Origin of the sequence: Burkholderia contaminans (genome assembly GCF_029633825.1) — a bacterium.
GTDB classification, from domain to species: Bacteria; Pseudomonadota; Gammaproteobacteria; order Burkholderiales; family Burkholderiaceae; genus Burkholderia; species Burkholderia contaminans.
In genome coordinates this window covers 922746-977949 of record NZ_CP090642.1, presented here as the reverse complement: position 1 = coordinate 977949, position 55204 = coordinate 922746, and the positions used below count along the sequence as shown (strand labels likewise).

Annotated in this window: 54 protein-coding genes (2 of these 54 only partly in view); 26 read left to right on the top strand and 28 right to left on the bottom strand. The window is 66.0% G+C overall.

Going from position 1 to position 55204, the window contains the following annotated elements; all coding sequences use genetic code 11:
- Positions 1 to 750, top strand: partial view of a mechanosensitive ion channel family protein gene (locus LXE91_RS36530; protein ID WP_039362689.1) — the 3' portion only. Its footprint begins 744 nt before the window's first position; the window shows 750 of its 1494 coding nt (coding positions 745-1494); the start codon falls outside the window, past its left edge; it ends in the stop codon at positions 748 to 750.
- A 35-nt stretch (positions 751 to 785) separates the two neighbouring features.
- Here the strand turns inward: LXE91_RS36530 and LXE91_RS36525 are convergent, their stop codons facing one another.
- Entirely contained in the window at positions 786 to 1694 is a 909-nt protein-coding gene (locus LXE91_RS36525) for a LysR family transcriptional regulator (protein WP_039362691.1), read from the bottom strand.
- Positions 1695 to 1813: 119 nt separating this feature from the next.
- Here LXE91_RS36525 and LXE91_RS36520 point away from each other — a divergent pair, with 119 nt between their 5' ends.
- Positions 1814 to 2719, top strand: coding sequence for a helix-turn-helix domain-containing protein (locus LXE91_RS36520; RefSeq protein WP_039362692.1), 906 nt, complete (start codon positions 1814 to 1816; stop codon positions 2717 to 2719).
- Between the two features lie 124 nt (positions 2720 to 2843).
- On the opposite strand, the gene LXE91_RS36515 is transcribed toward LXE91_RS36520, so the two are convergent.
- Positions 2844 to 3521: a hypothetical protein gene (locus LXE91_RS36515; protein ID WP_039362693.1), complete on the bottom strand. Its 678-nt coding sequence runs from the start codon at positions 3519 to 3521 to the stop codon at positions 2844 to 2846.
- Positions 3522 to 3627: 106 nt separating this feature from the next.
- On the opposite strand from LXE91_RS36515, the gene LXE91_RS36510 reads away from it, so the two are divergent.
- Complete coding sequence (locus LXE91_RS36510) at positions 3628 to 4791, top strand: aldose epimerase family protein (RefSeq protein WP_039362769.1); 1164 nt, start codon at positions 3628 to 3630, stop codon at positions 4789 to 4791.
- Positions 4792 to 4818: 27 nt separating this feature from the next.
- Here LXE91_RS36510 and LXE91_RS36505 read toward each other — a convergent pair whose 3' ends face one another.
- On the bottom strand, positions 4819 to 5676 hold the full coding sequence (locus tag LXE91_RS36505) for a PhzF family phenazine biosynthesis protein (protein WP_039362695.1): 858 nt from the start codon (positions 5674 to 5676) through the stop codon (positions 4819 to 4821).
- An 87-nt stretch (positions 5677 to 5763) separates the two neighbouring features.
- Positions 5764 to 6582: a TrmB family transcriptional regulator gene (locus tag LXE91_RS36500; protein WP_039362696.1), complete on the bottom strand. Its 819-nt coding sequence runs from the start codon at positions 6580 to 6582 to the stop codon at positions 5764 to 5766.
- Positions 6583 to 6715: 133 nt separating this feature from the next.
- On the opposite strand from LXE91_RS36500, the gene LXE91_RS36495 reads away from it, so the two are divergent.
- From LXE91_RS36495 to LXE91_RS36485, 3 genes are all read left to right on the top strand, one after another.
- Entirely contained in the window at positions 6716 to 7081 is a 366-nt protein-coding gene (locus tag LXE91_RS36495) for a RidA family protein (protein ID WP_039362772.1), read from the top strand.
- Positions 7078 to 8283: an MFS transporter gene (locus LXE91_RS36490; protein WP_039362697.1), complete on the top strand. Its 1206-nt coding sequence runs from the start codon at positions 7078 to 7080 to the stop codon at positions 8281 to 8283. Before LXE91_RS36495 ends, LXE91_RS36490 begins: the two co-directional genes overlap by 4 nt.
- Before the next feature lie 288 nt (positions 8284 to 8571).
- On the top strand, positions 8572 to 9240 hold the full coding sequence (locus LXE91_RS36485; protein WP_039362698.1) for an NUDIX hydrolase: 669 nt from the start codon (positions 8572 to 8574) through the stop codon (positions 9238 to 9240).
- 32 nt (positions 9241 to 9272) lie between these two features.
- Here the strand turns inward: LXE91_RS36485 and LXE91_RS36480 are convergent, their stop codons facing one another.
- Positions 9273 to 10244: an AraC family transcriptional regulator gene (locus tag LXE91_RS36480; protein WP_039362700.1), complete on the bottom strand. Its 972-nt coding sequence runs from the start codon at positions 10242 to 10244 to the stop codon at positions 9273 to 9275.
- Positions 10245 to 10338: 94 nt separating this feature from the next.
- Here LXE91_RS36480 and LXE91_RS36475 point away from each other — a divergent pair, with 94 nt between their 5' ends.
- Both LXE91_RS36475 and LXE91_RS36470 read left to right on the top strand, forming a co-directional pair.
- Positions 10339 to 11169 carry an oxidoreductase gene (locus LXE91_RS36475; RefSeq protein ID WP_039362701.1) on the top strand — a complete coding sequence of 277 codons (831 nt, stop codon included), beginning with the start codon at positions 10339 to 10341 and terminating at the stop codon, positions 11167 to 11169.
- Positions 11170 to 11339: 170 nt separating this feature from the next.
- Positions 11340 to 12176 (top strand): alpha/beta fold hydrolase, encoded by an 837-nt coding sequence (locus LXE91_RS36470; RefSeq protein ID WP_039362703.1) that lies wholly within the window; start codon positions 11340 to 11342, stop codon positions 12174 to 12176.
- A gap of 102 nt (positions 12177 to 12278) precedes the next feature.
- Here the strand turns inward: LXE91_RS36470 and LXE91_RS36465 are convergent, their stop codons facing one another.
- A complete protein-coding gene (locus LXE91_RS36465) occupies positions 12279 to 13208 on the bottom strand; it encodes a LysR substrate-binding domain-containing protein (RefSeq protein ID WP_039362704.1) in 930 nt (309 codons plus the stop codon).
- A 165-nt stretch (positions 13209 to 13373) separates the two neighbouring features.
- Between LXE91_RS36465 and LXE91_RS36460 the strand changes: the two genes are divergently transcribed.
- Positions 13374 to 14024: a LysE family translocator gene (locus LXE91_RS36460; protein WP_039362706.1), complete on the top strand. Its 651-nt coding sequence runs from the start codon at positions 13374 to 13376 to the stop codon at positions 14022 to 14024.
- Positions 14025 to 14052: 28 nt separating this feature from the next.
- On the opposite strand, the gene LXE91_RS36455 is transcribed toward LXE91_RS36460, so the two are convergent.
- The 5 genes from LXE91_RS36455 to LXE91_RS36435 all read right to left on the bottom strand — a co-directional run bounded on the left by LXE91_RS36455 (position 14053) and on the right by LXE91_RS36435 (position 20297).
- Complete coding sequence (locus tag LXE91_RS36455) at positions 14053 to 14760, bottom strand: DUF3142 domain-containing protein (protein ID WP_039362774.1); 708 nt, start codon at positions 14758 to 14760, stop codon at positions 14053 to 14055.
- Positions 14761 to 14776: 16 nt separating this feature from the next.
- On the bottom strand, positions 14777 to 16948 hold the full coding sequence (locus LXE91_RS36450) for a PA5441 family protein (protein WP_039362708.1): 2172 nt from the start codon (positions 16946 to 16948) through the stop codon (positions 14777 to 14779).
- Positions 16949 to 17135: 187 nt separating this feature from the next.
- Positions 17136 to 18548: a hypothetical protein gene (locus LXE91_RS36445; RefSeq protein ID WP_039362710.1), complete on the bottom strand. Its 1413-nt coding sequence runs from the start codon at positions 18546 to 18548 to the stop codon at positions 17136 to 17138.
- 140 nt (positions 18549 to 18688) lie between these two features.
- Entirely contained in the window at positions 18689 to 19243 is a 555-nt protein-coding gene (locus LXE91_RS36440) for a GNAT family N-acetyltransferase (RefSeq protein WP_046197079.1), read from the bottom strand.
- A 292-nt stretch (positions 19244 to 19535) separates the two neighbouring features.
- The gene (locus LXE91_RS36435) at positions 19536 to 20297 is read right to left on the bottom strand and encodes a 2-keto-4-pentenoate hydratase (protein WP_039362712.1); all 762 of its coding nucleotides are present in this window, start codon (positions 20295 to 20297) and stop codon (positions 19536 to 19538) included.
- Positions 20298 to 20592: 295 nt separating this feature from the next.
- Between LXE91_RS36435 and LXE91_RS36430 the strand changes: the two genes are divergently transcribed.
- Positions 20593 to 21072 carry a universal stress protein gene (locus LXE91_RS36430; protein ID WP_039362713.1) on the top strand — a complete coding sequence of 160 codons (480 nt, stop codon included), beginning with the start codon at positions 20593 to 20595 and terminating at the stop codon, positions 21070 to 21072.
- A 13-nt stretch (positions 21073 to 21085) separates the two neighbouring features.
- Positions 21086 to 21277 carry a DUF2964 family protein gene (locus LXE91_RS36425; RefSeq protein ID WP_039362779.1) on the top strand — a complete coding sequence of 64 codons (192 nt, stop codon included), beginning with the start codon at positions 21086 to 21088 and terminating at the stop codon, positions 21275 to 21277.
- 126 nt (positions 21278 to 21403) lie between these two features.
- On the opposite strand, the gene LXE91_RS36420 is transcribed toward LXE91_RS36425, so the two are convergent.
- Positions 21404 to 22996, bottom strand: a complete 1593-nt coding sequence (locus tag LXE91_RS36420) for a tetratricopeptide repeat protein (protein ID WP_223274256.1) — start codon at positions 22994 to 22996, stop codon at positions 21404 to 21406.
- Between LXE91_RS36420 and LXE91_RS36415 the strand changes: the two genes are divergently transcribed.
- A complete protein-coding gene (locus tag LXE91_RS36415) occupies positions 22890 to 24623 on the top strand; it encodes a site-specific integrase (RefSeq protein ID WP_039362716.1) in 1734 nt (577 codons plus the stop codon). The two genes, LXE91_RS36420 and LXE91_RS36415, sit on opposite strands and share 107 nt — an antisense overlap.
- Positions 24624 to 25404: 781 nt before the next feature.
- On the opposite strand, the gene LXE91_RS36410 is transcribed toward LXE91_RS36415, so the two are convergent.
- From LXE91_RS36410 to LXE91_RS36390, 5 genes are all read right to left on the bottom strand, one after another.
- Positions 25405 to 26856, bottom strand: a complete 1452-nt coding sequence (locus tag LXE91_RS36410) for a TolC family protein (protein WP_039362718.1) — start codon at positions 26854 to 26856, stop codon at positions 25405 to 25407.
- Positions 26856 to 29030 carry a peptidase domain-containing ABC transporter gene (locus tag LXE91_RS36405; RefSeq protein ID WP_046197080.1) on the bottom strand — a complete coding sequence of 725 codons (2175 nt, stop codon included), beginning with the start codon at positions 29028 to 29030 and terminating at the stop codon, positions 26856 to 26858. The genes LXE91_RS36410 and LXE91_RS36405 overlap by 1 nt, the downstream gene beginning before the upstream one ends.
- A gap of 14 nt (positions 29031 to 29044) precedes the next feature.
- Positions 29045 to 30304 (bottom strand): HlyD family secretion protein, encoded by a 1260-nt coding sequence (locus LXE91_RS36400; protein ID WP_039362719.1) that lies wholly within the window; start codon positions 30302 to 30304, stop codon positions 29045 to 29047.
- Positions 30305 to 30896: 592 nt separating this feature from the next.
- Positions 30897 to 31082, bottom strand: coding sequence for a hypothetical protein (locus tag LXE91_RS36395; protein WP_135370819.1), 186 nt, complete (start codon positions 31080 to 31082; stop codon positions 30897 to 30899).
- Between the two features lie 189 nt (positions 31083 to 31271).
- On the bottom strand, positions 31272 to 31424 hold the full coding sequence (locus LXE91_RS36390; protein ID WP_157644917.1) for a hypothetical protein: 153 nt from the start codon (positions 31422 to 31424) through the stop codon (positions 31272 to 31274).
- Between the two features lie 116 nt (positions 31425 to 31540).
- On the opposite strand from LXE91_RS36390, the gene LXE91_RS36385 reads away from it, so the two are divergent.
- The 4 genes from LXE91_RS36385 (at position 31541) to LXE91_RS36370 (ending at position 34150) form a co-directional block, all read left to right on the top strand.
- Positions 31541 to 31771 (top strand): hypothetical protein, encoded by a 231-nt coding sequence (locus tag LXE91_RS36385; RefSeq protein ID WP_039362720.1) that lies wholly within the window; start codon positions 31541 to 31543, stop codon positions 31769 to 31771.
- A 438-nt stretch (positions 31772 to 32209) separates the two neighbouring features.
- Positions 32210 to 32803, top strand: a complete 594-nt coding sequence (locus LXE91_RS36380) for a phage integrase family protein (protein WP_076841489.1) — start codon at positions 32210 to 32212, stop codon at positions 32801 to 32803.
- 22 nt (positions 32804 to 32825) lie between these two features.
- Positions 32826 to 33149 carry a TfoX/Sxy family protein gene (locus tag LXE91_RS36375; RefSeq protein ID WP_039362722.1) on the top strand — a complete coding sequence of 108 codons (324 nt, stop codon included), beginning with the start codon at positions 32826 to 32828 and terminating at the stop codon, positions 33147 to 33149.
- Positions 33150 to 33238: 89 nt separating this feature from the next.
- Entirely contained in the window at positions 33239 to 34150 is a 912-nt protein-coding gene (locus LXE91_RS36370) for a hypothetical protein (protein WP_039362724.1), read from the top strand.
- A 25-nt stretch (positions 34151 to 34175) separates the two neighbouring features.
- On the opposite strand, the gene LXE91_RS36365 is transcribed toward LXE91_RS36370, so the two are convergent.
- Positions 34176 to 36353 (bottom strand): DUF4132 domain-containing protein, encoded by a 2178-nt coding sequence (locus LXE91_RS36365; protein WP_039362726.1) that lies wholly within the window; start codon positions 36351 to 36353, stop codon positions 34176 to 34178.
- A 687-nt stretch (positions 36354 to 37040) separates the two neighbouring features.
- Between LXE91_RS36365 and LXE91_RS36360 the strand changes: the two genes are divergently transcribed.
- A complete protein-coding gene (locus LXE91_RS36360; RefSeq protein WP_046197081.1) occupies positions 37041 to 38465 on the top strand; it encodes an aminotransferase-like domain-containing protein in 1425 nt (474 codons plus the stop codon).
- Positions 38466 to 38645: 180 nt separating this feature from the next.
- Here LXE91_RS36360 and moaD read toward each other — a convergent pair whose 3' ends face one another.
- The 5 genes from moaD to fdhD all read right to left on the bottom strand — a co-directional run bounded on the left by moaD (position 38646) and on the right by fdhD (position 43000).
- Positions 38646 to 38903 carry a molybdopterin converting factor subunit 1 gene (gene moaD, locus LXE91_RS36355; protein WP_039342384.1) on the bottom strand — a complete coding sequence of 86 codons (258 nt, stop codon included), beginning with the start codon at positions 38901 to 38903 and terminating at the stop codon, positions 38646 to 38648.
- Between the two features lie 52 nt (positions 38904 to 38955).
- On the bottom strand, positions 38956 to 39525 hold the full coding sequence (locus LXE91_RS36350) for a molybdenum cofactor biosynthesis protein MoaE (RefSeq protein ID WP_039342387.1): 570 nt from the start codon (positions 39523 to 39525) through the stop codon (positions 38956 to 38958).
- Positions 39526 to 39571: 46 nt separating this feature from the next.
- Positions 39572 to 40696 (bottom strand): GTP 3',8-cyclase MoaA, encoded by a 1125-nt coding sequence (moaA, locus tag LXE91_RS36345; RefSeq protein WP_039342388.1) that lies wholly within the window; start codon positions 40694 to 40696, stop codon positions 39572 to 39574.
- 211 nt (positions 40697 to 40907) lie between these two features.
- A complete protein-coding gene (locus tag LXE91_RS36340; protein WP_278068175.1) occupies positions 40908 to 42122 on the bottom strand; it encodes a molybdopterin molybdotransferase MoeA in 1215 nt (404 codons plus the stop codon).
- On the bottom strand, positions 42119 to 43000 hold the full coding sequence (gene fdhD / locus LXE91_RS36335) for a formate dehydrogenase accessory sulfurtransferase FdhD (protein ID WP_039342393.1): 882 nt from the start codon (positions 42998 to 43000) through the stop codon (positions 42119 to 42121). Before fdhD ends, LXE91_RS36340 begins: the two co-directional genes overlap by 4 nt.
- A 428-nt stretch (positions 43001 to 43428) precedes the next feature.
- Between fdhD and LXE91_RS36330 the strand changes: the two genes are divergently transcribed.
- From LXE91_RS36330 to LXE91_RS36315, 4 genes are all read left to right on the top strand, one after another.
- Complete coding sequence (locus tag LXE91_RS36330) at positions 43429 to 44829, top strand: cytochrome ubiquinol oxidase subunit I (RefSeq protein WP_039342394.1); 1401 nt, start codon at positions 43429 to 43431, stop codon at positions 44827 to 44829.
- A gap of 3 nt (positions 44830 to 44832) precedes the next feature.
- Positions 44833 to 45840: a cytochrome d ubiquinol oxidase subunit II gene (gene cydB, locus LXE91_RS36325; RefSeq protein ID WP_039342396.1), complete on the top strand. Its 1008-nt coding sequence runs from the start codon at positions 44833 to 44835 to the stop codon at positions 45838 to 45840.
- A gap of 176 nt (positions 45841 to 46016) precedes the next feature.
- A complete protein-coding gene (locus tag LXE91_RS36320; RefSeq protein ID WP_039342399.1) occupies positions 46017 to 46937 on the top strand; it encodes a bestrophin family protein in 921 nt (306 codons plus the stop codon).
- Positions 46938 to 47030: 93 nt separating this feature from the next.
- A complete protein-coding gene (locus LXE91_RS36315; RefSeq protein WP_039342401.1) occupies positions 47031 to 47444 on the top strand; it encodes a VOC family protein in 414 nt (137 codons plus the stop codon).
- 22 nt (positions 47445 to 47466) lie between these two features.
- Here LXE91_RS36315 and LXE91_RS36310 read toward each other — a convergent pair whose 3' ends face one another.
- From LXE91_RS36310 to LXE91_RS36295, 4 genes are all read right to left on the bottom strand, one after another.
- Positions 47467 to 47817 (bottom strand): DUF1493 family protein, encoded by a 351-nt coding sequence (locus tag LXE91_RS36310; protein WP_039342404.1) that lies wholly within the window; start codon positions 47815 to 47817, stop codon positions 47467 to 47469.
- Complete coding sequence (locus LXE91_RS36305; protein WP_039342407.1) at positions 47817 to 48245, bottom strand: STM2901 family protein; 429 nt, start codon at positions 48243 to 48245, stop codon at positions 47817 to 47819. Before LXE91_RS36305 ends, LXE91_RS36310 begins: the two co-directional genes overlap by 1 nt.
- Before the next feature lie 347 nt (positions 48246 to 48592).
- Positions 48593 to 49606: a tryptophan--tRNA ligase gene (trpS, locus tag LXE91_RS36300; RefSeq protein ID WP_039342409.1), complete on the bottom strand. Its 1014-nt coding sequence runs from the start codon at positions 49604 to 49606 to the stop codon at positions 48593 to 48595.
- 214 nt (positions 49607 to 49820) lie between these two features.
- Positions 49821 to 49976: a hypothetical protein gene (locus LXE91_RS36295; RefSeq protein ID WP_171026916.1), complete on the bottom strand. Its 156-nt coding sequence runs from the start codon at positions 49974 to 49976 to the stop codon at positions 49821 to 49823.
- Between the two features lie 306 nt (positions 49977 to 50282).
- On the opposite strand from LXE91_RS36295, the gene LXE91_RS36290 reads away from it, so the two are divergent.
- From LXE91_RS36290 to LXE91_RS36275, 4 genes are all read left to right on the top strand, one after another.
- A complete protein-coding gene (locus LXE91_RS36290; RefSeq protein WP_046197082.1) occupies positions 50283 to 50495 on the top strand; it encodes a hypothetical protein in 213 nt (70 codons plus the stop codon).
- 399 nt (positions 50496 to 50894) lie between these two features.
- On the top strand, positions 50895 to 52523 hold the full coding sequence (locus tag LXE91_RS36285) for a tyrosinase family protein (RefSeq protein WP_039342412.1): 1629 nt from the start codon (positions 50895 to 50897) through the stop codon (positions 52521 to 52523).
- 86 nt (positions 52524 to 52609) lie between these two features.
- A complete protein-coding gene (locus LXE91_RS36280) occupies positions 52610 to 53041 on the top strand; it encodes a hypothetical protein (RefSeq protein WP_039342415.1) in 432 nt (143 codons plus the stop codon).
- Positions 53042 to 53098: 57 nt separating this feature from the next.
- Entirely contained in the window at positions 53099 to 53773 is a 675-nt protein-coding gene (locus LXE91_RS36275) for a hypothetical protein (RefSeq protein ID WP_143282300.1), read from the top strand.
- Positions 53774 to 53968: 195 nt separating this feature from the next.
- Here LXE91_RS36275 and LXE91_RS36270 read toward each other — a convergent pair whose 3' ends face one another.
- Positions 53969 to 54256: a hypothetical protein gene (locus LXE91_RS36270; protein WP_039342463.1), complete on the bottom strand. Its 288-nt coding sequence runs from the start codon at positions 54254 to 54256 to the stop codon at positions 53969 to 53971.
- Between the two features lie 311 nt (positions 54257 to 54567).
- On the opposite strand from LXE91_RS36270, the gene LXE91_RS36265 reads away from it, so the two are divergent.
- A protein-coding gene (locus LXE91_RS36265) for a flavin-containing monooxygenase (protein ID WP_039342420.1) crosses the window boundary here: on the top strand, positions 54568 to 55204 show its 5' end (the start). It continues 716 nt past the right edge of the window; the window shows 637 of its 1353 coding nt (coding positions 1-637); its start codon is at positions 54568 to 54570; its stop codon lies off the right edge, out of view.

Sequence of the window (55204 nt, the reverse complement as noted above, 5' to 3'; positions counted from 1 at the left end):
TCGCTCGACGTGCTCGCGCGCCCCGCGCCGATTGCCGTCGTGAAGGCATTCGGCACCAACGCGATCCGCTACGAACTCCTCGGTTACGTCGACGCGCTGCAGAAGACGACGGCCGTGCGCAACGCGCTGTACGATCTCGCGCATCGGCATCTGGCCGCGGCGGGCACCGCGTGGCGGCCGCTCGCGAGCACTGCGCCGGCAGCGGCGGCGGACGGGCGCGACGGGCACGGCCGGCACGACGTATCGCGCCGGTTGCTGCTGTTGCGTGCGGTGGATCTGTTCGCGCGCGTCGACGACGACGATCTCGCCGCGCTGGCCGACGCGCTGGTCTCGCGTTCGTTCGGCCGGGGCGACGTGATCTATGCGTCGAATTCGGATACGCGCGTGCTGACGATCGTCGAATCCGGCGTCGCGGCCGTATTCGTGCCGGGCCCGGCGGGCGACGTCGAGGTGCGGCGCATGGCGCCCGGCGATGCGATCGGGCAATCGGTCGTGCTGGCCGGCACGCGCCTGCATGCGACCGTGCACGCGGTGACCGCGATGACCGTCCTGCAGCTGCGCAGCGAGGATTTGTCGGCGCTGATCCGCAGGAAGCCGGAGCTCGGCAGGCTGATGTGCGAATCGGTGACCGAGCACATCGCGACCGAGGAAAGGATGATGATCCCGCCGGTAGAGAAGGCGCACGCGTCATTCAGCCTGATCGCGTGGCTCGAGAAGGAAATGAAGCGCGTGCACGATTCGATCGTCTGACGCGCTTTGACGACCTTCGCCGGCGTCGAACGCGATCAGGCGATCCGCAATAGGCGATCGACGAGGTCGGGGCGATCGAGTTGCTCGACCCACCACAGGAGTGCACGGCCGGCCTCGTCGCTGCGCCACGCGAGATAGCAATGCGTGGTGTCGCGCATGCCGGTCACGCGGCGGGCGACGAGCTTGCCGTCGGCGATCGCGCGGGCGGCGATGCATTCCGGCAGCGTGCCCACCGCCAGCCCTTCGCATTGCGCATCGAGCTTGGCCGCGAGCGTCGGCACCGCGAGATAGGGCTGGCCCGCGTCGATCGCAACCGATTGCGGCGGCAACTCGCGCGACGTATCGCTGATCACCGCGCCGCGATACTGGACGACCGTCGCCATCGACAGCGGCTCGGGAAGCGCGGCGAGCGGGTGGGTCGGCGCAACGGCGAACACGTGTTTCAGCGCGCCGATCGGGCGCGCGATGATGTTCGGCAGTTCGGGCGGCGCGCCGGCGGCGCCGACGACGAGATCCGCGCGGCGCGAGATCAGCGCATCCCATGCTCCGCCGAGCACTTCGGTCGACAGCCGCAGCCGCGTGTCCATCTCGAGGGCATAGAACCGGTGCACGAACGGCCACATCGCTTCGAACGGCAGGATCTCGTCGACACAGATACGGACCTCGGTTTCCCAGCCTTCCTGCGCGCGTTGCGCCTTCATCTCCAGCTGTTCGGCCGCATGCAGGAGCCGGCGGCCTTCCTCGACGACGATGCGGCCCGCATGCGTGAGCTTCGCGCGTCGTCCGCTGCGGTCGAACAGCATGACGCCGAGATCGCTCTCGAGTTTCTGCACCAGGTAGGTCAGGGCGGACGGCACGCGATGCAGCAGTTCCGCGGCTTCGGCGAACGTTCCGGTACGGTCGATCGCATCGAGGGCTTCGAGCGCTTCGAATGACAGCTTCATCGCAAGTTCCGGTAAGGGCGGCTGGCGCATCATACCAGCGCGTGCCGCGCGGGAGGCAGCGCGCGTCATCGTGCTTTGCTAGACTGATGCGCGTCGTCGTTCAATGCATGCCTCCATTCATGACTGCCCCCCAGCCGGACAACGCTTCTTCCGATTTCATCCCGGCCGACGTCCGGCAGACCGTCGTCGCGCAAGCGCTGCCGAAGGGGCAGGTCAGCATCGTGCGGCTGAAGTCGCTGCGCCGCGACAGCGGGCTCACCGCGCCCTATCAACTGGAGAATTCGGATCTCGTCGTGTTGCAGTTGCGCCCGTTCGGCGAACAGGATCTGTGGCTCGACGGCCGCCGCGCGCCGTTCGTCCCGTACGGCGCGGGCACGGTCACGGTTTACGATCTCGACCGCAACTGGGTGGCCGATCTGAAGGGCGCGTTCGACTGCCTGCATTTCCACATGCCGCGCCCGCTGCTCGAGGAAACGGTGGACGAGCTCGGCGGCCGGCAGCGGCCGCGGCTTTACCTGCCGCCTCACCTGAGCGCGCACGATCCGATCATCCATTCGCTCGGCCAGTCGCTGCTGCCCGCGCTCGCGCGGCCGGGCGAGGCATCGCAGATCTTCATCGATCACGTCGGGCTCGCGTTCCAGGCGCACGTGGCCCACCGTTATGGCGGCGTCAGCGAGCGACGGGAAAAGACGTACGGGAAACTCACGCCGTCGCAGGCGCGCCGGGCGAAGGAGCTCCTGCTCGAGCATCTCGACGGCAACCTCGGGCTGGCCGACGTGGCGAGCGCCTGCGGTCTGTCTCGCAGCTATTTCGTGAAGGCGTTTCATCAGACGACCGGGCTGCCGCCGCATCGCTGGCTCATCGTGCAGCGCGTCGAACGGGCTAAGGAGTGGATGCGCAATTCGGGCCTGCCGTTGAGCATGATCGCCGACGCGTGCGGTTTCGCCGATCAGAGCCACTTCTCGCGGACCTTCACGCGCCTGACCGGCGTCAGCCCTCGCCGCTGGCGCGCCGACAATACCTGATCGTCGTGATGCGGGGCCGGGTAGGTGAGGTTCGCTTCGTCGTTCGGTATCGGAGCGTATGCATCCTGACCGGCGCGATTGGGCGGAGTGCGAGGCGGGCGCGGAAGCGGCGTGCGCAGGGTGCTTATGCGTAGAAGCCGATCAGCATCTCGAGATTGCGTTGCGCGTGCTGCTCGAGCGGCGCGAATTCCGCCGATCGAAACAACGGGGCCTGCGCGCGCAGATGCTCGAGCGCCTGCCTGCGGCCGGCGCGGAAGGCTGCCGACGGTGCATCGGGATCCTGCGCCCACTCGCGCGCGATCGCGCGGTCGTATTCGCGGAGCCGGTCGGGTGCCGCCGCGAGGATCGCGAGATCGGCGTCGAGGAAAATTTGCGCGGCGCGCTGCAATTCCGCATCGTCGGCGAACCCGTCAGGCAGCCGGTGCGACTTCGTCGCCAGCACCAGGTCGCGGGCAACGGACACGTGCGATGCATGCGCGTGCAACCAGGCTGCGTCGCAATGTTCGTGCGCGACCTGCGCGAGCCATTGCGCGCTGAGCGCTTCGTTGTCCGCATAATCCGGCAGTGTCGTCGCATAGACGACATCGTGCGCCCACACGGCGAGCTCGATGGCCGGCCATAGCCGGTCCGCACGATACGGCGCGAGGTGCGCGAACAGTTCCGCCAGATGCGCGAGCGTGTGATAGAAGCGCTGCGGCTCGCCGTACGCGCGCTCGACGAGCGGCCACACGGTCGTCGTGCCGAAGCACGCGTCGCAGGCGGCGCGCAGCGTGCGCGCGATATCGGAATCGAGGGCGTTCATGGCGGCGATCGGCTCAGGCGGGCGATGCGCGAAGCATAGCAAACGTGGCCGCGAGCAGGCATGCCGCTTGCGCACGCGTACCGATCGCACCGTATCGGAGGTTGCCATGAAACGAATCCGGCCGCGCTGCCCGCTGCTCGCGATCTGCGCGTTCGGGGCGCTCGCGCTGCACGCAGACTTCGCATCGGCGGCGCCCGACGTATCGATCAGCCGCGCGGATGACGGAACGACCGCGGCCGGGCAGCCGGTGAGCCGGTACACGCTGGCGAACAAGCGCGGCGTGACGCTGAAAATCATCACGTATGGCGGCATCGTGACCGCACTGGAGGTGCCGGACCGGGCCGGCCACGTTGCCGACATCGTGCTCGGCTTCGATTCGCTGCACGACTACGAAGCGCACAACGGCAACATCCATTTCGGCGCACTGATCGGCCGGTATGCGAACCGCATTGCCGGCGGGCGGTTCCCGCTCGATGGCCGGACGTGGACGCTGCCGGTCAACGACGGGCCGAACACGCTGCATGGCGGCCCGGGCAGTTTCGACGCGAAGGTATGGACGGTCACCGGTACGCACAGCGACGCGAGCGGTTCGAGCGTCACGCTGCGCTACGTGAGCCCCGACGGCGAGAACGGCTTTCCCGGCACGTTGACGACCGACGTGACCTACACGCTGACGCCTGACAACCAGGTCCGGATCGACTATCGCGCGACCACCGACAAGGACACGGTCGTCAACCTCACCAACCACAGCTATTTCAATCTGGCGGGGCAGGCGGGCGGCGGCGTCGAGCGGCAACTGATCGAGATCGCCGCTTCGCGCTTCACGCCGACCGACGGCACGTCGATTCCGACCGGACAACTGGCGAGCGTGGCGGGTACGCCGATGGATCTGCGCCAGCTGACGCCGATCGGTGCGCATTTGCGCGACGCAAATCCGCAGCTCGTCATTGCGCATGGGTACGACCAGAACTGGGTGCTCGACCAGGGCGGCCAGCCGGCGCCGGCGTTTGCCGCGCGCGCCTATGACCCGGCGTCGGGGCGTTTTCTCGAGGTGTACACGACGCAGCCGGGGCTGCAGTTCTACACGGCCAACGGATTGAACGGCAGCGTCGCGGGCAAGGGCGGGACGGTCTATCGGCAAACCGACGCGTTCGCGCTGGAGGCCGAGCATTTTCCCGATTCGCCGAATCATCCGGCATTCCCGACGACGGTGCTCAAGCCCGGCGAGACGCTGCACGAAGTGACGGTGTGGCGGGTCGGGGCGCGCTGAGCCGGGGTGCGGGCCGGATCGTCTCCGTTACACGTTGACCACGCCGCGCCCGAGTTCGATCACGCGGCCGCCGACGCCGATTTCACCGCTCGCATTGACCGACAACCGCAGCCGGCAGGGTCGGCCGATCGCGTCGCCCTGTTCGACCTGAAACGCGGCCGGCAGGTCGCGCTTCATCGCAAGCAGCCAACCGCCGAGGTTCGCGCAGGCCGACCCCGTGCCCGGATCTTCCGAGACGCTGCCTTGCTTCACGAAAAAGTAACGCGACACCACCGTCCCCGGGCGCTCGGCATCGAACGCGAAGACGTAGGCGGTCTTGCGGCCGAGGCTGCTGGTCGGCCAGATATCGAGGCATGCGCTGTCCGGCTGCGCGCGGCGCACGGCGGCGGGGTCCTTGAGCGCGACCAGCAACTGGTCGGCGCCGGTGTCGATCCAGATCGGCGGGGCGAGCAGATCGTCTTCCGTCAGCCCGAGCAAGGTCGCCGTCCGGGCGTCGGACAATTCGCACGGCGCCGTCTTCGGCATGCCTGCGTGCGGCGCGGTGAACGTCCACACGTCGTCGTGCGCGCTCACGTCGACCACCCCAGCCTTGAACTCGAGCGCGAGCGCGTTGCCCGCACGCTGCAGGTCGCGCACGACATGCGCGGTGCCGAGCGTCGGATGGCCGGCAAAGGCCATCTCATGGCCCGGCGTGAAGATGCGCACCCGCGCATGCGCGCGCTCCGACGGCAGCACGAAGGTCGTTTCGGACAGGTTGAACTGCACCGCGAGTGCCCGCATGGTCGCGTCGTCCATGCCGCGCGCATCTTCGAATACGCAAAGCGGGTTGCCGCCGAAAGTCGATTCGGCGAATACGTTCAGCAGGCGGAAGGCATAGGAAGGCATTTGACGCTCGCGTGAGTGGGGGGATGACCGTACCCGAGTGGGGTGCGCGCGGCTCGATGCATCGGCGGCCGCGCGGCGTCGCATGGGTCAGCTCGGCTTGTCGAGCGGCGCAAGCATCGCCTGCATGTCGGGATGTTTCAGGATTTTCCTGTACTCCGCCGGATTCATCGCGTCGATCAGCACGCGTCCGCTCACGTCCGCCTTGATGTACTCCACTGCGAGCAGCGCGATGACCGGATTGGTCGTCAAGGTGGCGTGATCGGGTGAATGATCGCCGAATTCCGCCACCACGGCCTCGGTGTTGTCCGCCACCGCGACGGCGAGCCGGCGGCCGGACAGCCTGAGCCTCGCGCTGGCGCCGCATTTGGCCATGTCGTAATGGCGCGGCCCGTTGAGCGTGCGATTGCCGTAGATCGCCACATGCGTGTCGACGCCCCGCGCCGCGGCCGCCTCGAGCAGCGGCCCGAGAGCGTCGATCTCTTCGTCCCAGACGCCCGCGAAGATCTGCGTTTTCGCATTGACGATCACGCGCGCGAAGGCGCTGGCGATCGCTTCCCGTCCGCTCAACGACCAGACGAGCCCCGGCTCCTGCTGGACCGGCAGCCGGTCGAGTGCGCCCGCGGCCAGTTCGAGATCCGCGTTGAAGCGCGTGCGCAGATCCTCGAGCAACGCCCGGTGGGGTACGGCCGCATAGCGGACGGGTTCCGACCGGTTGACCAGCACCGCCCCGCGCGTTTCCAGGCGACCCAGGGTTTCGTAGATCTTCGAGGGCGGCATGCCGGCGCGCCGGCCGACTTCCGCGCCCGTCAGCGCGGCCTGCCCGACGAGGGCTGCGTAGGCCTGCGCCTCGTACTGGGTGAATCCAAGCCGGATCAACGACGTGATCAGCTCCGTGTTCTCGCTCATGTGTATCGGCTCCTGCGCCCACGACGACGTGCGTGAGGCTCCTTGATTAACTACCGCAGTAGTATACAATCGCTCGAACTTACTACCCAAGTAGTAGGTTATGTATCTCAACCTGACTGGAGGGATCTTCAAGATGCGTAAACGGATCAGTACTGGCTCTCCGTGGGAGCCCAAGGTCGGCTACTCGCGCGCCGTGGTCGTCGACAACACCATCTACATTTCGGGGACCGCCGGCAAAGGCGCGGACGTCTATGCGCAGACACGCGATGCGCTGGCGACGATCGACCGGGTGCTGGCGGACAGCGGGTTCTCGTTGTCGGACGTCGTCCAGAGCCGCCTGGTGGTCGCGGATTTCGACAACTGGGAAGCCGCGGCGCGCGCGCATGGAGAAATCTACGGCGATATCCGGCCGGCGTTTTCGCTCGTGCATGCGCTTCCGTTCGTCGATCCGGACATCCTGGTCGAAGTCGAGGCGATCGCGGTCAGGGCCGCGGCATGAGCGTCGCCGGCAACCGCGTGCCGCTGTCCCGCACCGCGACGGGCGCGCTCGCACTGGCGGCCGGCGTGGCGATCGCAAACGGCTATGCGCTGCAGCCGTCGCTGTCGGCCATCGCTAGCGAGTTCGGCGTGGCCGCGTCGCGCATGGCTTCCCTCGCGTCGGTGACGATGCTCGGTTATCTGGTCGGTCTTGCATGGCTGGTGCCGCTGGTCGACCGGTTCAGTCCGCGCGCGCTCGTCTCGACGCAGATGGGCGCGCTCGCGTTGTTGCTGGCGTGCGCGTCGTGGTCGCCCGGGCCGCTCGCGCTCGAGGCCGGCTTCTTTCTGGTGGGCGCGGCAACGACGGTAGCGGCGCAATGCAGCGCCGTCGCTGGCAAACATGCGGATCCGCAACGGCGCGGCGTGGCGATGGGGGCCGTGTCGGCGGGCATTTCCGCCGGGATCCTGCTGAGCCGTTTCGCGGGCGGCGTGCTGTCGCAATGGTGCGGATGGCGCGGCGCTTTGCTCGCACTGGCCGGGTGCGTTGCGCTGGCCGCCATCGGCGCTGCCGCGCTGTTGCCCGGCGGCCTGCCGGCAGGGCTGCCCGGCCGTGCGAACGCGATTGGCGCCATGCCGCGGTTGCTGCGCGACAGTGCTCGGTTGAGGCGCCGCACCGGCGCCGGCATGCTCTGGTTCTTCGCGTTCAACCTGGTCTGGGTGGGGCTCGCGCTTCGCCTGGCCGAGCCGCCGTATCGGCTCGGTGCCGCGGCGATCGGTGCGTACAGTCTCGCGGGCGTGCTCGGTCTCGGCGTGACGCGCGTGGCCGGAAAACTCGCCGACCGGTTCGGCGATCGCGTGGTCATCGGCGGCGGCCTCTTCGTGGCGGCCGTGTCGGCGTTGCTGCTCGGCGCTGCGCTCGGTCGTCCGGGATGGCTGGGCGCGGGGCTGGCCCTGTTCGATGCCGGCTGCTTTGCCGCGCAGGTCGCGAATCAGACACGAGTCGTTGCGATTCAGCCGGACCGGGCCGGGGCATTGAGCGCGGCGTATCTGACGCTCTACTACGCGGCCGGTGCCGGCGGTGCGGCGGCGGCGGGGTGGCTCAACGCGCGAGTGGGGTGGGGCGCGATGATGGGCGTGGCGGCTGCGGCAATCGCGGCAGCCGGGTTGATCGGTACCGCATCGGCGAGCGTCGATGCGCGGAGCGAGCCGACCTCCGCCGCTTGAGCGCCGGCGCGACGCGCGTGCGAGCGGGCGACCGATCCGAGATTCATTTTTCGTGCATGATCGGGTTGCTCCGTTGATCGACGGCGATCCGGTTCCGGCATTCGACGATACACAACGCTTGCGGATGTCTTTGCGCTGGAGCAGGCATTCACGCGCTCGCGCGTGTCATTTGCGATCGCGTGTGAACAGGGGCTCATCGGATTGGCCATAACCACGCCGTGCCCATGCAACACGTGTCGGGTTCAGTGTCGCTCGGCGCGTGCCGGTGGCCGCACGCAGGAGGAAGACATGGAACCCGAAAAAAGCGTCCTGAATACCGGCGGCGGGTTGGCCGGCGCGGATGCGGAAACCGGCTCGCCGCAGACGCTCCTGAACGCGATCGTCCGTGGCGTGGAAAGCCACGGCATCCCTGCCGGCACCGATTGGCCGACCGCGAAGCAAACCCTCGCGGACAACGATGGCCAGTGGAAATTCTCGGCGGTGCTGGTCGCGATCGTCGCACGGCGCGAGCCGACGATCCTGCTGACCATACGCGCGTCGGACCTCAGCGAATACTCGTCGCATGTGAGTTTCCCGGGCGGACGCCCGGCCGAGTCCGACCGCGATATCGGTACGACCGCCTTGCGCGAGGCGTTCGAGGAAATCCGCCTCGCACCCGATGCGGTCCGTGTGGTCGGCAGCTTGCCGATCCACAAAACCAGAAAGCGCAATCACGCGATCTTTCCCGTGATCGGCATCGTGCCGGAAACGGCGAGATGGGAGGCGGCGCCCGCGGAAGTCGCGGAGATCTTCGAGTTTCCGTTCGCCGTGCTGCTGAATCCGGATCTGCTGCGGCAATACACGGACGGCGAACGCACGGGCGCATGGTACTGGGCGGAGCAGGCGCAGGACATCTGGGGCGTGACGGCGCTCATCCTGAGGTCGCTCGCCGGTCTGGTCCGCGATGCGATGCGTTGACGGCATGCGTGACGGCTGCATGCCGACGCACGTCAATGCGACGACACGAATTCCGCATCCTCGAAGGCTTCCGGAATCGCGAAGCTTTCGCGCATGCGCTGCGTTTCCTTCGCCGGCGTCAGGCCGAACAGGCGCTTGAATTCGCGGCTGAACTGCGACGGGCTCGCATAGCCGACCGCATAGCCGGCCGCCTCGGCCGTCAGGTCCTCGCGCACCATCAGCAAGCGCGCCTGATGCAGCCGTGTCGACTTCAGGTACTGCATCGGCGACACCTGCGTGATCGCCTTGAAGTGGCTGTGAAAGCTCGGCACGCTCATGCCGGCTGCGTCGGCCAGTTGCGGCACGTCGAGCGGCTGCGCGTAATCGGCGTGGATCACGCGCAACGACCGGCCGATCCGGCCGAACTGCCCGCGCATCGCCAGCGCGCTGCGCATCGCGCTGCCCTGCGCGCCGGTGAGCACGCGGAAATACAGCTCGCGCAGCAGCGCCGGGCCGAGCACCGCGGCGTCGAGCGGCCGGTGCAACGCCTCCACGAAACGCAGCACCGACGCGTGCATCGTTTCATCCATCGGCGTCGACATCATGCTCCTGGGCGCCTGCACGGGCTCCGCCGTGCCGGCGCGGTCGATCTGCGCCGCGAGTTCGGCGGCCAGCGTGAAATCGAGGTGCAGGTACAGCGCGAGCAGCGGGCGCTCGGGCGTGGCGTCGGTCTCCATGCTGAACGGCACGGGCACCGACACGGCCAGATAGTGGTGCGCGTCGTACAGATAGCGCTCGCCGCCGAAGTAGCCGCGCTTCGATCCCTGGCACACGATCACGATGCCCGGGTCGTACAGCACCGGCGTGCGCGACAGCGCGCGGTTCGAACGCAGGATGCGCACGCTCGGCAGCGCCGTCAGGTTGTAGCCTTCGTCGGGCGCCAGCGTGCGCAGCAGCGTCACCAGGCGCTTCCGGTCGCGCGGCGGCAGCGACGGGGATCGGGCAGGGATGGGATCGGCGCTCATAGTTTTGTGCAAGAAAATCAGCGGAATCGGGCTTATTCGACGTAGCTCATCAGACTAGTATGCACGCTCCAGTCGACATTCGGGAGAAGCTCACATGGCATCCGGCAAGCTCATGCTCATTACTGGCGTCAGCAGCGGCTTTGGCCGCGCGCTCGCGCAGGAGGCCCTCGCGGCGGGTTACACGGTCGTTGGCACCGTGCGAAGCGCGCAGGCGGCGCAGGATTTTGAAGCACTGTCCGCGCAGGCGTTCGCGCGGGTGCTCGACGTGACCGACTTCGATCGCATCGACGGGGTCGTCGCTGAAATCGAGGCGAACGTCGGGCCCGTCGACATCCTGGTGAACAACGCCGGCTACGGGCACGAAGGGATCATGGAAGAAGCGTCGCTCGCGGAGATGCGCCGGCAGTTCGACGTGAACGTGTTCGGCGCGGTCGCGATGATGAAGGCGGTCATCCCGACCATGCGCGAGCGGCGGCGTGGCCACATCCTCAACATCACGTCGATGGGCGGCCACATCACGATGCCGGGCATCGCTTACTACTGCGGCAGCAAGTTCGCGCTGGAAGGCATTACCGAAACCGTCGGCAAGGAGCTCGAACCATTCGGCATCGCGGTGACGGCCGTGGCGCCGGGTTCGTTCCGCACCGACTGGGCGGGCCGCTCGATGGCGCGCACGCCGCGCTCGATCGCCGACTACAACGCGCTGTTCGACCCGATCCGCCAGGCGCGCGAAGAGAAGAGCGGCAAGCAGCCGGGCGATCCCGCGAAGGCCGCGCGGGCGATGCTCGCGGCGATCGCGGCGGAACATCCGCCCGCGCATTTGCTGCTCGGCAGCGATGCGCTGCGGCTGGTACGCGGCAAGCTGGCGGCGCTGGACGCGGAAATTCGCGCGTGGGAGGCTGTGACGGTGTCGACGGACGGTTGACGTGCGGTTGAAGCGCGGCGATGCACGATCGTTCGCCCGTAGCGAATTCGTCCACGTCGATGAAATTGACGATGATCATTCGCATCCTGGCATCATCGTTTAACAAACCTGTTCGATAATGGCTGCCGGCCACCGCGCCGAATTCAACCACCTTACAGGAGTCCATCGCGATGCCATACGTCACAACGAAGGATCACGTCGAGATTTTCTACAAGGACTGGGGCCCGAAGGACGCGCAGCCCATCGTCTTCCATCATGGCTGGCCGTTGTCCGCGGACGACTGGGACGCGCAGATGCTCTTCTTCGTCCAGAAGGGCTATCGCGTCGTGGCGCACGACCGGCGCGGCCACGGCCGGTCGGCGCAGGTGTCGGACGGCCACGACATGGATCATTACGCGGCGGACGCGTTCGCGGTCGTCGAAGCGCTCGACCTGCGCAATGCGGTGCACATCGGCCACTCGACCGGCGGCGGCGAAGTGGCGCGCTACGTCGCGAAGCATGGCGAACCGGCCGGCCGCGTCGCGAAAGCGGTGCTGGTCAGCGCGGTGCCGCCGCTGATGCTGAAAACCGAAGCGAACCCGGAAGGCTTGCCGATCGAGGTGTTCGACGGCTTCCGGAAAGCGCTCGCCGACAATCGCGCGCAGTTCTTCCTCGATGTGCCGAGCGGCCCGTTCTACGGGTTCAACCGCGAAGGTGCAACCGTGCATCAGGGCGTGATCCGCAACTGGTGGCGACAGGGGATGGAAGGCAGCGCCAAGGCGCATTACGAGGGCATCAAGGCGTTTTCGGAAACGGACCAGACCGAAGACCTGAAGTCGATCTCCGTCCCGACGCTCGTGCTGCATGGCGAAGACGACCAGATCGTGCCGATCGCGGATGCCGCGCTGAAGTCGATCAAGCTGCTGAAGAACGGCACGCTGAAGACGTACCCGGGCTACTCGCACGGGATGCTGACCGTCAACGCCGACGTCCTCAACGCCGACCTGCTGGCGTTCGTGCAGGCGTAACGGTGTGAGCGCAGGCCCGCTTCGGCGGCCTGCGCTGCCATTGCGGGCCGGCGGCGCGCGGTAGGCCCGTCGCGCCGTCGGCCACGCGGCCACGCGGCCGGATCACAGGTCCTGGCCCGGACCGTTGAAGCGGATGCCTGGAAACGTCAGGCGCGGCATCCGGCGCTCCAGGAACGCGAGCAGGTCGCGCACCTGCGCGGCCTTGGCGGAGTCGTCCGGCCAGACGAGGTAGTACGCGTCCCCCGTATTGACGGCGGTCTTGAACGGCAGCACGAGCTGCTTCTCGTCGATGGCCGTCGCACACAGCGCGAGATCGCCGATCGAGATGCCGTGGCCGGCAATCGCCGCCGCGATCCCCTGTTCGAGCATGTCGAACACCTGCCCGCGCGTGATGTCCACGTCGAGATCATGCCCGCTGCCCTTGAGCCAGCGGCGCCAGTCACGCCGGTCGGGCGACGGGTGGATCAGCTCGCACGCCGCCGGATTCGTGCGTGCGACCGTCGCGGTTGCCCGCGAGCACACCGGAATCAGCCATTCGTCGAACAGCTTCACGCACTGCGTGGCCTCGCCGAACTTGCCTGCGCCGAGCAGGATCGCGCAATCGTAGGATTCGCTGAAGAAATCGACGGTATCGACGTCCATCCACACGCTCGCGATCTGCACCTCGAACGCGGGCCGCGTGTCGCGAAACGCGGCCAGTGCGTCGAGCAGCCAGCGCATCGTGAGCGTGGACGGCGCCTTGAGCCGCAGCACGTCGCGCTGCGACTGGAACAGCACGCAGGCTTCCTCGATCTGCCGGAAGCCGCGGCGCAGGCCCGACGCGAAGATGTGCGCTTCCGCCGTCACGGTCATTTTCGGGCCGTGCCGGACGAACAGTTTCCGTCCGAAGTACGCCTCGAGCGTCCTCACGTGCTTGCTCACCGCGCTTTGCGTGAGGCTCAGTTCCTCGGCAGCCAGCGTAAACGAGCCGGTGCGCGCGGCGCTTTCGAACGCGCGCAGCGCGTAGACGGGAGGGAGCGGTTTGGCCTTCACGGGTTTCGAATATGAATAAAACTCATGTCATCCGGCAGGATTTTCCGTTTTTCAACAGCTTGGCGGGTACGCAATACTTCAGAAAACCGTGCAATCCGCTGCGCTGAAGCACGATGATGCCACCGCGGCGGGCACGCGCGTCCATTCACCCAACAACTTTTTGTCATGGCACTTCATTACCCGCTGCTGTTCGCCTATCTCGCCGCGATCGTGCTGCTCATCGCGACGCCCGGCCCGGTCGTCATGCTCGTGGTCGGCACCGTCGCGCGGCGCGGCTTCCGCCAGGGGATGCTGACTGCGGTCGGCGCGAATGCCGCGAGCCTCGTGATGATCGCGGGGGCGATGCTGATGGTGTTCGGCGTCGTACTCGTCAGCGAGCGTCTGTTGACCGGGCTGCACGTGGCGGGTTGCGTGTTCATCGCGGTACTGGCCGTCCGGACGCTGCTCGGCGAATGGCGCGCCGGCCGGACGCGCGACGGCAATGACGCGCGGGAAGGCGAGCCGGCATCGCAGGCGCGCGGCTTGCCGGGCGTCGTGCGCGGCTTTCTCGTCGGCATCGCGAATCCGAAGGACCTGCTGTTCTTCGTCGCGTTCTTTCCGCAGTTCGTCGGCATCACGCCGGATTCGCGCGTGAGCCTGGCAATCCTGGCCGCACTGTGGATCGCGGTCGATTTCACGATCCTGACCGGCTACATGGCCGCGATCAACCATCCGCTGATTCATCGCAAGCAGCGATGGATCACGGCTTCGTCAGCGGGCGCGCTGCTCGTGATTGCGCTCGCCGGGCTCGGCAGCACGATCGCGGGCGCCGCGTAAGCGGTCCCGATTGACCGCGCGAGTCATGTCAGCCGTTGCGCAGGAACACGACGTAGCCACGGAACCACGGGTTCGTCGCGAGGTACGGCGGCGCGTCCCATTCGCCGCCCTGGATGATGCCGATGCGAAACGGCAACTGCAGCCGTGCGACGCGCGGCAGGTAGTCCGCATAGTCGGGGATCGTGCGGCGGCCCTGGTAGGTCTGCACGACCACTTCGTCGACGATCCCCCTGAGCTGGTTCACCTGGTCGGTATCGATGCGGCTGCTCCAGTCGAGCAGCCCGGTGATGCTGAGCCGATAGTCGGCGGGCAGCGTGTCGCGCAGCGACCGCAGGAATTCGAGGTAATCCTGCAGGTGGCGCGTGCGCGCATCGAAGTCGATCTGGATGCCGGTGATCGTGCGGCCCGACGCGCGCCAGCGCGTGAGCTGCGCGAGCATGATCTGCGTGACGCGCGGCGTCCAGCGCAGCGTATGCGCGCGATAGACGAGCCACACGCGCGCCTGCGGCGCGGGCGGCAGCGCCACGCCCTGCGCGATCACGCGGACCTGCGACTCGTCCCGCGGCGGCGCCTCGATCTGCCCTTGCAGCACGTACACGGTGCGCGCGCCGTGCACGACCGCCTGCGGCTTCACGCCTGCCCACAGCCAGAACGCGTCATACCGCGCGGCGTCGACGGTGCCGGCCTGTGCGACGCGTCCGGCCAGCAGCAGTGCGATACACGCCAGGCGCGCGATGCGCTTCACGAGGCGCTTACCAGTAGTAGCGAAGCTTCTGCGCCCACGGGCTGCCCGCGTAGCTCGCCTTCAGCGTATCGAACCAGCGCTTGCGCACGTTCTTCGGCACGTCCTTGCCGCCGCATTCGTTGGTGCCGCCCGGTGCATAGCACTTGATCGCACGATAGTACGCGTAGGCGCGATCGTTCGGGTTCGCCTGTGCATCGGCCATCACCGTCACGTAGCTCGACATCCGCTCGTACGGTTTGCCGTCGAACTGCGACGGCCCCGCGCCGAGCGTCGACGGAATGCCCGTGGCGGCCTTCGTCGCTGCGTTGCGGATCCACATCGGCACCGGATCGCTTTCGACGCCGGGTGCGGGCGGGTGCAGGCGCACGAAATCGGCGAGGCAGTTCAGCCCTTTCGGATCGGCGGGATTCTGCTGGAGCACCGTGGCGATGTCGTGCGCGGACGGGCACGTATAAGCGTCTTCGTTCCTCGCGCCGGCCGCGACGAACGGCTTCAACGGATCGGCCGGCTTGCCGGGCACCAGCGCGGCATCAGCGATGAACTCGGCGTAGTGCGAGCGGGTGAGCTCCTTGTACAGCAGCGTGTACAGCGCGGTGTCGCGCAGCGCGCCGCCGCTCGCCTGGTTTTGCGCTTGCGCGCGCAGCAGGTCCGCATTGGCCGAGCGTTGCAGCAGCACGGCACGGATCGCGGCGTTCTGCACGGGCGAATCGTCGGCGAATGCGTCGTTGACGAGCCCGGCCTGTTCCAGGTTGATCGCGAGCGCGAGCTCCAGCGCCTCGCGCTGGAAGCGGAATTTCGCGAGCGGGATCAGGTCGCGCCACAGCTGGCGCGCCTTGTCGGACTGGCCGCTGTCCTCCAGCGCGAAGCCGCGCAGCGCCTGCTGGCTCAGGCCGAAGTAGTCGAGCGGCTCAGCGGGCGTCTGCGGCAGCAATGCGAGCGCGGCGTCCGGCTTGTGCCCGATCTGGACGTACCAGGTCGCGAGCAGGTAGTCGTACAGCGCGGGCGCGTTCGCGAAACGCGGCTTCTGCGCCTGCAGTTCGTCCAGCGTCAGCGGCTTGGCGCGGCTCGAATCGCTGCTGTCCGACGTGCGCATGCGCAGCAGGTCGACGGTCGCGAGCACGGTCGGCGACTGGATCTGGCTCGCGTCGAATTCCGCTCCGAACAGCAGCTTGCTGTCGAGTTCGTTCGCCAGCTGGATCAGCGGCACGTTCGACGTCGCCGGCGACCAGCGTGCGAGCGCGTGCCCGTACAGGTCGGCCTGCTGCGTGACGTTCCCGCCGAGCCACGCGACACGCCGCAGCAGCCCGTTTGCGGAGGTCGCATAGCGCCCCTGCGGGTACACCTTCAGGTAAGTGCGAAACACCGTATTCGCGGCGTCGAGCGACACCTTCGCCACGCGGCCGCGCGTCGGCGTGGGGCTGTCGTTGTCGAACACGTTGGCCTGAGCGGCGTTCAGCTGCGCGCGCCCGGCCATATAGAGGCCGGTTTCCTTCAGCCACGGGTTCGCGCTGTGGGACGCGCTCGCGAAGGCCCGGGTCGCGGTGAGGAAGTCGGCACGGTAGAACGCGTTCGTGCCGTCGAGGTACGCGGCGAACTGCTGGCCGAGCGCCGACTTGACGGGCGGTCTGGCCCACGCGGCACTCGCGCCGCCGGCGGCGCAGGTCTTCTGCGCGATGTCGGCGCGCGCCGCGCGCAGGCGCGTGGCTTCATCGGCGGGGAGGCTGCCGGCACTGCCGAGCGCGTCGTTGAATGCGTCGGCGCCCGACGCCATGCTGCGGCAGATGCTGCCTTCGCCGTCGGCGTACTGGTTCGACGGTGTTCCGGTATCCGCTGCGCCGCCGGTCTTGTCGGGCTCCTTCTGCCCGATATAGATCCATCCGGAGAAGTCCATCGGGAACGGCACGATGATCTGGTTGATCCGGTCTTTCACGGGGATCGTCTTCGGGTCCGGAAACGCCTGCGCGACCTTGGTGCTGTCGACCATCATCAGCATCGCGTTGATGCGCGTGTCGTTGGCCGGGCTCAGCATCGGCACGTTGGCGCAGGAGTAGGTGGTCTGCCGGAGCGTGGTCGGTGAATAGCAGCCGTCGTCGCCGCTGGCATGGGCCGTCGGAATGCAGAACAGGCTGGCCGCCAGCGCGGCGAACAGGTTTCGGTGCAGCAATGGGCTTTTGGGCATTTTTTTCTTGTGCCGGGTAGGGGGCCGCAGCGGCCGGGTCTCTCAGGTGAGGCGTTTCGCCCCGGCGCGTATCGTACCGCAACGGATGCACGAATTTCGCCGGTGCGAGCGGCGGCCCGGTGCATCGGCAACCAGTTCGCGCCGGACGGCTAGTCGTGTCGATCGCCGGTCCGATCCGGCTCGCGCGTCACGCGTACGCGCTGCTCGCCACACCGCCTTCGTCGACATCGTCGATCGCGGCCCGCAAGTCGTCGATCGCCACCATCAGCTCGCGGACCTGCCGCAACGACGGGTACTGGTGCAGCACGGCATGCCATTGCGGCAGCGTCAGCAGCGCGTGCCAGACGACACCCAGGCCGCCCGGATCGGCATCCGGCCGCTGCACGAGCGCGCTCGCGTATTCGAGGCTCGCCTGAGCCGACAGCAGCTGCGTCCGGCTCGCGGCGCCCAGCAGGCGTGGCGTTGCATCCGCGGACGCATCGCAGCAATAGAGCACTTCGCGTGGCAGCGTCGCTTCGTCGGTCGTCAGCGCGCGCAGCGACGCACCCTGCACGCGCACCGTGCCCTGGTGCGTCTCGAACGAATAGATCGTGTCCGGGTCGGCCTGCGCGAGCAGGTTCAGGCCGCGCAGCAGCCGCGGCAGGTCGGTGGTCGCGGCGTCCGCGGACGCTTTCGCTTCGACGAGGAAGCGCACGTTCCACACGGGCGCCGGATCATCGCCGCGCGTGCGTTCGAGCAGGATCGCGTCCCATTCGGTTTTCGCGCGATCGTGGCGGCCCGGAATCGATGACGGCACGCGCATCGACGTCACCACCCGGTACGTGCGGCGTGCGTCGACGGCGTCGAGCCGGCGCGCCAGCGCGTCGAGCGCCAGCGCGGCCAGTGCTTCGACGGCTGCGCCGCGCTGCTGCGACGCGACGCCCTGCGCGACGGCGACGGTGCTGCCTTCGAGCGGGCCCTGGCGCACCCAGAGCGACCGGTAGCGACGCACGTGCTCGTCCGATGCCAGTGCGTCGATGCGCAGCATGCGTTCGAGCGCGGGGCTGTCTTTCAGCTTGACGATGTCCTGCTCGAACGCGGCGTCGGTCGCCATGTCGGGCAGCGCGAGCAGGTGCCGCAGCGTGTCGTGCAGGTCGGCCCACGACGCGGCGGTGGCGGCCGCATGCAGCCGCGCGAGCCCGTCGCGTTGCCATGGGCGGGCGCTGCGCTCGAGCTTGGCCGGGTGCGCGATCGCGTTGACGGCCGAGTGCAGCGCGCGCCGGTCCTGCTCGGCGTGCGCGGACAACGACGCGTATTCGCGCACGCTCGGCGCATCGTGCCGCAGCACCGCGGCCTGGAAGGCGGGATCGCCGGCGTGCGTGTCCATTGCATCGCGGATCATCTGCGCGAGGGCGTCGATGAAGCGCTGCCGCAGTACCGCGTCGGGCGTCTGTCCGTCGCTTCGCATCCGGCGCGCTTCCTCGATCACGATTGCCAGCGTGGCGGCCGGGTTCGCGGCGTCGGCCGGTGATGACGCGCTGTCGAGCGGCGGCAGCCGATAGCGGCGCGCGACGGTGCGCAGGGTTTCGTCGAGCAGGGCGGGAAGCGGTGTCAGCGACATGGTCGGTATCGGCTTGAAGGCGATGCGCGTGTCCGGGGTTGGGTTGTGGTGGACGCGATGATGTGCAACGTTATCACGCTGGGACGAGCGAGATACGGGGCATGTCGTTGCGAAAGGGCTCGATGCGACGGCACGCGGCATCAGTCGCGCGCAATGTTCCTGATCAGCGTTTCGATGGTCAGGCTTTCGTCTCGAGGCCTGCCGACACCCGCGTCGAACGGGTAGCCCATCCGCTCGCCGGTTCGCGTGTAGCCGCGGCGCAAGTAGAAGTCGCTCAGCTCGCGGCGTGCCGACAGGACAACCATCACGGCCGTCTCGATCTGCCAGCTGCGAACGGCGAATTGCTCGGCTTCGTGCAGCAACGCCTTTCCGAGCCCACGATCCTGCATTGACGGCGCGACGGCCAAGGTGCCGATATAGGCCGCGTTTCCGTCTTTCCTGACTTCGATGCAGCCGGCGATACTGCCGTCGATCTCGGCGACGAGCAGGACGGAGTCCGGGGCCCGCAGCGTCGCGCCGAGCTGCGACGACGTGATCCGCGGGCCGTCGATCAGGGCCGACTCATGTGTCCATCCGCCTGCAGACGTCGTCGGGCGGTACGCCGCATTGACCAGTTCGACGAGCGCGTCGACGTCTTGCTCGCGTGCTGCGCGGTAGCGAGCGGCGCGCTTGATCGCGCCTGTCGTTTCATCCATTGAAGCCCTCGGTGTCTGTTATGGCGGTTTGTACAGCACCTCATGTCGTCCAAAGATAGACGAACGATCTTCCGGCGTCGGCATCAGCGTGGCGCTGCTTGGCGAATCGCTGTCGGCATCGGCATGGGTGGGGTTTGGTTGTGTGGTTGTGGGCGTGGTCGCGATGACATTGCCGTCAAGGCAGCACGGGCAGCCGCACACCCGAAAACGGTCACGAAACACGCCACGCATCGATCCCCGCTGTCACGCTGTGATCAGCGATCAGCGCAACCGCTCCCACCCACCACACGCATCAAGCCGTCAACGTCACCGACAGGCTGCCGAGTTCGCCGAAGCGTACCGTCAGCGCATCGCCGAGCGGCACGTCGATCGCGCCCGCGTACGAACCGGTCGTCACGATCTGCCCGGCGCGCACGGCGTCGCCGCGCGACGCGAGGAAATTGACGAGCCATACCAGCGGCTTCAGCGGATCGCCGTCCGGATGGCGGCCGTCGATCGCGCGGTTCAGCGCGCCTTCGAACGTCAGCGCCAGCGTCTCGAGCGGCACGTTCAGCCCGTCGGGCACGACCGGGCCGACGCACAGCCCCTGGTTGAATTGCCCGTCGGCCAGCAGCTCGAACTTCGATGCGCGCGTGGGCTCCGCATAGCGGCAACCGAGCACTTCGAGCACGATGCGCACTTCGCGGATCGCGTCGCGCACGTCCTGTTCGTCGTAAGGCTGTTCGCGCGCAGGCAGGTCGCGATCGAGCACGAATGCGATTTCCGGTTCGATCCGCACGATCGGGCCGCCGACGACGCGGTACGGCGCATCGGCCTCGCGGATCGTCGATGCGAAGATCGGCGCGAGGATCACGCGGTCGGGCGGCGGCAGCGCGCATTTCCAGCCGCCGACGGGTTCGCCGAGCAGGTCGGCCACGCGCTGCTGGATCGCGAGGGCGGTCTCGACGTTCTCGGGGCGCAGCGCATCGGGCAGCAGCGGGCCGGGCGAGCCGGCATGGCGGGCGGCGACGAGATGCTGGGCGGCGCCGTCCACGCGTTCGGTAGTCGTTGTCATGTCGGTTGAGCGAGTTGAAAGTGGGCCGGCAAATAAGGGCCGGACGAAAGTCGCACATTCGATGATAGCGCTTTCGGCACGATGACCGCTCGATCCCGCTGCTTCGGCTTCCGTGTCGGGCCGGTTGGCGACCTTGCCGCAGGCGAGCGGTATCGGCATCACGTCGCGACGCTTTGCCGCACGGATGGCGTCCGGTCGGCCTTGATCGCCATCAACATTCGAACCAGCCAACCGCCGATGATGGTCACAAGGCCGCGCGATCAGACGTGCGGCAACTCACCCCAGCGAGGTTCGCATGTACAAGAAGATCATGGTGGCCGTCGACGGCAGCGCGTCGTCGAAGCAGGCGCTTGCCGAGGCAGTGAAGGTCGCGCTGGCAAGCGACGCACACGTCAGCGTCGTGTATGTGGTGGACAAGTCGGTGCTGTTCACTTACGCGGGCCGTTTCGATCCGCACGCACTGGTCGAGGAGATGCGCGACGACGGGCGCAAGGTGCTGCGCGAAGCCGAGCAGATCCTCGCGCGGGCCGGTGCGAAGGGCGAGGCAGAACTCGTCGAGACCGAAAGCATCGGCGAGGACATCGCGGAGCGCCTGCAGCGCTACGTGAAGGAAGGCGCGGTCGATCTCGCGGTGGTCGGCACGCATGGGCGGCGCGGGATCCGGCGCGTGCTGCTCGGCAGCGTCGCGGAGCGCTTCGTGCGCGGCTCGAAGTGCCCGGTGCTGCTGATTCGCAGTGACGATCACGACGCAGCGGCTACCGCCGCGGCTGCTTGACGCGGCGCGCGCGATGATTCGCCGCCAGTCCCGGATCGTCGTCGCGGCGATCGCGGTGTTCGTGTCGCTCGCGGGGATGATGGCCGTCGTGTCGGGGCTGCTGTTCGACAATACGATGGCGCTGCGCGGCGGAGCGGTCGCGCTGGTGGTCGGCGTGGCCGGCTTCGTCGTGATGCTCAACCCGGGTGCGAAGGGCGAGGAGTGACGGAAGCGAGCGGGGCCGGCCTCGTCCGGTGAAGGTGCCGGACACGGCCGGCCGCCGCGCGCCCCGTGCCCCGCGACAGCCGCTGCAGCGCAAGGCATCCGCTTGCATGCCCGCTCGCGTCGCAGGCTATTCGCTTGCCGTACCCGGCGCCTTCGCGCCATCCTGCCCGAGCGGGATCGCCAGCCGTTTCAATGTCTCCGCCAGGTCGGCGTTCTCCGGCTGCACCTGCCGCGCCTGCGCGAACGCCTCGCGCGCTTCATCCCGGCGCGCCAGCTTCCACAGCACTTCACCCTTGTGCGTCAGCCCGCTTGCATAGGCTTCGCGTGCATCCTTGTCGATGTCGCCGTCCTTCGCGAAGATCGCGATCGACCGGTCGAACCAAGTCAGCGCGTCGTCGTTGCGACCAAGGCGATACAGTGCCCAGCCCTTGCTGTCGAGCGCATACGCGTCGTCCGGCGATTTCGCGAGGCGCGCATCGATCATCGCCATCGCACGATCGATCTTCAGGCCGGCATTGACGAGGTCGTAACCGACCGTGTTCAACATGCGATCCGTGAAATTGCCCACCTCGAGCGCAGTGTCGATGCGGCCTTCGTCCCGTTCGGCAATCGCCAGCGCGACCATCTTGGCCGCGATCTGTTGCCGGAGTGCCCGGCCGAGATGCTGGCCGTCGGCGACCAGGCTGCCGAGGTACTGCGTGTAGAGATCGGGCACGCCCGGATTGCCGGCACTGTTGGCGATGTCCGCGGCAGGCCCTGCGCACCAGTCGGTGTCCGTGGGGATGCGCAATACCGTGGGGTGCAACCAGAGCTTGCGGTCCTCGTGCGATTGCGCGAAGACGGTATAGCCGTTGGCGTCGATCTGCCCGCAGGCCAGGTAGGCGCCCGTGACGTCGAGTACGTATGAGTAATGGCCGTAGGGTCGCCCCGTATCGATGTCGATCACGCGGAACGTTCCGCCCATGTCGCCTTCGCCGACGATGGGCTGAAGCGCCCACTCATGCTCGGGATGACGGGCGGGCAGGCGGATCCGCACCGTGCGTCCGGCGGCATCGGTCGTGCCGAACACGACGCTTTCGCCGCCTTTTTCATGAGGCGGCAGCCCCGCGATCACCTGCCCGGGCAGCAGCAGCCGGTAGCGCGCATTCGGCAGCGGCCGGTGCGTGACGGGGTCGCGCAGCACGAACCGGTGAACGTAAGCTCCGGTTCCGAACGACGCGGTCGGCGCGACGTAGGTGCGTGCGTAGGCGGCGGGCAGCGCGGTGCAGCTCAAGGCCGCGGCAACGAGCGCGGCGACAAGGCGGGATGTCATGGAATGGCGGTTCTTGTTGGTAAAGGCGTGATTGACCGACGGCCGGAAATGCATTGGACGACCCACGCGGCCTTTGATATCCGGCTGCGCATACCGGGACGGATGGCCGGATCGCCCAGCGCAATTCAACGCGGAACCCGCCCGTTGCAACGTGATGCGAGGAAGCAGCGAACGGAGGCCGCGGGAATGCAGTGCGGAGCATAGCAGGGCGCGTCGGGCGTCCTGCGTGTGAACGCGTATCTCGTCCTGAACCCTGCGCGCGACGTACCCGATCGCGCGCGCTTCTGTCAAACTCGCGGTCATGAAACCGCGCCTCGCCTCACCGCCTTCCTTCGATTCCCCCCCTGCGCCCGCAGGCTTTCCCGATGCCGACGAACTGGCCGCGCTGCGTGCGTGGTACGCCGGCATGACCGTGCGTCAGGCTGTCGAGCGTTACTTGCCAGATCGGCTCGGCGAAGGGCGCTCGGCGCGCGGCGTGATCGGAGCCATTCGCCGCCGCCTCGTGCGCGTCGCGCGGCAGGTGGGCCGGCCCGATCTCGCGGAGCGGCTCGGTCATGCCGACAGTGAGCGTCTGCAGCAAGCGAAGGCGGCGGCCGAAGCGATCGGCCTGCTGCGTCATGCGCGTGCGCCGGTCCCGCAGATCAGCGACGACGTCGGCCTGTGGCTGCCCGCGCGTGCGGTCGGCGCGCTGCGTGCGCACGGGATCGCGACGCTCGCCGATCTCACGGTGCGGATTCCGCGCCGGCGCCAGTGGTGGCGTGCGATCGCGGGCCTCGGCGTGGCCAGTGCGCGGCACATCGAGGCATTTTTCGCCGCGCATCCGGCGCTGACCGAACGGGCGCGCGCGCTGATCGCGGCGACGCCGCGCGGCGCCATCGTGCCGTGGGAGCAGTTGAAGCTGCCGCACGAGGTCGACGGCTCGGCCGGCACCTTCCGCGCGCCGCGCGCGACTAGCACGCTCGATGCGGACAACGATTACGCGGCCGTGTATGCGTGGCTGTCGCTGCACGAATCGGCCGCGACGCGGCGGGCGTACCGGAAGGAAGCCGAGCGGCTGATCCTGTGGGCGATCGTCGAGCGCGGCCGCGCACTGTCGTCGCTGACGACCGAGGATGCGGTCGCGTATCGCGCGTTCGTGCGGCGCCCGACACCGCACGAGCGCTGGGTCGGGCCCGTGCGGCCGCGCAGTGCGCCCGACTGGCGGCCGTTCTCGGGTGCGCTGTCCGCGCGCTCGGCCGCGTACACGCTGTCGGTGCTCGGCGCGCTGTTCCGCTGGCTGATCGAGCAGCGCTACCTGCTCGCGAATCCGTTCGCGGGCGTCAAGGTGCGCGACACGCGCGGCCCGAACGCACTCGACACGTCGCATGCGTTCACCGAAGGCGAGTGGCTGCTCGTGCGCACGATCGCCGACGGGCTCGAGTTCCGCAAGGCCACGCCGGCCGCGCCGCAGTCGGGCTGGACGCCGGCCGCCGCGCAACGGCTGCGCTTCATTCTCGATTTCGGCTATGCGACCGGGCTGCGCGCGAGCGAGTTGGTCGGCGCGACGCTCGGCGACATCGAGACCGATGCGCACGGCGACGCGTGGCTGAAGGTGATCGGCAAGGGCAGCAAGGCCGCGCGCGTCGCGCTGCCGCCGCTCGCGCGCACGGGGCTCGACCGTTTCCTGGTCGCACGTCGGTTGCCGGTCACGCCGTCGCGCTGGCGGCCCGATACGCCGCTGATCCCGAGCCTCGCGGAAGACGGCGCGGCCGCGATCACGAGCGTGCGGCTGTGGAAGGTGATGCAGCGTTTCTTCGCGCAGACGGCCGATCAGGTCGCGGCCGACAACCCCGCGCTCGCGCAGAAGCTGCGGCAGGCAAGCCCGCACTGGATGCGCCATACGCATGCGACCCACGCGCTGGCGCGCGGCGCGGAGTTGACGACCGTGCGCGACAACCTGCGGCATGCGTCGATCTCGACGACGTCGATCTACCTGCACGGCGACGACGTGAAGCGGGCGCGGCAGATGTCGAGCGCGTTCGCGGCCGAGAAGTAGCCGTGTCGTGCCGATCGGGCAGGGGCTGCCTGCGCGTCACGTCGCGCGCTCGCTTGCGTCCGGCTGCGTGAGTTTCTGCGCCGCATGCGTGACGACCGCATGACGTCGGGCCGTACGCGCTCGAACAGCGCGGACACAGACTCGAGCACGTCCGGCGCGGCCCGTTCGGGGCATCCGCATTCGAACGGCGGCTCGGGCGCGTATTCGATGCCGAACTGCACCGCTTGCGCGTAGGCGGGGCCGGCGATGTCGGTGCTGCGTTCGCGGGCGGGTGTGGTCGCGGTCGGCTGGGGCGCGACGTCGCGCGTCGCTTACGGCGGGGACGGTTGCGCCGGCAATGGATGTCTCGGGTGCGCTCATCGGGGGGCCTTTCAGAGATGCTTCGGGGGCACCGCGATCCGGTCGGATGGTCCGTGCCGCTCCCCCGGCACGTAAGCGAAGCACATTTTTGGTGAAGCGCTGTTGGAAGTATGGCCGGGATTCATTGAAAATCCGCCATATCGCGACGTAAGTACTTGATTTGTAATAAACAACAGGAAAATTTTGGATCGTGATCAATGCTTCACCACGTGTCCCGGTGCGCGCCACATCACGGATGCAATGCCGCGGGCGTGACTCGTTCATCGCCTCAGCCGACGCTGCGCCATCGGGAACATGCCCAGGCCGGGGATATCCCGAGGGATTCGATGATTTCCAATACCCAACCGTCGCAACGTTCGTTACCAAGCCGACAGATGTGGGCTCCCCGCCCCCTGGGGTGGGGAGCTTCATTGCGACCACATTATTCTGCGCTCCACAATCCAAGATTACCGAGGCTTGCGGCGAGCTTGAGTCGGGCGGTTCGCCATTTTGATATCGCCACCAAACGTTGTTTTTGCGCTTCGGTCAGTGCGGTCTGCGCGTTCAGGAGTTCGGTGAATGTACCGACCCCCGCCTTGTAGCGTCCGCGGGCTATATCGAGCGCGCGTTGCGCATCGGCAAGCAGATCTTTCGAATTGCCCACATTGACGGTGTCGGTCTGCAAGCTCTGGTAACTTTCCCATACATCGAGCGATACCTGCAGTTCTGTATCCCGCAAATCCGCTTCCTGTGCATCGGCTTGCGCCTGAGCCTGCGCGGTGCGATAGCCGGAGGCGAAGCCTTCGAACAGCGGGATTGTCACCTGGATACCGATCGTGCTTCCACGACTGGTGCTTACCGAGGGCGAACCCAGAGAAACCGGTTGTTGCTGATACGACGGATTGTTCTGCGCCAGGCTGCCTGCGAGTGAGACGGTGGGGCGGCCCTGGGCTCGCATGGCGTCGACATTGGCGCGCGCGGCTTCCAGCATCGCGCGGGCGGCTACCAGTTTGGGGTGGTGAATCTTCGCTTCGTCGATGAGCCGATCGACGCCTTCGGACAATCCGGCGTCTTCCGGCGACGGCTCGGTTTGCGCGAGCTGCAGCGGTGTATTTGCATCGAGGCCCATCGAAACGGCCAGCGCACCGATCGCCATACGCACATCACCCTCGGCGCTCACGCGATCGAGCACCGCGCGACGCCAGGTCGTTTGCGCCTGCAACTGATCGCTTAGCGTACCAACCCCAGCCTCGTGCTTCGCGCTCGCCTCGGCGAGGCTCTCCCTTGCGATGTCCTCCGATCGCCGTGTCGCATCGACGGACGCCTCTGCATCGCGCACCGCATACCAGGCCTTCGCGGCATGGAAGAACACGGTTTGCAGCACGTTGTCCTGCGTGGCATTTGCGGCGGCAAGTAGCTGACGCGCCTGATGCAGGGCAGCGCTGCGTTTGCCAAAATCGAACAGCACCCAGGTCAGGTTCAGCATCCCGTATTTGCTGGACGAATTCTGCGAATTTCCGATGTCTCCCAGCCCGAAGGCGCTGGCATCGTAGGTGGTCCGCAGCGTATCCCGTTCGTAGCCAGCGGTTGCGTTCAGCGTCGGCAGATAAGCTGCCTCGCTAGTTCCGACTGCAGCCGCCTGCGCGCGGGCGTTCGCCCATGCCTTACGTGTCTGGGGATTTGCGCAGACTGCCTGTAGGATGACGTCCTCCAGTTCGATGGGGCGATCAGTGGCTACCTCAACGCACGACATGTTCTTCAGCGTTGTCTCGGCCGGGGTCGCGGAGACCAGTTCGTGCGTGCGGTAGACGTCAAGCAACTGGGCCACGGCGGGCCGGGTGTCAAACAGCGCGGCCGCACAGGCGACGATCAGGCAGGAACGGACCGTCGGCATTATTGTCCTGCCGGCATCGGACTTTCGGGGGACATTGAAGCGTCAACCTCTGTGCCACCGGTCGACTGGTCGAGCACAATCCTGCCGCCGTTCAGTACGATCACGCGCGATGCCGACGCTATTGTTTCCGGCCTGTGAGCGACAATCAGACGCGTCATATTAAGCATGCTGACAGCGGCGTTCACCTGTTGCTCGCGCTGTACGTCGAGATGGCTCGTCGCTTCATCGAGCACCAGGATCTTTGGCCGCTTGTAGAGCGCCCGTGCCAGCAGGACTCTCTGCTTCTGGCCGCCCGAGAGCACCGTGCCCATGTCGCCCACGAGCGTGTTATAGCCCATCGGCATCCCAACGATGTCCGCGTGTATCGCAGCAAGCTGTGCACACTCAGCCACCCAGCGCGGGTCGGCCTGCTGATCAAAGAAGCTAATATTGTCGGCGATCGAGCCGGCGAACAGTACGTCGTCCTGCATCACGGTGCCAACCAGCGCTCGCAGGCGATCGAAGCCGAGCCGGTCGACGTCGACGCCACCGATCCGGATCGAACCGGATGTCGGCGCGAGCACTCCGAGCAGTACGTTGATCAACGTGGTCTTGCCACAGCCTGACGGTCCAATGATCGCAACCGATTCGCCGGGCTCAATTTTCATCGACACCCCGTCGAGCACGAGTGGTTCGCCGTCGGCGTAGCGGAACGTGAGTTGGTCGGTTTCGATGCTGGAGATCAGGTTGTCGATTTCTCCGGGCACCTGCCGCAAGCTGGCACTGGGCTCGGGTTGCGCGAACACAATGTCGGCAAGACGCTCGCCCTGCAGCTGCAGCATCCTGACCTCGAAGAACCGGTCGATGAGGCTGCCGACCCGGCTGTCGAACTGGCCCTTGTACGCATTGAATGCCATCAGCACGCCGACTGTGAACTGGCCGTCCATCACAAGACGTGCACCGAGCCAGATAATGACGAGCCCTTCAAGACCGAACAGCAGCCCGTTTAACTGCTGGAAGAGTAGCTGCAGTTTCTGCACGTGGAGGCCCGCATTGATCTGTTCGACCAGTAGCGTGAGCCATCCCGATCGCCGCTCGCTCTGCCGATTGAACAGCTTGATCGCCTTGACTCCACGTACGGTCTCAAGGAAATGACTCTGCTGTTTCGCAGTGTGGACGATCTGCTCTTCGGTTGCCTGCCTCAGGGGGCGATACCACAGTGCCCGCAACAGCGCGTAAAGCAGCATCGTGCCGAGCGCGATCAGGGCAAGTCTCCAGCTGTAGATGAGCATCATCATAAGCGTGACGATGGCCATCAGTCCGTCGATCACTGCGCTCAGGAACGACGTTGTCAGCGTCTGCTGGATCGTATCGACCGATCCGAAGCGCGACACGACGTCGCCCAGATGCCGGCGCTCAAAATACTGCACCGGCAGGCCAAGCAGATGAGTGAACACGTTGGCGCGCCACTGCACGTTGAGCGTTGTACCGAAATACATCAGTGCCCATGTCCGGACTGCGCTGGTCGCCTGCTGCATCACCAGCAGCAGGCCGAAACCCAGTGCGAGCACCGTCAGCAGGTCGCGATCGGCACCGACGATGGCTTCGTCGATTACCCATTGCAGAAAGAATGGCGATGCCAGCGTGAATATCTCCAGCGCAAACGCGAGAAGCAGGATCTGCGCAATCGAGCGCGACAGTCCGGTCACCGGCCCGAGCAGCGCACGCAGTTTGACCGATGGGGTTGCGTCGCGAGGCTTGAAGCTGCTCGCCGGCCAGAGCTCCAGTGCGACGCCGGTGAACGCCCGGGACACTTCCTCGAGCGACAGCCTGCGGAGCCCCTGCGCTGGATCATGAATGGTCACCGTCTTGCCGGTCACTTCGCGCAGTACCACAAAGTGATTGAAATTCCAGTGCAGGATGCACGGCGTGCGCAACTGGCTGAGATGATTGAGATCGAGCTTCAGCGCACGGGTGCCGAGATCGAGATGCTGCGCGATTGCGATCACGCGGCCCAGGCCAACGCCCTTCAGCGACACCGGAAACCGGCCGCGCAGCGTCGCGAGGTCGATGTGATGCCCGTGATAACCCGCGACCATTGAAAGGCACGCGAGACCACACTCCGCAGCTTCGGTCTGCAGGGTCACCGGAAGCCTGTTGCCGATGCCAAATGAAAGACGATCCAGAAGAGACATGGGCAGGCGAGAGATCAGAGTTTGCCGGTCAGGCTGTAGAGAGGTTCGAGCACCCATTCGTACAGGCGACGGCGTTCCTGCAGAACATCCGCCTTCAGGGCCATGCCTGCCTGCAGGGGCTGCGGCTTGCCATAAGCGGTGACTTGCTGCGCGTTCAGCGCGACGGTAATCCGGTAGTAGCTGCCATCACGGTCTATCGGCCCGCCACTTGTTGCGAGTTCCGCAGACGACAGTGCGGTCCGGGCAATCGACACAACACTCGCTTCGTACTGTCCGAATTTCTGATACGGAAAAGCCTGATAGCGGATCAGTACGGGATCGCCGACATGAATGAAGCCTACAGCAGCGCTCGGCACGAACAGGTACGCCTGCCAATGTGCATCCGATGGCACGATACTGGCCAGCGGATGGGTGGTGTCGACCATCTGGCCCGGTTCAGCGATGACGGCGGTGGCGGTGCCGGTTTCCGGCGCCGTGATCACCAGTTCACGCTTCGCCTCACTCTCGATCAGGCTCTGGTCCACGTCAATCACGCTGCGGTCGATTTGTGATAGTTGGTTCTGTTGCCTGAGCGCCAAGCCGGAGAGATCGTTTGAGGCCTCCTTCAGCAATTGCGCGGTGCTGGCGCGGTCACGCTGGAGGCCATCGAGCTTCGCGCGCTGGTCTAGCAAATCGGCTTCGCGCTGCTGGGCCTGGTCCTTCGAGATGTAGTCTTTGGCAAGCAAGCCCTCGTAGCGCGCAGCGGCGTCGGCCGCCAGCGACGTACGGGTGCGCTGGGCCTCAAACTGCGCGTCAATGCCGGCAAGCTGGACACGCAGGCTGGTGATCCTGGCTTGCAATGTATTGCGTTCGTCGCCCTGCAACTGTCGCGTCTTCACGATCTCCTGCTGCAGCGAAATTTTTCTCTGCCGAGCCTGATCAATGAGCGCAGCTTGCGTGTCGCCGGCGACCGCGCTCTGCAGATCCGTCGAGACGGTGTAGAGCACCTGACCACGCGTGACACCTTGACCTTCGACGATATATTTCCTTTGCACGACACCGGGCTGCGGTGCGTAGATCTTCGCGAGCCCAGTGTTGGGCGTTATTACCCCTTCGACGGTGGTGCGTCGCGTATAGCTGCCGAACGCGAAAAATAGGATTACAACAGCTGCCATGCAAATAGCGACTGCTGTCAGAAGCGCTAACGACAATGGGCGGATGAGCACAATTTCACCGAGTAGACGCGTGCCTTGAGCGTCTTGGGCTGCCTGCCGGAAGAGAGGTGTCTGGATCATTGAAAAAGATCGAATTGCTTCCCGAGCAAGATGGCTGGTGAAATACAAAGCAATTAGCAAAAATCCAACATTATGTGCAGATGTGCCGCAGTTTAAATCGATCAAAAAAAGTGCCGAATGTCCGTATTGTCATGGCCCGGCGATTTGACGTCTGCAGCCTCACGTCCAAACTCAATTTGAGATTCTTGCAGACACGATGGGCTAATTAAAGTAGGTGATCGCATTATGGTGCAACATACGATCACCTGCCGATGCCAGTCGAGTCAAGTGTATAGGGGTAAAAATAGTCAAAAATATGTAATTAAGGGGGCGTGATATGTTTCAAGCCGCCAACCACACCGCCACCCAGCATCCCACCTAGCCCAGCGGCCGCCCAATTCCCACCTGTGGCCAAGCTTGTGAGGGCCGATCCAATACCACCATAAACAGCACCAGATGCAATTGCATAAACCAATCCGCTTACGCCCCCCCGCATTCTGGTTTGGTTGGCCTTCTTGCTCCTCTCCCCCCGATACTAGCAACAGTTCATAAGCGGTTAATTCTTGAATGCAGCCAATCTCCAATGAATTTTCAATTGCCGAAGAGTGATTCATCATTTTTTCTTCCGTGTATTTGCATAGTTAAAAAGAACTTCCGCCAAAACAACGGATATAGCACCTGCAAAAACATCTCTCAAAATCGATCCTTCTAGAATTTCAATTTTCCCCAAAATAAACCATATCGCAACGCCAAGCAAAAAAATCAGAAGGAGTTTTGCGGCAACCGCGTTAATGTCCATATCGATAATTTTTTATTTCTCCAGATCACGCCAGAAGGATGAGCCGACACTGTCATACGATATTCATGTGGAAAATACAAAAATGTAAGCTCAGATCGTCGATTCATAATCGCGCCACGAACTGCAATACACGTTTCTACCGTAGCACTCCGTATTAATGCTCGCAACCTCCTTTTGGAGGCAATCCTATCAAGTTAAGCCGGAACCCTTGTAAACAAAGGCTCGCTCATTGACGATGCGCCTCAACGCCATCTTCAATATTTCGCGATATGAAATTGGCTTGACCCCATCTTGGCCAAGCTCCTCGAAGGCCTTCATACCGGCGATCTGTGCACTCGCCATGTCGACGATCCGCGTCGCTTCAGCCGACGCCGCACGCTCGATTTCGTCAACCTGAGCTGTTGGTTTCTAGCGCCCCGCGCGGGGCCATACAGACCGAACTCGACTGTTTCTTCGCCATGCTGATCGATCAGGCTGAACTGATCCGCCGCGTCAGTGCGCAAGCCGTGTCCACGGCGCGACAGCACTTGCCGTTCTCCGTATTCACCGACCTCAATGATCAACTGCTCACCAGCATCGAACAGTACTTGTTCACGCTCCGATGGCCCGCGCTGCGGGTCGTCGCGGCCAAAGGCTCCGACCTGCGCCTGACCTCGCGGGATGCCACGCGACGCATGATCACCGCCTGATCCGCGTCCGCGCGTGCTCACGACGAATCTGCTCGACGCGCACGCCTATTCGGCCGCCGACATTGCTGCGCTTTAACGCCGCCTCCAAGGTACGAAGTCGCTGGCATCGTTTCTCGATCTGTTTAACCAGCGAGTTGCACGTCCGTTGCCCTTTCGACAAGGCTGACTTGCCGTGATTGTGCGCAATATTGACGGACCGCGATGTCTTGGTCGTGGGAGGTTTTCCGCAGAAAGGCGAAGCTAACGATGCTCCGTATTTTTGCTCGATGGGCCGGCCTGTCGATCGATTTTCTGGTCGGGAAAAAGAGAAGTTTTGCGTGCCTCTATCGCTAACCTTCATTAGCGATAGGGTTACGTTTTGGACCAAAACTGCCATTTTGCAAAACGCGTCACATCCACCTGTCACACCGCTGTCATCCCGAAGCCTATAACTTTTGGATGCCTGTTCTTCCGGACTCGCTCTCCTTTCCCGACGCCGCTTCCCTGGCCGTCTTGCGTACCTGGTACGCGAGCGTCGGCTCGCGCGAAGCCGTCGAGCGTTATTGTCCCGACCAGCTCGGAGAAGGAAAGTCGGCCCGTGGTGTGACTGGTCGTATCCGACGGAAACTCGTCGAGTTTGCCATCAGTCGTCATCGTGACGCTCTGGCGAAACTGTTTCAGTGCGAAGCAGGCGAACGGATTCGTCACCGCAAAGCGGTGGCCCGGGCCGTCGCCGCGTTGCATACGAACGGCATCAGGACGCTGGCCGAGCTGATTGTGCGAATTTCCCGGCGCCGTCGCTGGTGGCTCGGCATTCCCAGTCTCGGGGAGCGTAGCGCGCACCGAGTCGAAGCCTTCTTTGCGGCTTGTTCCGCGCTGACGGAGCGGGCTCGTTCGCTGGTCGTGGCGACCACCCCGGAATCCGTGACGCCGTGGGAAAACATCCGCGTCCCCCATGATGTCGACGGTTCGCGCGGCATCTTCCGTGCGCCGAAGGCGATGTGCGCACGATCCCAATCAGGCGGAACGGTCCGGCGTACGCCAGGGTCATAACTGTTTTCCCCGGGAGTAGCGAATGGCATCGAGCCAAGGCACAGTCGATTTCATCGTCGAGCAGATGGCGGCGGCCGGTACGGTATCGGCGCGCAAGATGTTCGGCGAATACGGCATCTATTGCGACGGCAAGATGGTCGCGCTCGTCTGCGACGATCGGTTGTTCGTCAAGCCGACGGCCGAAGGCCGCGCGTTTCTCGGCACGTGCGAAGAAGGCCCGCCGTATCCGGCTGCGAAGCCGCACCTCGTCATCGCCGGCGAGCGCTGGGACGATCGCGAATGGCTGTCGGCGCTGATCCGGATCACCGCCGCGCAGTTGCCGGTGCCGATGAAGCGGCGCCGATAACGGCTCATTCGCGTGCCATGTTGCGCTGCGGCCAGGCGTATTCTGTGACACATGTGCGCGACCATCGCGCATCCGGCGGGAGCACAAGAATGAAGACATCCGGACATTCGCGCGGCACGTGGCTTGCTCGCCGCGCCCGGCGCGCGCTCGTCGCGGCCCTGTGCGCGGGCTGGAGCGCGCTGTCGTTCGGCGCGGACGATGCGGCGACACTGCTCGAGCGTTACCGCAGCCTCGGCCCGCAACTGAAGGACAACGCGTTTCACCGGCCGCTGGTCCTCGAATCGGCGGAAGCGTCGTCGTCGCTGAAGGGCGACATCTACGCGGTGGTCGACTATCCGTACGCGGTGGTGAGCAGCCAGCTCGACGATCCCGCGCAGGGCCCCGCGAACTGGTGCGCGGTGCTGATCCTGCACCTGAACACGAAGTATTGCCACGCGTCGACCGGCAGCAACGGCCCGGTGCTCGACGTGAACCTCGGCCGCAAGATCCAGCAGAAGCTGCCGGACACCTACCGCGTGCAGTTCCGCTATCGCGTGGCGGCCGCGACGCCCGACTATTTCCAGGTCGACCTGACCGCCGACAGCGGCCCGATGGGTACGAAGGATTACCGGATCGCGCTGGAGGCCGTGCCGGTCGGCGCATCGCGCACGTTCCTGCATCTGACGTATTCGTATGGCTTCGGCACGGTCGGCCGGATGGCGATGAAGACCTACCTCGCGACCGTCGGCAGCGACAAGGTCGGCTTCACGACCGTCAGCGGCGGATCGGCCGCGCAGCCGCAATACGTCGGCGGCGTGCGCGGGCTGCTGGAGCGCAACACGATGCGCTACTACCTCGCGATCGACACGTTTCTCGCGACGCTCGACAAGCCGCTCGACCAGCGCCTCGCGCGCTGGTTCGACGCGACCGAGCAGTATCCGCAGCAACTGCACGAGGTCGAGCGCGGTGCGTATCTGCAGATGAAAGCGCAGGAGGTGCAGCGGCAGCAGGCGGTGCGGTAGGCGGTGGCTGCTGCCGCATGGCCGCTCAGGCGAGCAGCCCCGCAACCACATCGACGATCCGCTGCAACAGCGCTTCGTCGTAAGGCAGCCACGGCACCGCGCGCAGCGGCGATGGCGGCGGCTCGATCGCGGGTTCGACGGGTTCGCCGTCGCGCATCACGCGACCGGTCGCACAATGCACCGACCACGCGCCGACGCGCACATGGCGCTCGTCGAGCGTCACCCGGCCTTGCGCGATCGGTTCGGCGAACACGAGCGCGAGCACCTGCTTGCGATGCCGCGCCATCGTGCCGAGCGGCAGGTCGGACAACCGGTGCAGGCGCTGCTCGCGCTCGTTTCTCGCGGCGCGCTGGCGCACCGGATCCGCCAGCGTGTCGGCCGCGCGCGTCGCTTCATCGTCGAGCGCGAATGCGGCGACGCTGACGAGCAGGTCGACCGCACGCGCCACCTCCGAGAACACGACGGGATCGATTTCGCCGATCGGCGCGGCCATCCAGCGCCGCTCGCGCCTGCGTTCGACGTGCAGCCGGCCCGACGTGCCCTGGCCGTCCGTGCCGGGAAAGAGCCGCGCGGCGACGCTGAAGGTTGCGCGCACGTCGCCGAACTCGCGCGCGAGGCCGTCGTCGTACGCGCGGATCGACCAGCCTTCGCGGCGCGCGACGCCGATCAGCGGGCGGCTCGCGAGGACATGACCTTCGAACATTGCCGAATGACTGGTCGCGATGTCTTCGTCGGCCGGCACGTAGAACTCGCGGAACGCCTGCCGAACGGGCTGCCGGATCGCTCGGCCGACGATCGCGCGCTGCCACGCGAGCCGCTCGTCCGCATCGGCCAGCAGCGGATGCCAGAGCCGGATCTCGCTGTCGGCGTCGAGTTCGCACACCGCGCCGGCGGCGTCGCGCAGCACGACCTTGCCCTTTGCGATATCGGGCATGAACGAAACGGTCGCGCCGTCCCGCGCGCGTGCGTGCCAGATCGTGCGGATCGAGAACGCGGCGCCGGCCGGCGCATCGACGAGGCGCTCGCGCCATTCGGCATGGCCGAGCGTCATCGACTGCCAGAAACCCGCTTCCATGCAGGTGGCGAGCATCGTGAGCTGCTTCTTGTCGGGCTTCGCGTCGAGTGTCATGCGCAGCGCGGTGTGCGGCCGTTCGCCGAGCGCGCGTTCAGCCGGCTTCAGGTTACGCGCGAGCTTCTTCTGCACGCCCGCGTGACGCACGGTGGCCAGCGCATCGCGCAGCGCACGCACGCTCTCGGGCGTCGGGATCGTCTCGACCGCATGGCCGAGCGCGATCGCGAGCGATTGCGACGGCGCGGTTTTCGCGGCGGTCGGCGCGACGCACACGCCGGTCAGCAGCGGCCCGATCAGCGGGGGGAGCCACGGTGCGTCGCGATAGGCCGCGACGCGCGCCGCGCGCGCGACGACCTGCGCGTCGTCGGTCGTGAACGCGCGATCGGCCTGATAGGGGACTTCACCCGCGTGAATCGCGGCGACGTGCCGCGCGGCTTCGGTCAGCGTGTCGCGCGAGAAGTCGACGTAAGCGGGCTCCTCCGCGAGCGTGGCGGCCGGATCGTCGGCGTTGAACCACAGCCGCTTCGGCGCGAAATAACCGTCGTTCGTCGCGGCCAGCGCGAGCAGCGCCGCCGGCCCGAGTTCGGGCAGCACGTCGAGCTCGCGCACGCGAAACGGGGAATCGGTATTCAACTGCGCATACGTATTGCGCAAGGCCGTGATGTCATGCCGGCCGGCGAACGACTGGAGCGCATATTCCCCGTACACGGAGAGGCTTTGCAGGCCGTCGTTCTGCGGTTCGTCGAGGATGCGCGCGAGTTCGGCCTGCAGCGCGGGCGCGGGCAGCGCATCGAGACACGACAGTTCCTGTAACGCGCGCTGCCACGCGCCGGCCGGAATGTCGCGGAACAGTTCGAGCGCGGCCTCGGCATCGACGAGCGGCGCGAGCTCGAGCGCATCGATCCGGGCGCGCAGCCAGCGCGCGAATTCGGCGCGCGGATCGTCGTACGCGTAGTCGTGCTGCGCGACGTGTTCCTCGGTGCGGCGCAGCGCCGGCCACACTGCGCCGAGCGCGTGCGCGTCGAGCGTCGACAGGTCGAGCGGCGCGCCGGTGAAGCGCGGGTGGTCGGCGGTGCCGGTCAGCCGGGCGACGAGCTGGTCGACGATGGGCGGCTGGACAGATTGGGTCATGATGTTCGGCGGCCCTCGCGTGGCGGCATCGGATCGTCTTGGGTGTGGTGTTTGGCGTCAGCGCGGGCGCAGCCGCTCGACCATCTCGTGGATGACGATATGGCGGATCGCGCGCAGCAGGTGCATTTCGCCGCCGAGCGTCGCTGTGTTACATCCCGACGGCGAAATTCAGGAAGAAACCGTGCGATCGACGAGTTTTTGGCGGGCGATAGGCGGAATTGTATGAAAAACCGTGTGATCGCACAGTTTTTGTTCCCGATTTGCCCGGCAACCTGTCCCGCCACGGAGTGCACTCGTCACCGCTGTCCTGCCGTTCCGTAAAGTCACGAACCTCCGTCCGGCGTCGCGGCGTGTGATTTGCCGGCATCGCGGCCCATTTCATAAGACGTACAGTTCCCCTGCAATGCGCGAATCGCGCCGAACTGTACTCTTGTTCGCGCGATCGATGTGTGTACTCGTCGCCAACTGTTCTGCTCTTAAGATTTCACCATCAAGTGCACAGTGCCGCGGATCCAGTCGCACCGGAACCCTGTCGGCGCATCTTCAAGAGAGAGCCAGTGCGATGGAAAAGGCAAAACCGGAGGGAAAGATCAGGATTCACGACGGCCCGGTCGGCGGGCGCAACACGCGCGTATCGGACGCAAACGGCAGGGCAGCCCAGCTGCGCCGCCCGGCGGGAGGTACGCGATGAAACTCTATGAAAAACTCGCGGACGACATCGAGCGCCTGATCCGCCAGGGCGTGTACCGGCACGGCGACCGGATTCCGTCGGTGCGGCAGGCGAGCCAGCAGCACCGGATCAGCATCACGACCGTGCTGCATGCATATCTGCTGCTGGAAAGCCGCGGGCTGCTCGAAAGCCGCCCGCAGTCGGGCTATTTCGTGAACCTGCGGCGCGACGACGGCCATGCGCCGGTACGCGAGCTGCGGCCGTCGAAGCCGATCGCGATCTCGTCGTCGGTGGACGTGAGCCGGCTCGTGCTGTCGACGCTGCGCTCGATCGGCACCGACGACGCGGTGCCGCTCGGCTCGCCGTACCCGGACCCGAGCCTGTTTCCGTTCGAGAAGCTGAACCGCTACGCGTATGCGGCCGGCCGCGACAAGTCGCTGTGGGGCGTGACGGACGGGCTGCCGCCCGGCCATCCGCGGCTGATCCGCCAGATCGCACGCCGCTACCTGGAAAACGGGATGTCGGTGGATCCGAACGAGATCATCGTGACGGTCGGCGCGACCGAGGCGATCAACCTGTGCCTGCAGGCGGTCGCGAAACCGGGCGACACGATCGCGGTGGAATCGCCGACGTTCTACGCGATGCTGCACGCGATCGAGCGGATGGGGATGAAGGCGATCGAGGTCGCGACGCATCCGGAATACGGGATCGACATCGCGGCGCTGGCTGCGATCGCGAAGTCGCAGCCGATCGCCGCATGCATGGTGATGCCGAACTTCCAGAACCCGCTCGGCTTCCAGATGCCGGACGAACGCAAGCGCGAACTGGTCGAGTTCGCGACGAAGACCGGGATGCCGCTGATCGAGAACGGCGTGTACAACGAACTGTATTTCGGCGATGCGCATCCGAGTTCGCTGAAGTCGTATGACCGCAGCGGGATCGTGCTGCACTGCTCGTCGTTCTCGAAGAGCCTGACGGCCGCGTACCGGATCGGCTGGGCGCTGCCGGGCCGCTATCGTGACCAGGTCGAGAAGCTGAAATTCCTGAACACGCTCGCGACGCCGTCGCTGCCGCAGCTCGCGATCGCGGAGTTTCTCGAACGCGACGGCTACGAGCATCACCTGCGGCGCCTGCGCAAGGCCTACGCGCAGCAGGCGAACCTGATGCGCGCGATGGTGTCGCGGTTCTTTCCGGAAGGCACGCGCATCTCGAGCCCGGCGGGCGGGTACGTGCTGTGGATCGAGCTGCCTGCGCAGATCGACGCGATGCGGCTGTACCAGCTCGCGCTGGAGCAGGGGATCACGATCGGGCCCGGCTACATGTTCTCGATCACGGACAGCTATCGGAACTTCATCCGGTTGAACTACAGCAGCCCGTGGTCGCCGGAGATCGAGCAGGCCGTGATCACGGTCGGGAAGCTGGCGGCGGCGTGCATGCGGTAAGCGGGCGCGCGCGGTATCGTGTGCTTCAACGACGAAGCCGGCCTGGTGCCGGCTTTGTCATTTCGACGGTATGAAGCGGTGGCCGCGCCGAAGACGTATCCGGTGGCATCCGTCACCGCCGCTCGTCATCGCCGGCCGGGCGCTCGCAATCGAGTGCCCCGGAGGTTTGCCTGACCGATGTTACCCGCCCGTCACCGGCGGGAAAAACGCCACCTCGCTGTCCTCCCGCACGACGAATCCCCCCGTCACCATCTCGAGATTCACGGCGGCCCGCACGGGGCGGTCCGTTCGCAGCGCTTCCGCGCTGCGCGCGTCGCGTGCGGCCAGCGTGTCGCGCAGCGCGTCGACGGTGAGTTCGCGCGCATCGATCTCGACGATTTCCTCGTCGCGCTCGAGTTGCTCGCGAATGCTTGCAAAGTATTTGATCGTCAGTTTCATTGCGTTGTCTTTGGAAGGAGCGGCGGAATCGGAAAGGGCGCAGTGCGCCAGCTCAGCCCCAGCGCCGCATCGCCTGGTCGTCGTGCGCTTTCGCCTCGACCCAGCCGGATACGCCGTCGTGGCGGATCTCCTTCTTCCAGAACGGTGCGTGGGTCTTCAGGAAATCCATCAGGAATTCGCACGCGTCGAACGCGGACCCGCGATGCGCGGCGGCCACCACGACCAGCACGACCGCCTGGCCGAGCGGGATGCGCCCGACGCGATGCACGATCCTGATCGTTTCGAGCTGCCAGCGCGCGCTGGCTTCCTCGACGATGCTCCACAGCGCCTGTTCCGTCATCGTCGGATAGTGCTCGACCTCGAGCGCGATCACGTCATCGACGTCGCCTTCGTTGCGCACCACGCCGAGGAAATTCACGACCGCGCCGACATTCGGATTGCGAACGATCGGTGCGAGCTCGGCGCCGGCATCGATCGGCGCGTACTGCACGCGCACTTCGAAGCCCGCGGCAATCGACGGTGGCGGTTCGGGATGCGGGTCGGTCGCGTTGTCGGGAGCGGGGCTGCCCGCTTGCAACGGATCGTCCGGCAGCCCGGCGCGGGATTCGGTGAAGCTCGTCATGACGGTTCTCCTGTAGGCGGTGCGTGCGGGGTCGCGCGGCGGCCCCTCAGCCGCCGACCAGCGACATGCGCACGGTCGGATAGGTCTTGCCCGGCGCGCGGGCCGGCCGTGCGGCCCGGCGCTCGGAATAACGGTCGTCGCGGTGCGTCCAGCGATCGCGCACGGCGGCGGCGAGGTCGGCGCTCGCCGCTGCGTCGTCGAGCCACGGCCGCAGGTCGGTGCCTTGCGTCGCGAACAGGCACGTGTAGAGCTGCCCGTCGGCCGACACGCGGGCGCGAGAGCAGGTGCCGCAGAACGGATGCGACACGCTCGCGATGAAACCGACTTCGCCCGCGCCGTCGATGTGCGCGCAACGAATCGCGGTCGCGTCGTGCCCCGGTTCGCCGACGAGCACGAGCGGATAGTGTTCGTCGATCAGTTCGCGCATCCGCGCGGCCGTCACGACCTTGTCGCCGGACCAGAAGCTCGCGCCGCCGACGTCCATGTATTCGATGAAGCGCACGGCCACGCCGGTATGCCGGAAGTGCCGCACGAGCGGCAGGATCTGGTCGTCGTTCGCGCCGCGCTCGATCACCGCGTTGACCTTGACCGGCGCGAGCCCGGCCGCCTGCGCGGCCTCGATGCCGGCCAGCACGCGCGACACGGGCACGTCGGTGTCGCTCATCCGGCGGAACACCGCGTCGTCGAGCGCATCGAGGCTGACCGTCACGCGCGACAGGCCCGCGTCGCGCAGCGTGCGCGCCTTCGCGGCCAGCAGCGAGCCGTTGGTCGTGAGCGCGATTTCGACGGGCTTGCCGTCGACGGTCGTCAGTGCGGCGAGGCGTTCGATCAGCGCTTCGAGGTTGCGGCGCAGCAGCGGCTCGCCGCCGGTGATGCGGATCTTTTCGACGCCGAGCGACGTGAACGCACGGGCGATCTTTTCGAGTTGCGCGAACGACAGCCGCTCGGACGACGGCATGAACGCATAGTCGGCGCCGAAGCTTTCGCGCGGCATGCAGTAGCCGCAGCGGAAATTGCATTGATCGATCACGGACAGGCGCAGGTCGCGCAGCGGGCGGCCGAGCGTGTCGGACGGGCGGGGGAAAGCGCCGGGCGATGCGCCGCCGGACAGTGCGGCAGCGGCCGGCGCGGCGGAAACGATGGCATTCACGATCGGTTCGTCTGCCTGCAAGAAGTAAGCGGTGGGGCGTCGCCGGTCGGCCGTGCGTGTGCGAATGGGCAGGCGCACGGCGCGTGACGAGCCTCATCGTGAGGATAGTCCGCCGGGTTTTGGCGGCAGGGACACAATCGCGCCCGAATCGTAGGGATACAGTTCACCGAGCGGCCGGCGTGGCCGGCGCGGCTGCGCATGCCGCGAATCGGGCGGGTGAGCGGCGTCGCGCTCATGCGAGCCAGTGCGCGAATTCGTAATACGGCACCGCGTCGCCGCACGCGATGCGCTGCCCGGCCGGCAGCCGGGCCAGCCCGCTCGCCTGCACGAGCGACTGCAGCGTGCCGGCGCCTTGCTGGCGCAGCGTGTCGAGCGCGGGCGTGCCGTCGAGGCCGACGGTGCAGTGCACGCGCACGAAACGCTCGCGCTGCGGATCCGGTTCGAAGTCGGCGTCGATCGGCAGCGACGGCACGATCGGCATGCGTGTGTTGCGCCCCTGCAGGCGGCGGATCAGCGGCGCGACGAACAGCGCGAACGCGGTCATCGCGGCCCCCGGATTGCCGGGCAGCAACACCACCGGCTGCGTGTCGAGCCGGGCGAGTGCCACCGGCTTGCCCGGTTTCATGCGCACGCCGGCGACGATGAACGACGCACCGAGCGCGTCCAGTCCGGGGCGCAGCAGATCCTTGTCGCCCACGGACGCGCCGCCGACGCAGATCACCAGGTCGCAGCCCGCGTGCAGGTCGCGCAGCGCACGATCGACGGCGGGCGCCGTGTCGGCCGCATGCAGGCTCATCGCGACCTCGGCACCGGTTCCCGAGACCAGCGCGGCGAGCATCGGCGCATTGCTGTTGTAAATCTGTTGCGGCGCACGCGGCTGCCCGCACGCGACGAGCTCGTCGCCGGTCGTCAGGATGCCGACGCGCAGCGCCGGGCGCACGTCGACGCGCGCGAACCCCTGCGCGGCGGCCACGCCGACATGCATCGGGCCGATGCGCACGCCGGCCGGCACGAGCAGGTCGCCGGCGCGCACTTCCTCGCCCCGGCGGCGGATGTGCGAGCCGCTGCGCTGCGGCGCGTCGAACGCGACCCAGCCGTCCTGCTCGCGTGCGTGCTCCTGCATCACGACGGTGTCCGCACCGGGCGGAATCACGCTGCCGGTGAAGATGCGCGCGGCCGTGCGCGGGGCGAGCGGTGCCGGCGTGTCGCCCGCATAGCAGCGCTGCGCGACGTGCAGCGGCTCGCCGTGTGCCAGATCCGCGTGACGCACGGCGTAGCCGTCCATCGCGCTCTGGTCGGCCGGCGGCTGGTCGAGCACGGCGGTGAGCGGCGCGGCCAGCACGCGGCCGGCGGCTTCCGCGACCGGGATGGACGTGGTGGCGCCGAGCGGCGCGAACGCACTGGCGAAATGCTGCTGCGCGGTATCGAAATCGGTCAGGGGTTTCATCGGAAGAGCGCCGGATGCGCTTGAGCGAGCGCGGGTTGATCGGGGTGAGTGGGGGGCGCGGCGTCGGGCGACACGTACTCGACGAAGCCGTCGTTGCGGCAGAAGCCGACCAGCCGCACGCCGGCTTCGCGGGCGACGTGGATCGCGAGCGAGGTCGGCGCCGAGATCGTCGCGATCATCGAGATGCCGACCCGCGCGGCCTTGCGCACCAGTTCGTAGCTTGCGCGGCTCGACAGGAACACGAAGCCGTCGTGCAGGTTGGCGCGGCGCCGCGCGAGCCGGCCGATGAGCTTGTCGAGCGCGTTGTGGCGGCCGACGTCCTCGAACACGTCGAGCACGGCGCCGTCGCGGTCGCACCACGCGGCCGCGTGAATGCCGCCGGTCTCGCGCATCAGCGTCTGGTGGGCCGGCAACGCGCGCGCGGCGCGTTCGATCGCTGCCGCGCCGATACCGGCGGCCGTGCCGGCGGCGGCGATGCGCGGCGGGTGCAGGTCGAGCTGCGCGATGCTTTCGATCCCGCATACGCCGCAGCCGGTGCGGCCGGCCAGCGCACGCCGGTGCGCCTTCATCGCCATGAACGCCTGCTGCGACACGGTCAGCCGCACTTCGGCGTTGCCGGCCCGGCATTCGCTTTCGATGTCGAAAACGTCCGATGCGCGCTCGACGATGCCTTCGCTCAGCGCGAAGCCGAGGCCGAACACGTCGAGGTCGATCGGGGTGGCCATCATGACCGTGTGCGCAATGTCGTTGAACACGAGTGCAACCGGCGTTTCGTCGACGACGCGATCGACGGTGTCGCGCGCTTCGCCGGCACGGTGACGCGTGACCTGACACGCGGTGCTGCCGGTCGGATCGTCGCGGCGGATGCAGGACTCCATGCGGTGTTCTCCAGGCGGATCGGCCGGCGCGCCGGCCGGGTCGGGCGGGTACGCCGGACCAGGGGAATCGGGATGCTGCCCGGCGGGCGCGGCCGAGAGGGCGCGCCGTCGCCTCGGGCAGGCGTTTCATGGGATGTTAAGGGGGATGACAGGCGCACCGGATGCACAGCGCCGCCACGCGGAAAGCAGTACAGCTGACCATCCCGCCGGCACGAAATGTGTTTTCCGTGCACACATCTTCGGCGGCGTAAGCAGCACAGTTTCAACGCACGTTCGAACGATTGCGAGTATCGTTGCAAACGCGATATCGTCATTCACGCTTCGATGCCATGCGAGCGACCGTTTGTCTTCGCATGTGTTGTCGCCAAGCCGTCGCGCGATTTCCTGCTTCGAGCGTACGTCCTCACAACCACGAGCAAATTACGGTCATGGAAATCTTCGATGCGTTCCATCTCGCCCGCTTGCAATTCGCGTTCACGGTGTCGTTCCACATCGTGTTTCCCGCGATCAGCATCGGTATGGCGAGCTTCCTGGCAGTGCTGGAATGGCGCTACCTCGTCACCGGCGATGCCGCCTACAAATCCATGTTCCAGTTCTGGTCGAAGATCTTCGCGATCGGCTTCGGGATGGGCGTGGTCTCCGGCGTCGTGATGGCGTACGAGTTCGGCACCAACTGGGCCGGCTTCTCGCGCGTCGCGGGCAACATCACGGGCCCGCTCCTCACGTATGAAGTGTTGACGGCGTTCTTCCTCGAAGCCGGCTTCCTCGGCGTGATGCTGTTCGGCTGGCAGCGCGTGAGCCCCCGCGCGCACTTCTTCGCGACGCTGATGGTCGCGGTCGGCACGCTGATCTCGACGTTCTGGATCCTCGCGTCGAACAGCTTCATGCAGACGCCGCAAGGCTACAAGATCGAGAACGGCCTCGTCGTGCCGGTCGACTGGTTCAAGATCGTCTTCAACCCGTCGTTCCCGTTCCGGCTCGTGCACATGACGATCGCGGCGTTCATCGTCGCGGGCTTCATCGTCGCCGCGTGCGGCGCGTGGCACCTGCTGAAGGGGCGCCGCGACGAGCCGGTGAAGCGCAGCTTCTCGATGGCGCTGTGGATGCTGCTGGTGCTGGCGCCGATCCAGATCGTCGTCGGCGATGCGCACGGGCTGAACACGCGCGAATACCAGCCGGCGAAGATCGCTGCGATCGAGGGGCTGTGGGAAACGGAGAAGGGCGGCACCGCGCTGAACCTCGTCGGGTTGCCCGACATGCAGGCCGAAACCACGCGCTATGCGATCCAGGTGCCGCACCTCGGCAGCCTGATCCTCACGCATAGCTGGGACGGCGAAATTCGCGGGCTGAAGGAGTTCCCGCCGCAGGACCGCCCGTATTCGCCGATCCTGTTCTGGACGTTCCGGATCATGGCGGGCCTCGGGATGCTGATGCTGCTCACCGCGCTGCTCGGGCTGCTGCTGAGAAAGGGCGGGCGCCTGTATGAAACGCGCTGGTTCCAGTGGTTCGTGGTGGCGATGGGGCCGTCGGGCATCGTCGCGCTGCTGGCCGGCTGGATCACCACCGAGGTCGGGCGGCAGCCCTGGACCGTGTACGGCGTGCTGCGCACCGTCGATTCGGTCTCCCCGCTCACCGCGCAGCAGGTCGGCGTGTCGCTGCTGGTCTTCGTGGTCGTGTATTTCCTGGTGTTCGGAACGGGTATCTATTACATGATGAAACTGATGAAGCGCGGGCCGGCTGCCCAGGCCGGGTATATCGAGCTGCACCGGCACCCGGGGCTGCGCAAGAGCGCGCTGTCCACGCCGCTGAACGTCACCGAAGCGGAGTAAGCCATGCAAATCGATCTTCCTGTCGTGTGGGCCGCGATCATCGGCCTCGGCGTATTCATCTACGTGATGCTGGACGGCTTCGATCTCGGCATCGGGCTGCTGTTTCCGTTCTTCGATGCGAAGGCCGAGCGCCAGGTGATGCTCGACACCGTCGCGCCGGTGTGGGACGGCAACGAGACGTTCCTGGTGCTCGGCGGCGCGGGGCTCTACGGCGCGTTCCCGGTCGTGTATTCGACGCTGCTGCCGGCGAACTACCTGCCGCTGGTGCTGATGCTGGTCGGGCTGATCTTCCGCGGGGCGGCGTTCGAGCTGCGCGCGAAGGCCACGCGCACGCAACACATGTGGGATCTCGCGTTCATCGGCGGCTCGGCGCTTGCCGCGTTCTGCCAGGGGATCGTGCTCGGTTCGCTGCTGCAGGGCATCAAGGTCGAGAACAACCAGTTCGCGGGCGGGCCGTTCGACTGGCTGTCGCCGTTCAGCCTGCTGTGCGGGATCGGCGTGCTCGTCACGTATGCGACGCTCGGCTGCGGCTGGCTGATTCTGAAGGTCGACGGCGAGCTGCAACGCAAGATGCGGCTCCTGATGAAGCCGCTCGCGGGTGTGCTGCTCGCCGTGATGGGCGTGGTCAGCCTGTGGACCGTGATCGGGCTGCCCGCCGTCGCGCATCGCTGGTTCGGCAGCGGCAACCTCGGCTGGTTCCTGCCGGTGCCGGTCCTCGTCGTCGCCTGCGTGTGGGGCATCTTCCACACGGTGAAGCGCGAGCACGAGGCCACGCCGTTCCTGCTGACGCTCGCGCTCGTGTTCCTCGGCTACACGGGGCTCGTGATCAGCATCTGGCCGAACATCGTGCCGCCGTCGCTGTCGATCTGGGACGCGTCATCGAGCCCGTCGAGCCAGAAGTTCGCGCTCGTCGGCACCGTGATCGTGTTGCCGATCATCCTCGTGTACAACGCGATGCAGTACCGCGTGTTCCGCGGCAAGGTGCGCGAGGGCGATATCGGTTATCACTGAGCGGCCATGGCTGAACGCCGCATGACGTGACGGGCATGGCAGGCGCGGGCGTATCATCACGCGCAGCGCATTGCTCGGCCCGGCATTCACCCGACAGCGGCCCGCCACGCGCGGGCCGTTGCGCATCAAGCGCCGGCGCGCCGTTCGATGCATTTCCTGGCAGTCGAGAAAACACCATGATCGTCCGACCACAACAAAACTGGCTCAGGATGCTGTTCGTCTGGAACGGCTCCGTGCTGCAATCGATCATTCCGCAGCTCGTGTTCATGGCGATCGTCAGCACGCTGGCGGTCTTCACGAACGGGCGTATCTTCGGCGAGAAGATTCCCCTCAACACTGCGCCGTTCACGCTGTTCGGGCTCGCGCTCGCGATCTTCCTCGGGTTCCGCAACAACGCGAGCTTCGAGCGCTTCAAGGAGGCGCGGCATCTGTGGGGCAACCTGCTGATCGCGGCGCGCACACTGACGTCGCAGTTCAATCGCTACCTGCCCGACAGCGTGAGCGACGCCGAGCGCGACCGGCTGGCCGACCTGCTGATCGCGCTCACGTATGCGCTCAAGCATCAGCTTCGCCATACCGATCCGACCGCGGACCTGCAGCGCATTCTCGGTACGCAGCGCACGGCCGAGCTTGGCGGCAAATGCTTCAAGCCGGTCGCGATCCTCGACGAGCTGCGCGGCGGCATCGTCGGCGCGCTGGGCCGTGCGCCCGGTAGCGACGCGACCTGCTGGATGTTCGAGACGCAGCTCGACGAGGTCGGCAAATCGGTCGGTGGTTGCGAACGCATCCTGTCGACGCCGATTCCGTTCTCGTACAGCGTGCTGCTGCATCGCACCGTGTATGCGTACTGCGTGCTGCTGCCGTTCGGTCTCGTCGATTCGACGGAGTTCTTCACGCCGCTGATCTGCGTGTTCATTTCATACACGCTGATCGCGCTCGAAGCAATCGCGAGCGAGGTGGCCGAGCCGTTCGGCCTCGCACCGAATGCGCTGGCGCTCGATGCAATGACGCGCACGATCGAACGGTCGGTGCTCGAACTGGGCGACCGTCCGATGCCGGAGGAATTCGTGCCGGCGTCGACGTATCAGATCACGTAGGCGGCGGGGGCGGTAGTGTAGTCGTCGGTAAGGTTGATCGGTCGGATCGGGAACGGTTGTGTAGACTCGGGCTCGTTCAATGGAGCCCACACCATGCAATTGCTCGATCACGTGTCGATCGGCGTTCCGGATATCGATCTGGCACGCCCCTTCTACGATGCTGTCATGTCCGCGTTGGGCGCGGCGAAGGTCTATGACCGGGCCGGTGCGCTCGGCTATGGAGAACGTTGCAGCGCGAATGACCCGGAATCGACTTTTCTAGCGGTGTATCTGGATCCCGCCGAAGTTGGGACGAGCAAGCGGCACTGGTGTTTCAAGGCCGCATCGCGCGAGCAGGTGCATGCGTTTTTCGAGGCGGGCCTGTCTACGGGCGGCCAGTCCGACGGCGACCCCGGATTGCGGCCGCATTACCACGGCGACTACTACGCGGCCTTTCTGATCGATCCGGCCGGCAACCGGGTCGAGGCCGTGTGTCATTCGGCGGGGGCGGTGCGCGAGGGGGCGTGACGGTGGTGATCCCCCGCGGTCGTCAGTTTTCGATCGCTTCGGAGTCCCACGTCCCGAGCGATATCGCTTTGTTCAGCATGCCGACGGTCAATGCATGTCGCCGGAACGTATGAGGCTTTCCGAGCAGGTATTTTCGCAACGCGTGATAGAGCAGCCCCTCGCCCTCCATCAGGAAGTAACGCCCAAAGTCGTAGTCTCCGCGATCGACGTCGAATCGGGCGAAAAAGCGTTCCATGAAGATGTCGGCGTCGTCTCCGGTCTGCCCAAGGTCGTCCGAGAGGGAGGTTTGCTCTGTAATACGGCGCTTGTCCGGGATAGCGGCTTCCTTGCGAACGAACGCTTCCAGCGCTTCCCAGTTGTGTCGGTCGCCCATTAGAAAATCCTGTCCTCTGGTTTCACAATCCGGTTGTACCGGTAAATGGTGCTCCGGACAATATGGAAGACATCCGTTCCAAGCATCACCCAGCCGACACCCGGTAGGGTTCGTCCGACAAACACAGCCAGCCGATGCGTCAGGATTATCCGCAATCTCTTGATGCTGTTCAGCGTGACGGTCGGCAATACCTTGCGCTTGAATTCATACCGAAACAGCGACCTCGACATGACTGATGCGACCGACGTGCCTCGGGTCGTGCCGGATGGTTTGGCTCGGGTTGGAAGAATAGGAAGACCGGACAGTATCAGAACAACGGCTTCGACATCGTCGATGCCGATCTGCTTGCAGATTTCGTCTGCGGCAATCAGGAAGAACAACTCGATCGGAGTCAGGTCAGGTTCGTTTTGATAGCTATAGGTATTCACGTGGTGCCCGCCGGGATGCAGGCGAGGCAGGCCGTACGCGTTGTACGTCCCGTTCGCCGTCGTGGTTGATGGCGGGCTACGTTAGCGAAGTGCTCTTTGCGGGGCAATGTCGGGGTAGGCCGGCGGCTGCGGTGGCGTTGACGAGCGATTCACGCGAAAACCACACGACCGCCGTTTCCGGTCGCGTGGTGGCGGAAGAGCGGCACGGGACCATCGCGCAGCCGATGTTTATCTTCGATGTGATGCCAGGGATGAAAGGTTTTCGAATCGTTGCCGGGTACGTCCCATATCAACGTCCGGTCCAGCGTGCAGTGCGTGATAGGTGCAATGCACGCCGCGAAGGTCACTCAATCGAAATACGTCAACCCCATCGCACCCTTCACCTCGGCGAGCGTCGCGCCGGCCACGTCCCGTGCATGCAGCGTGCCGCGCTTCAGGATCGCCATCACTTCGGCCTTGTCGGCCTCGAATTCGCGGCGGCGCGCACGGATCGGCTCGATCAGCGCCTGCAGCCGCTCGTTCAGCACGCGCTTGACGACGCTGTCGCCGAGCCCGCCGCGACGGTAGTGGGCCTTCAACTCGTCGACCTTCTGCACGTCGGGCTCGAACGCATCGAGGAACGTGAACACGACGTTGCCCTCGACCTGGCCGGGGTCGCTCACGCGCAGGTGGTTCGGGTCCGTGTACATGTCCTTCACGGCCTGCGTGATCTCGTCCGGCGTCGAGCCGAGCGTGATCGCGTTGCCGAGCGACTTGCTCATCTTCGCCTTGCCGTCGATCCCCGGCAGTCGCGTGACCGCCGACAGCACGGCCTCGCATTCGACCAGCACCGGCTGCTCGACGGTCGCGTTGAAGCGGCGCACGAGTTCGTTGGTCTGCTCGATCATCGGCAGTTGATCGTCGCCGACCGGCACGTGCGTCGCCTTGAACGCGGTGATGTCGGCCGCCTGGCTCACCGGGTAGGTCAGGAAGCCGGCCGGGATGTCGCGCTCGAAACCGCGCAGGCGGATCTCTTCCTTGATGGTCGGATTGCGTTCGAGGCGCGCGACCGTGACGAGGTTCAGCAGGTATTGCGACAGCTCGGCGAGCTCGGGCACCTGCGACTGCACGACGATCGTCGAGATCGCCGGATCGATGCCGACCGCGAGATAGTCGAGTGCGACCTCGATCACGTTCTCGGTGACGCGCTGGCGGCGGCCCATGTTGTCGGTCAGTGCCTGCGTGTCGGCGAGCAGCAGGAACTGCTTCGCTTCGTGCTGCATCTGCACGCGGGCGCGCAGCGAGCCGATGTAGTGGCCGAGGTGCAGCGGGCCGGTCGTGCGGTCGCCGGTGAGGATGGTCGGTCGGGTCGGGTGGGTCATGTTGGTCGTTGCTCCGGGTTATCGAAGCCGCCAGCCATGGTGTCCGCGCAGAAACGCAAATGCCGCCATCGCTGGCGGCATCACGTTTGGGACATGCAAAAGGAAACGGGCCGCCTGGGTCAGGCGCGCCACCAGCAATGCACGTTCGGCGAGGCGGGTTTCGTTTTCATCGCGGCAGTATAGCGTAGTGGCCGGAAGACCGTGCGAGTGCGCGTCAGCGGATGACCGACTCCATCGCGAGGTACGCGGTTTCGGCCGACGGCCACAGCAGGTACAGCAGGCCGGCCATCAGCAGCAGCGCGCCGGCACGTGCCAGCGGCGTGCGGTCTTTCTCTCGCGGAGGGCGGGGGGGCTGCTTCGAGTTCTTCATGCTTCAGACTTGCCGGCGCGTAAAGCGCCGCTCCAACGGTTGCTGCAACGGGGTCGGGTGGGGCGACACCGGGGTGTTGCGGGTTTGACTGGGCCTGGGGTGCGGTTCAGTGCACCCGCGCGCGAGGGCGGGGTTGGCCGGCCGCGCGGCATCAAAAAAAGGGACGGTTGAATGTCCGGCTGCCGTCGATTCCGAGGCGACGTGCATCCTACCAAATCGTGGGCGCGGGCACAGTCAAGAATTGTCGGGGGCCGCCCCCGACCGCACGCACCGGCACAGCGGCCGGACATCGAGGGGAGGTAAGCCATGAGCCACGAAGCACTCGACCCGCTGCTGCGGCAGTTCGCGGAGAAGCGACTGGGGCGGCCCGTCGCGCCGGCCGATCGCATCAGTAAACGCCGCTACGCACATTTGATTATCCGGCGTCTGGTTTTTACGATCTCGTCGCAAATGCACGAGATTATTAATGAAAATAAAACGGACCAATTGCCGCTTCCGCGCTCGTCTTGTTTTCAATAATTCAGGCTGCCTTATCCTTGCTAAAACCAGCGCCATCTGCTTTATTTACACATACCAAATCACGATAAAACGCTACGGGGTATCTCGGCTACTTTGCCAGGCATTCGTGCCTGGCGAATCGGCATCGATTCACCACGGCATCCCTACGATCTGAAAGCGCAGCCCCTTTTCCAGAGGGCGTGCTGCGCCTGTTGCGCGTGTCCGCGCCCCATGGAGGCGATCAGGCGACCACGCGGGCCCGCCTATGGCCCGCCGATTAATGCTTTCAAAATACCACGTGCCATTTTAATAAAGCGCATTCAATTGAGCGTGAGTTTGATTGGTTTATGAATTACCTGCTTACGTTCAAAACCTGGCGGCCCAACCGTAACGCTACCCACGAAGGGGACTGGACACATCATGAATAACGCACCTGGAGTCAGAGTTCGTCCGTCGATCGAATCGTTGCAAGCCGAATATCTGAAAGGCAACAAAAAGCCGCTGGAAGACGTGATGCGCGCGTGGAAAGGCATCAAGGCATTGCCGCCCGACGATCCGAACTCGTTTTTCATGATCGGCGGTTTCCACGGCGAGCCGTTCCGCGGCGCCGGCTGGGGTTCGGCGTCCTACTGGGGCGGCTACTGCAACCACGGCAACGTGCTGTTCCCCACGTGGCACCGGGCTTACCTGCTGCGGCTGGAACAGGCGCTGCAGAGCATCCCCGGTTGCGAGCAGGTGATGCTGCCGTTCTGGGACGAAACCAGCGAGGAGTCGCTGACGAAAGGCATTCCGTGGGCGCTGACCGCCCCGGATTTCGAGCTCGACGGCGAAAAGATTCCGAACCCGCTGGCCTCCTTCACGTTCAACCGGGCGATCACCGACAACATCAATGGCGACAATCCGAACTACAGCAAGCCGCTGCCTTACGTCACGGTTCGCTACCCGTTGTCGGGGCTCGTGGGGACCGACAAGGACAAGGCCGCCACCGAGAAGCACAACGCCAGGTTCCAGGACGCCAAGGAGAACGTCGTCATACTGAACCGCAACATCGTGGACTGGCTCACGTCGTACATCGTCGTGAAGGGCGACGTGGTGCCGACCAACGTGAAGAGCAAGTTCGAGCAGTGCCTGGACGCGCCCAACTACACGGTGTTTTCGAACACGTCGTCCGCGGCCCAGTGGAACGAGAATCTTCCGGACGGCGCGATCCCCGTGGTGCCGCTCGAGTCGCCGCACAACGATATTCACCTTGCCGTCGGCGGATTCGACGTGCCGCACGGACCGAACAAGGGCGATTTCGCGCCGATTCCGGGCGCCAACGGCGACATGGGCGAAAACGACACGGCGGGCCTCGACCCGATCTTCTATTTCCACCACTGCTTCATCGATCGCGTGTTCTGGCTGTGGCAGAAGCGGCATGGTTACACGCAGCACCTCGACGTCATCGCCGAGTATCCGGGCACCAACTCCGTCGATGCGCAGGGGCCGACGCCGGGCGTCGTGCCCAACTCGTGGCTCACGCTCGAAACGCCGCTCGATCCGTTCAAGAAGAGCGAGAACGGCAAGGAGCGCGCCTACACGTCGCTCGACTGCATCAACATCGAGGAACAGCTCGGCTACACGTACGGCCCCGGTTCGCTGGAAAACCTGCCGAAGTTGTCGCTCGCGGCACCGACCGTGCCGGCCGGCAACAGCCGCAAGGTCGTGCGCGTGTCGGGGCTGAATCGTGCGCCGATCGCCGGGTCGTTCCTCGTTTCCGCGTACGTCAACGTGGACGGCGAACGGCAACTGCTCGGCACGGAGGCCGTGCTGAGCCGCTGGAGCGTGCAGTCCTGCGCGAACTGCCAGACGCACCTCGAAGTGAAGGCGTTCTTCCCGCTGAATCACTTCGCCGAAAGCGCGGTGCAGGATGCGCAGTACGACGTCGAAATCCATACGCGCGACGGCGTGCGCCTGCAGACGCCACCCGCGTCGCCGCCCGACTCGCAAGCCGTCGTCGGCGCGGCGCCGCAACCCGTACGGAAACTGTTCCGCCTCGAGGTCCGGTAGCGGCGGCGCGTGACGAACCGGCACCGTCGCCCGGCGCCGGTTCACCTCGGTACTTCGACAACGTGACATGACGGGGAGGCGCGGGCATGAGCTACACACCCGAAACCGGCAGCCTGGTGGGGCTGTGGACCTATCGCAGTGTCCTGAACGAGCCCGACCCGGCCACCGCATTCAACGACCTTGAATTCGGCCTCGGCACGATCGAAATCGCGCAGGCGCCGGCGGGCATTTTCAAGGGTCGCATTTTCGGTCCGGGATGGGAGCTGCAGCTCAACGGCTGGATCAGCTACGGGAATCCGGGGACGGTGCGATTCCAGGGGCGCGGTGTGGTCAGCGGTGAGGAATGGGTATACGACTATGTCGGGTACGTGAGCGCGCCCTGGCCCAACGGCATCGACCAGCGCCCGGCGCTGACCGGTTCGATCGTCCGTACGGTGCCGCATGCGAGCGGCAGCGGCGGCGTCGCGCCGGCCGGGGTGGTGTGCTCGTGGTATGCGGTCATGCGAGATCCCGCCTGAGCGGCCATGACTGCGCCGACTGCACCGCCGGCCGACACGGCCAGGCGTCCGGCGACGGTGACGGACGCGATTCGCGCAGGCGTTGGGATCGGGCCTGCTCGAATGGCTGTTATTTCGCTATCCGAACGGATATGCGGCGCGATGGCATTCGCACTCCTCGGCTACCTGGCTTGCGACTTGCCGACCCGGCTGCACGGTGCTCCTTCCAGCTGGATATGGAACGGCATCGGCGCAATGGTTTGCGGCATCGCCGGCTATTCGATGCAAGGCGGCCTGTCCGGCGGGTGCGCGCGCAGGGCAATGCTCCTGTGCACGGGGGCCATCGGCGCGGGATTGACGCTCGATGCGATGCGGTCCCCCGTCGATGCCATTCTCGACATCTGCGGCGGAACGCTCGATGCCCGCGCCATGTGGAACACACTCGTGCTGCATCTCCAATGGTTCCCGATGTCGATGCTGGCCATGCTGGCGCTGCTGATCTTGCGCGAGGCCGACCGCAAGGACCGTCGCCGACGCGGCGCGGCAAGCATGCTCGTTGTGGTGCCGGTGCGCGTCGCGCTCGAATTCGCGGGGATGCAGCTCGTCATGGCGCTCGGCATGACCGCGATCAGGGCATCGGCGTTCGCTGCCGGGCTGCGTTGGGATACGAGCGGCGTGGCAGTGTCGATGCTCGCCAGCATGCTGGCGTTCGACGCATTGAGCGATCGGGCGGCACGCGCAGGGGGGCGTTGAATGGTCGATTGCGAAATAAACACGGCCATATTGAAGAGGCGCGGCCATCCGTTGTCAGACGAGGCCGCGTTCAAGCTGCTCTGGAAAAGTGTGATGACGCGGTTTGCGCTCGGCTGCCGGCGCGCTTTGGCAGCGGCAGCCGAGTTTTAACCCGCGTCACACGGACGCTGCACGGACTCCAGGCGGCGCTCGTCACTATTCACGATGCTCGTGCTCGTGCTCGTGCTCGCGCCACGGATCACGATCGCGCGGATGACGATGCCTCCACTCGTCGCGTTCCCAGTAGCGATGGCCGTCCCAGTAGCGATCGCCGTGCATGCCGATCTCGACCGATACACCGGCCCCTGCGGCGGGCTCTCGCTCTTCGTATCTCGGTTGCGGTGAACCGTAGCCTTGCGCGAAGGCCGTACTGGTCGCGGCGAGCGCGCCGCCTGCCACGAGGGTCGCCAGAATTCGACGCGTTGCAATTGTCAGGGGTTTCATCGAGCCGTCCTCCATTGAATGCCGACCACGACTCGCGCGCACGATTCGTTCCCGTATGGAGCGGCAGATGCGTCGCTCGCCATTTCGACCCTGCCGCCGCGTCACGTCGCAGCCGGTGCCGACCCGGTGCCGGAACGCATGATGTCTCCGTCTCGAGGTTTCACTGATCCCCCAGCTTTTTTCTCGTCAACAACCACAAAAAACATCATTTCGCCCACGCCTGGCTGTCAGCAGAATGTCTCCATTCCCACTCGCGCGATGACACGAGCAAACGAGCCTCGCAGCGAGCCGCACTTCAGAAGGAGACACCCGTGGCAGTCGAAACAACCTCAATCGATACGCTCGTCGTCGGCGCCGGACAGGCCGGCGTGGCCATGAGCGAGCACCTGGGCAAGCTGGGCGTACCGCATCTCGTGCTGGAGCGCAGCCGCATCGCCGAGCGCTGGCGCACGGGCCGCTGGGATTCGCTGGTCGCGAACGGCCCCGCGTGGCACGACCGCTTCCCGGGCCTCGAATTCGACGGGCTCGACCCGGACGCGTTCGCATCGAAAGACCAGGTCGCCGACTACTTCGAAGCGTATGCGCGCAAGTTCAACGCGCCGATCCGCACCGGCGTCGAGGTGAAGCAGGTCGTGCGCAATGCCGGCAAGCCGGGTTTCATCGTCGAGACGTCCGACGGCACGATCGAGGCGAACCGCGTGGTCGTCGCGACCGGGCCGTTCCAGCGCCCGGTGATTCCGCCGATCGCACCGGACGACGCGCGCCTCGTGCAGATTCATTCCGCCGACTATCGCAACCCGGCGCAGCTTCCGGAAGGGGCGGTGCTGGTGGTCGGCGCGGGGTCGTCGGGCGTGCAGATCGCCGACGAGCTGCAGCGCGCGGGCCGCCAGGTGTACCTGTCGGTCGGCCCGCACGATCGGCCGCCGCGGGCGTATCGCGGCCGCGATT

What these genes read in the sequence shown, in the direction of transcription:
- LXE91_RS36525 (WP_039362691.1), bottom strand. Translation starts at nt 1,694, where the DNA reads ATGAAGCTGTCATTCGAAGCGCTCGAAGCCCTCGATGCGATCGACCGT.
- LXE91_RS36520 (WP_039362692.1), top strand. Translation starts at nt 1,814, where the DNA reads ATGACTGCCCCCCAGCCGGACAACGCTTCTTCCGATTTCATCCCGGCC.
- LXE91_RS36515 (WP_039362693.1), bottom strand. Translation starts at nt 3,521, where the DNA reads ATGAACGCCCTCGATTCCGATATCGCGCGCACGCTGCGCGCCGCCTGC.
- LXE91_RS36510 (WP_039362769.1), top strand. Translation starts at nt 3,628, where the DNA reads ATGAAACGAATCCGGCCGCGCTGCCCGCTGCTCGCGATCTGCGCGTTC.
- LXE91_RS36505 (WP_039362695.1), bottom strand. Translation starts at nt 5,676, where the DNA reads ATGCCTTCCTATGCCTTCCGCCTGCTGAACGTATTCGCCGAATCGACT.
- LXE91_RS36500 (WP_039362696.1), bottom strand. Translation starts at nt 6,582, where the DNA reads ATGAGCGAGAACACGGAGCTGATCACGTCGTTGATCCGGCTTGGATTC.
- LXE91_RS36495 (WP_039362772.1), top strand. Translation starts at nt 6,716, where the DNA reads ATGCGTAAACGGATCAGTACTGGCTCTCCGTGGGAGCCCAAGGTCGGC.
- LXE91_RS36490 (WP_039362697.1), top strand. Translation starts at nt 7,078, where the DNA reads ATGAGCGTCGCCGGCAACCGCGTGCCGCTGTCCCGCACCGCGACGGGC.
- LXE91_RS36485 (WP_039362698.1), top strand. Translation starts at nt 8,572, where the DNA reads ATGGAACCCGAAAAAAGCGTCCTGAATACCGGCGGCGGGTTGGCCGGC.
- LXE91_RS36480 (WP_039362700.1), bottom strand. Translation starts at nt 10,244, where the DNA reads ATGAGCGCCGATCCCATCCCTGCCCGATCCCCGTCGCTGCCGCCGCGC.
- LXE91_RS36475 (WP_039362701.1), top strand. Translation starts at nt 10,339, where the DNA reads ATGGCATCCGGCAAGCTCATGCTCATTACTGGCGTCAGCAGCGGCTTT.
- LXE91_RS36470 (WP_039362703.1), top strand. Translation starts at nt 11,340, where the DNA reads ATGCCATACGTCACAACGAAGGATCACGTCGAGATTTTCTACAAGGAC.
- LXE91_RS36460 (WP_039362706.1), top strand. Translation starts at nt 13,374, where the DNA reads ATGGCACTTCATTACCCGCTGCTGTTCGCCTATCTCGCCGCGATCGTG.
- LXE91_RS36450 (WP_039362708.1), bottom strand. Translation starts at nt 16,948, where the DNA reads ATGCCCAAAAGCCCATTGCTGCACCGAAACCTGTTCGCCGCGCTGGCG.
- LXE91_RS36445 (WP_039362710.1), bottom strand. Translation starts at nt 18,548, where the DNA reads ATGTCGCTGACACCGCTTCCCGCCCTGCTCGACGAAACCCTGCGCACC.
- LXE91_RS36440 (WP_046197079.1), bottom strand. Translation starts at nt 19,243, where the DNA reads ATGGATGAAACGACAGGCGCGATCAAGCGCGCCGCTCGCTACCGCGCA.
- LXE91_RS36435 (WP_039362712.1), bottom strand. Translation starts at nt 20,297, where the DNA reads ATGACAACGACTACCGAACGCGTGGACGGCGCCGCCCAGCATCTCGTC.
- LXE91_RS36430 (WP_039362713.1), top strand. Translation starts at nt 20,593, where the DNA reads ATGTACAAGAAGATCATGGTGGCCGTCGACGGCAGCGCGTCGTCGAAG.
- LXE91_RS36425 (WP_039362779.1), top strand. Translation starts at nt 21,086, where the DNA reads ATGATTCGCCGCCAGTCCCGGATCGTCGTCGCGGCGATCGCGGTGTTC.
- LXE91_RS36415 (WP_039362716.1), top strand. Translation starts at nt 22,890, where the DNA reads ATGAAACCGCGCCTCGCCTCACCGCCTTCCTTCGATTCCCCCCCTGCG.
- LXE91_RS36420 (WP_223274256.1), bottom strand. Translation starts at nt 22,996, where the DNA reads ATGCCGGCGTACCACGCACGCAGCGCGGCCAGTTCGTCGGCATCGGGA.
- LXE91_RS36410 (WP_039362718.1), bottom strand. Translation starts at nt 26,856, where the DNA reads ATGCCGACGGTCCGTTCCTGCCTGATCGTCGCCTGTGCGGCCGCGCTG.
- LXE91_RS36405 (WP_046197080.1), bottom strand. Translation starts at nt 29,030, where the DNA reads ATGTCTCTTCTGGATCGTCTTTCATTTGGCATCGGCAACAGGCTTCCG.
- LXE91_RS36400 (WP_039362719.1), bottom strand. Translation starts at nt 30,304, where the DNA reads ATGATCCAGACACCTCTCTTCCGGCAGGCAGCCCAAGACGCTCAAGGC.
- LXE91_RS36395 (WP_135370819.1), bottom strand. Translation starts at nt 31,082, where the DNA reads ATGGACATTAACGCGGTTGCCGCAAAACTCCTTCTGATTTTTTTGCTT.
- LXE91_RS36390 (WP_157644917.1), bottom strand. Translation starts at nt 31,424, where the DNA reads ATGGCGAGTGCACAGATCGCCGGTATGAAGGCCTTCGAGGAGCTTGGC.
- LXE91_RS36385 (WP_039362720.1), top strand. Translation starts at nt 31,541, where the DNA reads ATGCTGATCGATCAGGCTGAACTGATCCGCCGCGTCAGTGCGCAAGCC.
- LXE91_RS36380 (WP_076841489.1), top strand. Translation starts at nt 32,210, where the DNA reads ATGCCTGTTCTTCCGGACTCGCTCTCCTTTCCCGACGCCGCTTCCCTG.
- LXE91_RS36375 (WP_039362722.1), top strand. Translation starts at nt 32,826, where the DNA reads ATGGCATCGAGCCAAGGCACAGTCGATTTCATCGTCGAGCAGATGGCG.
- LXE91_RS36370 (WP_039362724.1), top strand. Translation starts at nt 33,239, where the DNA reads ATGAAGACATCCGGACATTCGCGCGGCACGTGGCTTGCTCGCCGCGCC.
- LXE91_RS36365 (WP_039362726.1), bottom strand. Translation starts at nt 36,353, where the DNA reads ATGACCCAATCTGTCCAGCCGCCCATCGTCGACCAGCTCGTCGCCCGG.
- LXE91_RS36360 (WP_046197081.1), top strand. Translation starts at nt 37,041, where the DNA reads ATGAAACTCTATGAAAAACTCGCGGACGACATCGAGCGCCTGATCCGC.
- moaD (WP_039342384.1), bottom strand. Translation starts at nt 38,903, where the DNA reads ATGAAACTGACGATCAAATACTTTGCAAGCATTCGCGAGCAACTCGAG.
- LXE91_RS36350 (WP_039342387.1), bottom strand. Translation starts at nt 39,525, where the DNA reads ATGACGAGCTTCACCGAATCCCGCGCCGGGCTGCCGGACGATCCGTTG.
- LXE91_RS36340 (WP_278068175.1), bottom strand. Translation starts at nt 42,122, where the DNA reads ATGAAACCCCTGACCGATTTCGATACCGCGCAGCAGCATTTCGCCAGT.
- fdhD (WP_039342393.1), bottom strand. Translation starts at nt 43,000, where the DNA reads ATGGAGTCCTGCATCCGCCGCGACGATCCGACCGGCAGCACCGCGTGT.
- LXE91_RS36330 (WP_039342394.1), top strand. Translation starts at nt 43,429, where the DNA reads ATGGAAATCTTCGATGCGTTCCATCTCGCCCGCTTGCAATTCGCGTTC.
- cydB (WP_039342396.1), top strand. Translation starts at nt 44,833, where the DNA reads ATGCAAATCGATCTTCCTGTCGTGTGGGCCGCGATCATCGGCCTCGGC.
- LXE91_RS36320 (WP_039342399.1), top strand. Translation starts at nt 46,017, where the DNA reads ATGATCGTCCGACCACAACAAAACTGGCTCAGGATGCTGTTCGTCTGG.
- LXE91_RS36315 (WP_039342401.1), top strand. Translation starts at nt 47,031, where the DNA reads ATGCAATTGCTCGATCACGTGTCGATCGGCGTTCCGGATATCGATCTG.
- LXE91_RS36310 (WP_039342404.1), bottom strand. Translation starts at nt 47,817, where the DNA reads ATGGGCGACCGACACAACTGGGAAGCGCTGGAAGCGTTCGTTCGCAAG.
- trpS (WP_039342409.1), bottom strand. Translation starts at nt 49,606, where the DNA reads ATGACCCACCCGACCCGACCGACCATCCTCACCGGCGACCGCACGACC.
- LXE91_RS36295 (WP_171026916.1), bottom strand. Translation starts at nt 49,976, where the DNA reads ATGAAGAACTCGAAGCAGCCCCCCCGCCCTCCGCGAGAGAAAGACCGC.
- LXE91_RS36290 (WP_046197082.1), top strand. Translation starts at nt 50,283, where the DNA reads ATGAGCCACGAAGCACTCGACCCGCTGCTGCGGCAGTTCGCGGAGAAG.
- LXE91_RS36285 (WP_039342412.1), top strand. Translation starts at nt 50,895, where the DNA reads ATGAATAACGCACCTGGAGTCAGAGTTCGTCCGTCGATCGAATCGTTG.
- LXE91_RS36280 (WP_039342415.1), top strand. Translation starts at nt 52,610, where the DNA reads ATGAGCTACACACCCGAAACCGGCAGCCTGGTGGGGCTGTGGACCTAT.
- LXE91_RS36270 (WP_039342463.1), bottom strand. Translation starts at nt 54,256, where the DNA reads ATGAAACCCCTGACAATTGCAACGCGTCGAATTCTGGCGACCCTCGTG.